The following is a 56,624-nucleotide window of genomic DNA, read 5'->3' as shown; positions in this document are numbered from 1 at the left end:
GACCACGAGGACGGCCCGGGCACACTGTTTGCCGTCTTCAAGACCTGCCGCTATGTCGAGCACGAGGAACTGACCGCCACCAGCGAGGTCGTGGACACCGGGGAGCTGTCGGTCTTCACCGGCACCGACTTCGTGATCACGGTCCGGCACGGCCGGCACGGTTCGCTGGGCCCGCTGCGGGAGAAGCTCGAGGCCACGCCGGACCAGCTCGCCAAGGGTCCCGCCGCCGTCCTCCACGCCATCGCCGACCAGGTCGTCGACGACTACCTGGCCGCCGCCGACGCCGTGCAGGACGACATAGACGCCGTCGAGAACGCCGTCTTCGACGAGCACGTCCGAAGCGGCGACGCCGGACGGATCTACCAGCTCAAGCGCGAACTGCTGGAGCTCAAGCGGGCCGTGGCACCACTGAACCGGCCACTGTGGACACTGGCCACCCACCCCCTGCCGCCCGTCGGCCCGGACATGCAGCCGTACTTCCGCGACGTGGTCGACCATCTGACCCGCACCAACGAGCAGATCAGCGCCTTCGACGGACTGCTCGACTCGATTCTGCAGGCCCACCTCGCCCAGGTGACCGTCGCCCAGAACGAGGACATGCGCAAGATCACGGCGTGGGCCGCGATCGTCGCCGTGCCGACCATGGTCTGCGGCGTGTACGGGATGAACTTCGCGCACATGCCGGAGCTTCGCTGGACGTACGGCTATCCGCTGGTGGTGGGCGTGATGGCGACAGCGTGTCTGGTCATCCACCGCATGCTCCGCCGCAACGGCTGGCTGTGAGCCGAAGGACCGGCCGTGAGCCCGCCGGGGGTTGCGCGTCACGCGGCCGCGGCAGAGCCCGGGCGGGCGGCACGAACCCGCCCGTCGGGCCCCGCCTCAGGTGAGGGCGATGAACAGGGCCAGGGTCACGAGCGCGACCATCGCGCCGTAGAGCGCGAGCGTCACCGAACGCGCCTCATGGGACGGGTCACTGCCGCCACCCGCCCGGCGCAGGCCGGCGACGGACCGCACGATCAGTGCGAGCGCTGCCGCGCAGCACGCGGCGATCAGGGAATCGGTCACGCCGCGACAATCTCACGGGGCGTCAGATGCCGCATCCGGACGGACCCCGCCGGGATCCTCCGCAAGCTCCGCCAGAGTGTCCGTCAGCCACTTCGTCCAGAAGGTCTCCAGCTCGATGCCGCCCCGCAGAACGACATGGCGCAGCCGGTCCTCGCGGCCGATCCGGCGCTCGGGCGGGAAGTCGCGCTTCTCGAACTCCTCGTACTGCGCCAACTGGTCACGGTGCAGCTCCAGATGGCGTACGAGCTCCGCCTCCAGGTCCACTCCGCCGACCACCGCCGCTGCGCGCAGGCGCAGCAGCAGCGGATCGCGAACGGCCTTCGGGTCCTCGGCACGGGCCACCCAGGCGGCCAGTTCCCCGCGGCCCGCGGGCAGGACCTCGTACTCCTTCTTCTGCCCGCGGGTCGGCTGCTCGGACGGCAGCGCCCTGATGTGCCCCGCCTGCTCCAGCTTTCCCAGCTCCCGGTAGATCTGCTGGTGGGTGGCCGACCAGAAGTAGCCGATCGACCGGTCGAAGCGGCGCGTCAGCTCCAGGCCCGACGAGGGCTTCTCGAGAAGCGCCGTGAGAATGGCGTGTGGCAGGGACATGGCCGCATCCTAAGGACGCGCCGTTGGCAGCGTCACAGGGCGGCCGCGAGGCGGGTGCCCTGGTCGATGGCGCGCTTGGCGTCCAGTTCGGCCGCCACGTCCGCGCCGCCGATGAGGTGGACCGAGCGGCCCGTGGCGCTCAGCTGCTCGTACAGAGAACGCTGCGGCTCCTGCCCGGTACACAGCACCACGGTGTCGACCGGCAGCACCGACGCGTTGCCGTCGACCGTGATGTGCAGCCCCTCGTCGTCGATGCGCTCGTACGTCACGCCCGCCGTCATCGTCACGCCGCGGTGCTTGAGCTCCGTGCGGTGGATCCAGCCGGTCGTCTTGCCGAGGCCGGCGCCGACCTTGCTGGTCTTGCGCTGGAGGAGGTGAACGGCGCGCGGCGGGGCCGGGCGCTTCGGCGCGGTGAGACCGCCGGGCCCGGTGTAGGAGGTGTCGACGCCCCACTGGCGGAAGTACGTCTCCGGGTCCAGGCTCGCGCCTTCGCCGCCGTCGGTGAGGAACTCGGCGACGTCGAAGCCGATACCGCCCGCGCCGACGACCGCGACGCGCTCGCCGACCGGGGCGCCGTCGCGCAGCACGTCGAGGTAGCTGACGACGCTCGGGTGGCCGATGCCCTCGATCTCCGGGGTGCGGGGGGTGACGCCGGTGGCGACGACCACCTCGTCGAAGTCGGCCGCGGACAGGTCCTCGGCGGCGACGCGCGTGCCGAGACGCACCTCGACACCGTTCAGTTCGAGCTGGGTGCGGAAGTAGCGAAGGGTCTCGCCGAACTCCTCCTTGCCCGGGATGCGCTTGGCGATGTTCAGCTGGCCGCCGATCTCGTCGGCCGCGTCGAACAGGGTGACGGCGTGACCGCGTTCGGCCGCCGAGACGGCGCAGGCGAGACCGGCGGGCCCGGCGCCCACGACGGCGACGCGCTTGCGCCGCCGGGTGGGGGCGAGGACGAGTTCGGTCTCGTGGCAGGCACGCGGGTTGACCAGGCAGGAGGTGAGCTTGCCGCTGAAGGTGTGGTCGAGGCAGGCCTGGTTGCAGCCGATGCAGGTGTTGATCGTCTCGGGGCGGCCGGCGCGGGCCTTGGCGACGAACGCGGGGTCGGCGAGGAACGGACGCGCCATCGAGACCATGTCCGCGCGGCCGTCGGCCAGCAACTGCTCCGCCACCTCGGGGGTGTTGATGCGGTTGCTGGTGACCAGCGGGACGGACACCGCGCCCATCAGCCGCTCGGTGACCCAGCTGAAGGCGCCGCGCGGCACGGAGGTGGCGATGGTGGGGATGCGCGCCTCGTGCCAGCCGATGCCGGTGTTGATGATCGTCGCGCCGGCCGCCTCGATCCCCTCGGCGAGCGTGACGACCTCGTCGAGCGAGGAGCCGCCGGGCACGAGGTCCAGCATGGAGAGCCGGTAGATCAGGATGAAGTCCGTGCCGACCGCGGCGCGGATGCGCCGGACGATCTCCAGGGGGAGCCGGATGCGGTTCTCGTACGAGCCGCCCCAGCGGTCGGTGCGGTGGTTGGTGGCGCTCGCGATGAACTCGTTGATGAAGTAGCCCTCGGAGCCCATCACCTCGACGCCGTCGTAGCCCGCGGACTTCGCCAGCCGGGCGGCCCGCACGAAGTCCTCGATGGTCTCCTCGACCTCGTCGTCGGTGAGGGCGTGCGGGACGAACGGGCTGATGGGGGCCTGGATCGCGCTGGGGGCGACGAGGTCGGCGTGGTACGCGTACCGGCCGAAGTGCAGGATCTGCATCGCGATCCGGCCGCCCTCGGCGTGCACGGCGTCGGTGACGACCCGGTGCTTCGCGGCCTCTTCCTCGGTGGTGAGCTTGGCGCCGCCCTCGTACGGGCGGCCGCGGTCGTTCGGGGCTATGCCGCCGGTGACGATCAGGCCGACGCCGCCACGGGCGCGCTCGGCGTAGAAGGCGGCCATCCGCTCGAAGCCGCGCTCCGCCTCTTCGAGGCCGATGTGCATGGAGCCCATCAGCACGCGGTTGGGCAGCGTGGTGAACCCGAGGTCGAGCGGGCTCAGCAGTCGCGGGTAAGGGGTCGGCTGCTTCGTACTCGTACTCACGGGGGCCTCCTCGCTCGGGTGTCGGGCCAGTTGTAGCGGGCCCCGGGCCATTGTGCAACAAAGTGCAAAAGATCGCGGACGCACTACGGCATTCCGGTGGGACAAATGCGCTGATCAGCCATACGGGTGATCCTGGTCATACGACGTACGCCGGGGGCTCTACGGTGTCGGCGTGGCGGCATTGCAGCAGATGAGCGCACTGGGGATCGCAGCGTTTCTCGGTGCGCAGGTTGCCGGCATCGGCGCCTCCGTGTCCGAGGATCACAACGGGCCCGGACAGGCGCAGGTGTCGGCATCGGCACCCGAAAGGGAACCGGGACCGGTCCGTGAGGAGGAACCGCCGACCGCGTCGGTGTCCGTGACCCCACTGGGACCCGGCGGGGCCCGGCTCCGGGCGACCGCCGACGTCGGCGACTGCACGCCGCCCCCATCCCCGCCCGCCCCCTCGCCGTCGACTCCGGCGCCCCCCGAACCCCCGGCGCCGAGCCCGCCGCCTCCGTCCCCGTCACCGTCCCCGTCACCGTCCCCGTCGCCGTCCCCGTCGCCGGAACCGCCGTCCGCGGAGCCGCCCGCGCCACCCCCGCCGCCTGCCGCGGGGGCCGCCCGGCCCACCGAGCCGCCTCCGCCGAGCGAGGCCCCGCCCCCTGTGCCGGCCGACGAGCCGGCGGCCCCCGCACCGGCTCCCCCCGCCGCCGCCCCGCCGCCGCAGCGCGTGGACGCCGTCACGATCCGCACCTACCGGCCCGCGTCCGGCGTCCCCGAGCGGAGCGGGACCCCGCTGACGGTCCTGATGCTCGTGACCACGACCCCCGCCGTGCTCGCCGCGGCCCTGCTGCGCCCCCGGTCGCAGTCCGCCGCCCGGCGCGGCCGGACCTGACCCCACCCCTCACCCCTCAACCACACCCGGAGATCACCCCATGACCGAATGGCTGGTCCTGGCCGTCGTGATGGTGGCCGCCTGCGCCGTCGTCCTCGTCGTCACGCTCCTCAGCCAGCGCAGAGCGCGCGGCTCCGCGAAGGACTCCGAGGCGGTCGCGGCCCAGCAGACTCCCGATGTCCTCGAGTACATGGTGATGATGGTCGGCGTCGTGTACGCGATCGTGCTCGGTCTCGCCATCGCCGGCGTCTGGGAGGCGCGCGGGGCCGCACAGGACGCGGTGCGCATCGAGGCACAGGCGCTGCACGAGGTCACCCAGCGCGCCCAGGTGTACCCGGCGGACTTCCAGATGCAGCTGCGCACGAACGTCGACGCCTATGTGACGGAGGTCGTGCAGGCCGAGTGGCCGCGGATGATCGACCACAAGGAGCTGTCGCCGCGCGGGACCGAACTGCTCGCCTCCGTGCGCACGGAGGTGGCGGAGCGCCAGCCGGGGAACGAGTTGGAGGCGCAGGCGTACCAGCCGATGCTCGACCAGGTGGCCACCGCCGAGGACGCGCGGAACTCCCGGGCGCAGAGCGCGGGGGAGACGCTGCCGGGCATCGTCTGGTTCGGCCTGATCAGCGGGGCGGTCGTCACCATCGGACTGATCTTCACCATGCAGATCGGCCGCTCGTTCCGGGAGCTGCTGCTCGCCGGGCTGTTCAGCGCGCTGATCGCGTTCCTGCTGTTCCTCGTGTGGGACTTCGACGCGCCCTTCGGACGGTCCGGCACCGAGTCCGCCGACGTCTTCCGCCAGCTCTTCCCCGGCGCGGCCGGGACGGGCTGAGCGCCGAGGGGCCGGTGCGGTGGACCCGGGCCCGGCCTGCTCTCACTTCTGGGCGTGCTCGCCGACGTAGAAGAGAAGCCATACGAAACCCGCGAAGAGATGGGTCGCGAACACATACACGAACACGCGCAGCGCGACGCCGCGCTCCTTCCACTCCTCGCTCTCGGGTCCACCCATGTACGCCTCCGGCCGCTCGGTCCCCGGTCCCGGACCGGGGACCGCATTCACGGTACGGCCGCCCGCGCGGGCGGCCTCCGGAATACGGACCGGAGGGGTCATGGTTAACGGGTATAGTTCAATGTTCAACGACTAGCCCGAGAGGTGACCTCATGCAGTTCGGCATCTTCACGGTCGGCGACGTCACGCCCGACCCGACCACCGGCCGCACGCCGAGCGAGCACGAGCGGATCAAGGCCACGGTCGCCATCGCCGAGAAGGCGGAGGAGGTCGGCCTGGACGTCTTCGCGACCGGCGAGCACCACAACCCGCCCTTCGTCCCCTCGTCGCCGACCACCCTCCTCGGGCACATAGCCGCCCGTACGGACCGGCTGATCCTGTCCACCTCGACCACGCTGATCACCACCAACGACCCGGTGAAGATCGCCGAGGACTACGCGTACCTCCAGCACCTGGCCGACGGCCGTGTCGACCTGATGATGGGCCGCGGCAACACCGGGCCCGTCTATCCGTGGTTCGGCAAGGACATCCGCCAGGGCATCCCGCTGGCCATCGAGAACTACGCGCTCCTCCACAGGCTGTGGAGGGAGGACGTGGTCGACTGGGAGGGCAAGTTCCGCACGCCGCTGCAGGGCTTCACCGCGACCCCCCGTCCGCTGGACGGCGTACCGCCGTTCGTCTGGCACGGCTCCATCCGGTCCCCCGAGATCGCCGAACAGGCCGCGTACTACGGCGACGGCTTCTTCCACAACAACATCTTCTGGCCCATGTCCCACACCAAGAAGATGGTGGACCTGTACCGGCTGCGGTACGCCCACTACGGCCACGGCACACCCGAGCAGGCCATCGTCGGCCTGGGCGGCCAGGTGTTCATGCGCAAGAACTCGCAGGACGCCGTACGGGAGTTCCGGCCGTACTTCGACAACGCACCCGTCTACGGACACGGCCCGTCCCTCGAGGACTTCACCGAGCAGACGCCGCTGACCGTCGGCTCTCCCCAGGAGGTCATCGAGCGGACCCTCGGTTTCCGCGACGCCGTCGGCGACTACCAGCGCCAGCTCTTCCTGATGGACCACGCGGGACTGCCGCTGAAGACGGTGCTCGAACAGCTCGACATCCTCGGCGAGGAGGTCGTGCCGGTGCTGCGCAAGGAGTTCGCGAGCCTGCGACCGGCCGGTGTGCCCGAGACCGCGCCGCTGCACCCTGCCGTGACGGCCGCCACCGAGAACACGAAGGAGTCATGACCATGCAGAACACCACCGCGCCGCTGAAGCTCGTCGCGGTCTCCGCCGGTCTCGGCGTACCGTCGTCCACCCGGCTGCTGGCCGACCGGATCACCGAGTCCGTGCGCCGCGAACTGGCGGGCGGCGACCGGCCCGTCGAGGTGCAGGTCGTCGAACTGCGCGACCTCGCGGTGCCGATCGCCAACAACTTCGTGACCGGCTTCCCCGCGCCCGCACTGGCGGAGGCCATCGACGCGGTGGCCGCGGCCGACGGCCTGATCGCGGTCACCCCCGTCTTCACGGCGTCCTACAGCGGGCTGTTCAAGTCGTTCTTCGACCTGATCGAACCCGACGCGCTCACGGGCAAGCCCGTGCTCGTCGCCGCGACCGGCGGTACCGCCCGGCACTCGCTGGTACTGGACCACGCGCTGCGTCCGCTCTTCGCCCATCTGCGGGCGCTGGTCGTGCCCACGGCCGTGTACGCCGCGTCGGAGGACTGGGGCGGCACGGGTGACGCGCTCACCGCCACCCTGCCGGACCGCATCGCGCGGGCAGGACGCGAGCTGGCCTCTCTGATGGGCGCCCCGACCGGCAACGACATGCACGAAGCGACTCCGGCCGACCTCTTTGCGTAGTTTTACGTAGGCTTGAACCAGGTTCGGGCTCATCGGCTTACGGAGGTGGCGGCCATGGCAGAGGCGGGCAGGATCGTCGTGGGGGTGGACGGCTCCGAGCCGTCCATCAGGGCCCTGCGCTGGGCCGTCCGGCAGGCCGGGCTGACGGGTGAGCCCCTGGAGGCCGTCATCAGCTGGGAGTACCCGGCGGCCGGCTGGGCGGCGATGGTCCCCGCCCTGCCGCCCGACTTCGACCCCGAGAGTCTCGCCGGCAAGATCCTCGACGACACCCTGGAGCAGACCATCGGCGCCGAGGCGGCCGCGTCGGTCGCCCGCAAGGTCCTCGTCGGCAACCCGGCGCAGGCCCTGCTGGAGCGGGCCGAGGGCGCCGCGCTGCTGGTCGTCGGGGACCGCGGGTACAGCGGGTTCAAGGCGGCGCTGCTGGGGTCGGTCGGGCTGCACCTGAGCCAGCACGCGTCATGCCCGGTCGTGGTGGTGCGGAGCGGGACGGACTGACGGAACGGGACGGCGCGCGGTGCCCGTCCGCGGGGACGGGCACCGCGCGAACACCGTCGGTGTCAGGCCGTCATGACGTCCGCGACGGCGCACGCGACGTTGTCGGCGGCGCCCGCGCCGTGGGCCAGAGCGATCAGTTCGGCCACCGCATCGTCCGGGTCGGCGAGGGTTTCGAGGCAGCGCCTCACCGCGGCCTCCGGCACCGTCGTGAACAGCCCGTCCGAGCACAGCAGATAGCGGTCCCCGGCCTGCGCCTCGTGCAGCCGCAGATCCGGGCGGGCGGGCCCCTCCCCGCCGTCGATGGCACGCAGCAGCATCGCCCGCTGGGGATGCGACGCCGCCTCCTCCTCGTCGAGGCTGCCAGCGTCGATCATCGACTGCACCACCGTGTGGTCGTGCGTGATCCGGAACAGCGTCCCGCCGCGCAGCAGATAGGCGCGGGTGTCCCCGATGTGGACCAGGGCCAGCCGGGACCCGGTCCACAGCATCGCGGTCAGCGTCGTACCGGATTCGGGGTGTTCGTGCATCACCGTGTTGGCGCGGTGCACCGCGTCCTCCAGGGCGTTGAGCAGATCCCCCGCCCGCGAGGACGCCGCACCGGCGGCCGTTTCGACCGGCTTCAGTGCGTCGATCGCCGCCGCACTCGCCGGTGCGCCCGCGCCGCCGAAGCCGTCGGCGACCGCAAGCAGCCGCGAACCGGCGTACGCCGCGTCCTGGTTGGTCTCGCGGACGAGGCCACGGTCCGAGCGGGCGGCCGTGCGGATCCGCAGGGGCATGGTGAGTTGAGACATCGTGCCGGTGTCCTTCCCTGACAACTGGCCGACGAGGAACTCCGCCAGATCCCGGCGCGCGGAAATCTCCGACTCCACCTGGGTCCAGTACGCCCGGATCTCCCGGGCCGCGGCGGACGGGTCCGGCTCCGCCAGATCGCAGACCGGCCGGATACGGGCCAGCGGCATGCCGATCCGCCGCAGCCAGGCCACCAGCCGGGCCCGTTCCACCTGGGCCTCGTCGTAGTAGCGGTAGCCGGAGAACGGGTCGACCCGGGCGGGCGGGAGCAGTCCCAGTTCGTCGTAGCGCCGCAGCGCCTTGGCCGACAGCCGTGTCACCCGGGCGAACGCCCCGATGGTCAGCAGACCCATACGCGCCTCGGCCTTCCTCCTCGGACCGGGCGGGCTGCCCGGTGACACCGATGCTGGACTTTCCCCCGGGAGGAAGGTCAAGGCGCGCAGCAGGAGCGCATCGCGCGGGGACTACTTGCGGTTGTAGAGCCTCATCGTGACCGAGCCGAAGACGACGACCAGCAGCGCCGACCAGCCGAGCGACCAGGCGATGTCCGCCGCCGGCCAGTTGCCCGCCATCAGCTCCCGCACGGCGGTGGACACATGGGTGACCGGGCTGTTGTTGACGAACGCCTGCAGCCAGCCCGGCATGGTCTGCGGCGCGACGAACACATTGCTCAGGAACGTCAGCGGGAAGATGACCATCATGCTGACGCCCATCACCGACTTCTCGGAGCGCAGCAGCAGCCCGAACATCGTCCAGATCCAGGAGAACGAGAACGAGAAGACCATCAGCAGCGCCACACCGAGGACGATGCCCACCGGTCCGCCGTGCGCCCGGTATCCGATGATCAGGCCGACGGCGAGCATGACGGCGGAGGCGATCAGATAGCGCACCACGTCGCCGAGGAGGTAGCCGACCATCGGGGCGGGCCGCCAGATCGGCAGCGTACGGAAGCGGTCGAAGACGCCCTTGGTGATGTCGTTGTTGACGGCGACCCCCGTGTACATCGTGATCATCACGACGCTCATGGTGAGGATGCCGGGCAGCAGGAACTGGATGTAGGCCGACACCGAGCCGGCGATCGCGCCTCCGAAGAGGTACGTGTACATCAGCACCATCATGATCGGGAACGCCGTCACATCGAACAGCTGCTCCGGCACATGCTTGATCTTGAGCATCGCCCGCCAGCCGAAGGTGAGCGACGCGGACAGCGCGCCGGGACGCGGCGGTCTTTCGGCGGCGACCAGCAGCGAGGCCAGCTCCTGTGTCCTCGGTGCTTCGAATTCGAGTTCGCCGAGGTCCTTGGTGGTGGTCGTGGTGGTCACGCCGCCTCCCCCTTCTTGTCGGTCAGGGCGAGGAACACCTCGTCCAGGCTGGGCTGGCCCAGCGCGAAGTTGTCCACGGTGATGCCGCTGCGGGCCAGTTCGGCCAGCGCGTGCGCGGCCTGCTCCGCCGCGCCCCGTTCGGTGCCGCTGCCGTTGACCCGGGCGGTGAGCGCCACCGGATCGGCGTCCAGCAGCACCTCGACACCGAGCGCGGCGGCCAGCACCCGCTCGGCCTCGGGCCGCTGCGCGGCCTCGCGCAGCCGCAGATGCACCGCTCCGGAACCGACGGACGCCTTCAGCTCGCCCTTGGTGCCCTCCGCGATCACCTTTCCGTGGTCGATCACGGCGATACGGGACGCCAGCTGGTCGGCCTCGTCCAGATACTGCGTCGTCAGCAGCACCGTCGTGCCCTGGGCGACGACGGCGCGGACGATGTCCCAGACCTGGTTGCGGCTGCGCGGGTCGAGACCGGTGGTGGGCTCGTCCAGAAACAGCAGGTCCGGCGTGTTGAGGATGGACGCGGCGATGTCGATGCGGCGCCGCATGCCGCCCGAGTAGTTCTTCACCTGCTTGTCGGACGCCTCCCGCAGGCCGAAGGCCTCCAGAAGCTGCGCCGCGCGCTCGCGCGCGGCGGGCTTGGCGTGGCCGAGCAGGCGCGCGAGCAGCACCAGGTTCTCGAAGCCGGTGAGGTCCTCGTCGACGGAGGCGTACTGCCCGGTGAGGCTGACCCGGCTGCGGACGGCGTCGGCGTCCTTCTGCACGTCCTTGCCGAAGACGCGGGCCTCGCCGCCGTCGGGCCGGAGCAGGGTGGCCAGCATGCGCACGGTGGTCGTCTTGCCCGCGCCGTTGGGGCCGAGGAGCCCGTAGACAGTGCCGGCGGGCACGGTGAGGTCGACTCCGTCCACGGCCCGGTTGTCACCGAAGACCTTCACCAGGCCGGTGGTCTCGATAGCCAGATCTGTACTCATCGTCAGTCTCAGTCCTTCGGTTCCTACGTCCGTGGAGTAAGGACGTGCGCGGACACGGGAACTCATCGGCGACGTTCGTCGGGGCTGAGAATAGGCGGCCGGGCACGGCGCGGAGCCCGGTCTGCGCCACTTGTCACAGGCGTGCTCGACGGCCCGGCGGAGGCAGCGGTGCACGGCGACGGCAACCGCATCGCCGCCGCCGTGCACCGTCGTGCCGGACGGGCCGGGCGGTCACTCCCGCGTGTAGTAGTAGTAGAACATCGTGAGCCCGACGCCCACGCCGACCGCGATGCCGATGGCCGCTGACCGCAGCACGCTCCCGTCGGCCAGGCTCGTCAGGAAGCCGACGGTCGCGGCGGTCAGCGCCCCCCAGGCCAGGGCACGCAGCTCACGCGGCAGCGATTTCTGGATGCGGACCAGACCGAAGACCAGTGCTCCGAGGACCACCGCGCTCACCAGGGCGAGGATCCACTGAGCGCCGTCGGCGACGCCGTCGTCCTGGAATCGCGCGATCAACGCGGCCCAGATACCGACCGTCACCGCGAGAATTGCGGGCAGCAGCAGACCGAGAGGGCTGTGCTGCCGACCGGATGTCCGGGACCGATGCCGCCGTCGTTCGGGCATCGCTGCTTGAGTGGCCATGGCGGACTTCTCCTTCCGTCCCCCGACGCGTACCCCTTTCAGAGCACACCCGGGCGCGTCGCGGGGCAAGTCAGCGGACGCGTTTCGCACGGCGGCCCGTTCGTCCGTCGCGGCCGCCCGGCCGCAACGAAGTCGTCGAAACCGGCGTCCTCACCACAGACGGACCCAGGGACCCAGGCATCACAGCTCGGAGGGCGTGTGGACAGAGCGACCGGCACGTACGCGACGCCCACGCCGTACGACGCCGATCCGGAACCTTCCGGTGGCCGCCGGGCCGCCGCGTGGTCGGCCGGGCTGCTGCTCGTCGCCCCGACGGCCGTCGCCGCCTGCCGGGCCGCCGGCACCGACGGCGTCACGCCCGTGATCCAGCTGCTCGCGTTCCTGCCCTGGCTGACGGTGCCCGCCGGGGCCGCCCTCCTGATGGCCGTTCTCTCCCGGCGGCGCATCCTGATGGCCTGGGCGGCCGCGGTCCTCGTCTGTCTCGGCTGGTTCGTGCGGCCGTACGACACCGGTCTGACCGACGATCCGTCCGGACCTGCCGTCGCCCGCATCGACGTACTGACGTCGAACGTCGAGTTCGGCGGCGCCACCGACGCGCTGGTGGAGACCGTCCGGCGCGAACAGCCCGACCTCGTTTTCGTGCAGGAGTGCGCGGACGTCTGCTCGGATGCCCTTGCCGCGGACGTGCCCCGCGCCGACTACCCGTACCGCCAGGTCGTTCAGGGCGGCGCGGCCGCCGGTTCGGCGATCCTCAGCAGGTACCCGCTGGCTCCCGCCCCCGGCGTCCGCTCCGCGCTCGCCATGCCAGGAGCCACCGCCGACGTCGCAGGCCGCCGGGTGAACCTCCAGCTCGCACACCCCCTGCCACCGGTCCCCGGCGCGGTCGACGACTGGCGGCGCGAGCTCGGGCGGCTGCGGGACTACGCCGCCGCGCACCGGGACGGGCCCACCCTCCTGGCCGGCGACTTCAACGCCACCGGGGACCACGCCGTCTTCCGCCGCCTCCTCCACGCCGGCGGCCTCCAGGACAGCGCCCGGCTCGCGGGGGCGGGCGGCACGCCGTCCTGGCCCGCGGACGTCGCCCGCCCGCTGGGCGCACAGATCGACCATGTGCTGGTCAGCGAGGACTTCTCGGTGCGGGCGGCCCGCTTCCTCGATCTGCCGGAAACCGACCACCGTTCGCTGCTCGTCTCGCTCGAACTGCACGACGTGCGCTGACCGCGCGGCCGGGTGAGAGTGGGGACGTGATGGACCCCGGGGCGGGCAGTCAGGAGGCATGAGGAATGCGTGCTGTCGCGGTCAGGAAGTTCCGGGGCGAGCCCGAACTGATGCAGCTGCCCAAGCCCGAACCGGGCGAGGGCGAGATCGTGGTGAAGATCGAGTACGCGGCACTCAACCCGACCGACTGGCAGATCGCCGACGGGCTGCACCCGGAAGCCGACGGCCAGGCGTTCCCGCTGGTCCTCGGTGTGGACTTCGCGGGCAGGGTCGACGTCGTGGGACCGGGCGACAGTCCCTACCGGGTGGGTGACGCGGTATTCGGACAGGCTTCCCGACCGGCGTCGGGTGCGGGCAGCTACGCCGAGTACGTGGCGGTGCACCAGGACGACCCCGTCTCGTTCGTACCGGACGGCCTCTCGATGCGTACCGCCGCGCTGCTGCCCACGGCCGGGATGACCGCGGCGCAGCTGCTGGCGGTCACGGGTCTGCAGGCCGGGCAGAGCCTGCTGATCATCGGCGCGGCAGGTGGAGTGGGCAGCTACCTGACGCAGCTGGCTGCCGCCAGGAACGTGACCGTGGTGGCTGCGGTGCGCGGCGACGAACGTCGCCGGATGAGCGGGCTCGGTGCGGCGGTCACCGTTGACGCCACCGCTGAGGACCTTGCGGATGCGGTCCGCGCGGCCTGCCCCGACGGGGTCGACGCGGTGGCCGACCTGGTGTCCGGCGAAGGAGGCCCGTTCACCGCACACGCGGCGCTCGTCCGCCCCGGCGGCCTCGCCGTCGCGACCCGGCTCGTCGCCTCACCGGCCGCGCTCCCGGACGGTACGGAAAGCCTCGCCTTCCGGCTGCATCCGTCGTCCACGCTGCTCGACGCGCTCGCCGCGGCGGCCGCCGAAGGATCGCTCCGGACGCCTGTGGACGACGAACTCCCGCTGGAGAAGGCCCCGGACGCGCTGGCGCAGAGCCGGGCCGGAGGAGCGCGGGGCAAGACCGTCTTCGTGCTCTGACCCGTACGCACCCGATCACGGAGTGGGTTGCCATGAACGACGACCAGATCATCGACAACATCGGCACTCTCGTCGAGGAGGAACGCGCACTTCGCGACCACTCCATCCGGCAGGGCGGACTCGACGCCGACGAACAGGCCCGCCTGAAGGAGCTGGAGATCCGCCTCGACCAGTGCTGGGACCTGCTGCGCAGGCGGCGCGCCAAGACAGAGTTCGGCGACGACCCGGACACGGCACAGGTGCAGCCGGCCGACGAGGTCGAGAACTACCAGGGGTAGAGCCCGTTCCCCGGCAGCGGCATTTCCGGACGCCCGACGGCTGCACGGTTGCGCCGGACGGCCCTTTCGGGGTCTTTTGTTGACCATGACCGAACGCGAAGGCGAAGGCGAAGCGGACGCGGACGGCAGGCGCACAGGACGTCTGACACCGCCCGACTGGCTGATCCACGGTCTGCTGCCGCAGCCCGCACCCGTCCCGCGTGCCGCCGTCGCCCGTGCCTCCGTCGCCCTGGCGACGCCGCTGGCCGTCGGGCTCGCCACGGGTCAGCCCGCCTACGGCGCGCTGGCCTCGATGGGCGCCCTGTCGGGCGTCATCGGCGACACCGCGGACGCCTACCGGATGCGTCTGCTGAACATCGCCGTCCCGCAGGTCTTCGGCGCGATCGGCCTCACCCTCGGCGCTCTCGTGTACGGGCAGGGCTGGACCGCCGTGGGCGCACTGACCCTCATCGCCCTCGTCTCGGGGATGATCTCGTCGATCGGCGCGGTGGCCTCGGTGTCCGGTCTGCTGCTCCTGCTGAACGCGGTGGTGGGGGCCGGGCTGCCGCTGCCGGGACCGTGGTGGAAGGCCCCGCTGCTGCTGTTCCTGGGCGGCCTGTTCGTGCTCCTGCTGACGCTGCTGGGCTGGCCACTGCACCGCCGGGAGCCGGAACAGGCCGCGGTCGCCGCGACCTACCACAGCGTCGCCGAACTGCTCGCCGCCGCGGGCACCACCGGCTACGACATCCGCCGTCAGGACGTCACCCAGTCCCTCAACACCTCCTACGACCTGATCCTCGCCCGGCGCGCCCGCGATCACGGGCGGCGCGGGCCTCTGGTGCGGCTGCTCGCGCAGCTGAACGCCGTCATCCCGCTCGTGGAGGCGGCCGCGGCGGCCCACCGCTACGGCCGGGCGTCGCGCCGGCCCGAGATCGCCGCGGCCGTGCGGGAATTGGCCACGTCGGTCGGTACGGGCCGGCGCACCCCGCCGGAGCTGGACCTGCCGACGCCGGAGGGGCCTGCCGACCGTGCTGTGGACAGGGCGGTGCGGTACGCCTCTGCCGTCGTGCACGAGTCGGACCCCGATGTCACCCGTGCCGACGACCGGCTCGGCGCACCCGCGGCGCTGCACACCCGGGCCCGCCGGGCCGCCCGCAACGTGCTGCTGTCCGAGCCTTCGTGGCGGTACGGTCTGCGGCTCGCGCTGTGCATCGGCATCGCCCAGTGCTTCGTCTCGCTGGTGCCGGTGACGCGCTCGTACTGGGTGGCGCTGACCGTCACGTTCGTCCTCAAGCCGGACTTCGGGTCGGTGTTCTCGCGTGCGGTGCTGCGCGCGTGCGGCACGGCCGCCGGTCTGCTGGTTGCGGCCGCCGTGCTGGCGGCCGTACCGCGGGGCTGGGCCGATGTGCCGGTGATGATGGTCCTGGCCGCGCTGATCCCGGCGTTCTCGGGCAAGGGCTACGCCTTCCAGACGGCGGCGATCACCCCCGTGATCCTTATGCTGTCCGACATCCTCAACAAGCAGGGCTTCCATCTGGTGCTGCCTCGGCTCGTCGACAGTCTGATCGGCTGCGCGATCGCGCTGGTCGCCGGATATCTGCTGTGGCCGGAGAGCTGGCACACCCGGATCGGCGACCGGCTGGCAGGGGCCGTGGAGGACACGGCGCGCTATGTGGCATGCGCGTTCGGCGCGCAGAACGGCGCCGATCCGGGGGAGCGGGTGCGGCGCCGGAGGCGCCTGTACCGCGACCTGTCGTCCGTACGGTCGGAGTTCCAGCGCGCCCTGACCGAGCCGCCGCCGACCGGTGCGCGGGCGGCGGCATGGTGTCCCCTGGTGGTGGCCGTCGAGAGGATCGTGGACGCCACGACAGCGGCCCGGGTCCGCGTCGACCACGGGGCCGAGGCGCCCCGCGACTCGGAGATCACCGACGTCGAACGGCAGTTGCACGAACTGGCCGCGGGGCTGCGCTCCAGCGAGGTGCTGGTCGAGGTGCGCGCCGAGCTGCCGGGCGACGAACGGGGCGTGCTGGAGCCGCTGCGCCAGGAGGTCAGGGCGGCTCGGGCGATCGCGTCGCCGGGAGCTCCCGCGTCGTGACGGGCGGCAGCCACGTCACGACGGACCGGGCCGTCAGCTCTTGGGGCGGCCGCCCTGCAGGCGTTCCAGCTCGCGGCGGTCCCGCTTGGTCGGGCGACCCGCGCCCCGGTCGCGTACGGCAGCGGGAGCGGTGAATTCCTTAGGCGGGGGCGGCGGGCTGTTGTCCACGTAGCACTGCACGGCGACCGGGGGCCCGACCCTCTTGCGCACGATCTTCGAGACGACCACCAGGCGTTCGCGGCCGGCGTGGAAGATGCGCACCTGGTCGCCGGCGCGCACCGACTGGGCGGGCTTCACCCGCTCACCGTTGACACGCACATGCCCTGCCCGGCAGGCCGCGGCGGCCTGCGACCTGGTCTTCGTGAGCCGTACCGACCAGATCCAGGCGTCGACCCGTACGGTCCCCTCGTCCGATACCTCTGCAGCCATACGTCGACTCTACGGCCCCGCCCCCCGCGGCGGCGCGGAGAAAGAACTCTCCGCGGCGCACTGTGGGAGCGCTCCGACGGGTGGGACGGCCCCCCGCCCCCTCACCACAGCGCACACATCCGACTACGATGCGCACGATCTCCCCTTGACGGAGATCTCCTCTCCGTACGCGGGTGTTCGTTTCTGACGTGCCCGCACATTCCGCACGGCACAAGGGCATTCGGAGATTTCCATGCGCAGCAGCTCCGGCAGAGGGCTTCGGCCAGGTGTCCTCGGGACGTTCGACACCGTCGTGATGGCCGTCGCGGGAAGTGCCCCCGCGTACTCGATCGCGGCCACCACCGCCGTCCTCGTCGCCACCGTCGGTCTCGCGGGCCCTGCCGCCCTGCTGTACTGCGCGATACCCATGCTGGGCATCGTCCTCGCCTTCGGCCGGCTGGGCCGGCTCGACGTCAACGCGGGCGCCGGCTACTCCTGGGTGAGCCGCACGCTCCACCCCTTCCTCGGCTTCCTTTCCGGCTGGGCACTGGTCGTCTCCACGACGATCTTCATGGTGGCCGGTTCGCTGCCGGCCGGTGCGATGACGCTCGCGCTCTTCGACCCCGACCTCGCCGACAACAGGGTGCTCGCAACGGCCGTCGGCGCGGCATGGTTCGTCGCCATGCTGCTGGTCGTCCTCGGCGGTACCCGGCTGACCGTGCGTGCCCAACTCGTGCTGTCCGGCGTCGAGATGGCGATCCTGCTGGCCGTACTCGTGGCCGCGCTCGTGCACGGCGGCAGCCGGGTCGCGTTCGACTGGTCGTGGTTCGGGCTCTCCCACTTCGACGGGACCGCGGGCTTCGCCTCCGGCGCCCTGATCGCCACGTTCTACTACTGGGGGTGGGACGTCACCAGCAACCTGAGCGAGGAGACCCGCAACAGCAGGCGCACCGCCGGACTCGCCGCGCTCATCGGTGTCGGCGTCGTCTTCCTGATCTTCGAGGCGTTCACCATCGCGGTCAACGTCATCCTGCCCGCCCACGAGGTACGGGGCGCGGGCTCCGACGTGCTGAGTGTGCTCGGCGAGGCGGTGTGGCCCGGCGTCGGCGGCAAACTCCTCGTCGTGGCCGTACTGTTGTCCACCGTCGCCACCTTGGAGACCACCCTGATCCAGGTCACCCGCTCGCTGTTCGCGATGGGCCGGGACCGCACGATGCCCGCCGGTCTGGGGCGAATCCACCGCCGGTGGAACACCCCGTGGGCCGCCGTGGCAGCCGTCGGCTCCGTCGCGCTCGTGATGTTCGTGGCGTCCACGGCACTCGGCTCGGTCGGCGACGTACTCACCGCGGCCGTCGCCGCCATAGGTCTGCAGATCGCCTTCTACTACGGGCTCGCGGGCATCGCCGCCGTCGTCGCATACCGCAGGACGCTGCTGCATTCCGTACGCGACTTCGTCCTCGGCGGCGCCTGGCCGCTGTGCGGCGCCCTGTTCATGCTGTGGATCTTCTTCGAGTCGCTGGCCGCTCTGAGCGGGACATCGATCGCGATCGGCCTCGGCGGCCTCGCCGCCGGCCTCGTCCCGATGATCCATTACTGGCGCCGCGGCAGCTCGTACTACCGGCCTGCCCGGCTGGACGCGACCCGTGCCGTGGGGCGCGACGACGACCACGACCACCGGGGGTCCGACCACCGCCCGGACTACGTCGACAGGGCACTGGCCACGGACTTCTGACCACCCGCAGGTCCACCGCCCCGCCGAGATCGCTCCTGAACCGCCGAGGGAAGTGCCGCACATGGCCGCTCGCCGCCGCTTCGCCCCCGATTTCAATCCGGCCTACGGGGACCGGGCGCTGTCCGACACTCTGGATGACATCGTTATCGGCCGCTGGCAGGGTGTACGCGACCTACTGCGCGCCACGGGCGACGACTGGCCGCTGCGCACCCATCGCATACGGCTGCTCGCCCATGCCGCCGCCGGTTCCTCCGCGACCGGGATCTGGCGGGCCGCCGAACCCGCCAGCCCCGACGCCGCCGTGCTCGGCGCGGCGACCGAGGTCGTACGGGTCTTCCACCGGGCGATCGCCGCAGGGCACGGCGGCGGCGTCGACCGCACCCGCCTCGACTCCGCCGTACGCTCCTGCCTGGCGGCGGCCGAGAAGCACCCCGCCGACCCGATGCCCTGGGTCTCGCTGCTGACCGTGGCACGGCTGTACGAGGACGGCGTGCCACGTCGTGAACTGCGGCGCTGGTGGGACGAGCTGCGTGTGCGCGACCCGTACAACGTCGAAGGCCATGTGCAGCTGCTGCGCTACCACTCGAAGCGCTGGCACGGCACGCACGGCAGGATGTACGACTTCGCCCGCGACGCCGCCGGGGTGTCCCCGCCCGGATCCCCGCTGCCCGTGCTGGTGCAGATCGCCCGCGCGGAGGAGTACCGCCACATCGCGGACGCCGCACAGGGCCGGCTGGTACGAGGACTGGACCAGCACTGGAAGCACGAGCTGGCGATCGTGGAGATCCGCCGCACATGGGACCGCTGGATCCTCTACCGCGCGGACGGCCCGGTCGCCCCCCAGGAGATCGGCGAGCTCAACTACCTGGCGCACGCCGCCTGTTACGCCGGGCTGCGGCTGGAGGCCCGCGGGCTGTTCCAGTTGCTGGGCACGCGGGCCGCGCATCTCCCGTGGATGTACACGGGAGATGCGGCGGAGCAGTTCACGAGGTGGCGGACCCATCTGGGCGCCACCACCTCGTGACCGCATCCACTCAGGCGCCGATGTCGCGGCCGTCCTTGCGGTAGACGGCGACGACCGACGGGCGGACTATCCTGCCGGGTCCGTCCGGCCAGACGCTCGCGGGCTTCTCGACGGAGGCGCCGTCGATCTCGCCCGGGTGCTGGACCGCGACCAGGACCCGGCGGTCCTGGATGATCGGGCCGCAGGTCTCGGCGCCGGCCGGCACGGTCAGGAACTGCTTGAGCTCACCGCGGCGCTCGCCGTGCGTCGCGACACCGAACAGGCCGTCGTGCGAGCCGAGCTGGTTGCCGTCCGTGGAGATCCACAGGTTGCCGTACGGGTCGAACGCGACGTTGTCCGGGCAGGAGATGGGGCTGACCTTCTCCTTGGGGAAACCGGCGAAGTAGGTGGCCGGGTCGTTCGGGTCGCCCGCGACCAGGAAGAGCCGCCAGGCGAAGCCGTCGCCGGCCGGGTCGTCGAAGTTCTCGGCGAGTTCCAGGATCTGGCCGTGCTTGTTGAGGTTGCGCGGGTTGGCCTCGTCCGCGCCGGCCTTGCCGGCCTTGCCGCGGTCGGTGTTGTTGGTGAGCGCGACATAGACGCGGCCCGTACGGGGGCTCGGCTCGACGTCCTCGGGGCGGTCCATCTTGGTGGCGCCGACCTTGTCACCGGCGAGGCGGGTGAAGACGTACACCTCCTCGGCGGTCATGCCGGGGACGTGCGAGACGTCTCCGGTGGCCAGCGGGATCCACACGCCCGAACCGTCGAACTCGCCGTCGTTCGGGAGCTTGCCCGTGCCGTCGATCTCAGCGGCCGGGCTGTCGCCGGTCAGCTTCGCGACGTACAGGGTGCCCTCGTCGAGCAGGGTCCGGTTGTGCTCGCGGGCGGCACGGCTGCTGCCCTTCTTCATCTGCTTCGACGAGACGAACTTGTAGAAGTAGTCGAAGCGCTCGTCGTCGCCCATGTAGACGACCGGCCGGCCGTCGTCGGTCAGCCGCGGCTGGGCGGCCTCGTGCTTGAAACGGCCCAGCGCCGTGCGCTTGCGGGGCGTGAAGTCCGGGTCGTACGGGTCCAGTTCGACGACCCAGCCGAAGCGGTGCACCTCGTTGGGCTCCTGCAACAGGTCGAAGCGCTTGTCGAAACGCTCCCACTTGCGCTCGGTCGCGCCGGTGCCGATGCCGTAGCGCTTGTCCGTGGTGCTCGAAGCGTTGGCGAAGTACTGGTTGAAGTTCTCCTCGCCGTGCAGCGTCGTACCCCACGGGGTGGTGCCGCCCGCGCAGTTGTTGAGCGTCCCGAGGACCTTGGTGCCGGACGGGTCGGCGGACGTACGCAGCAGGGGGCTGCCCGCGGCCGGGCCGGTGACCTTGAACTCGCTGGTCGCGGTCAGACGGCGGTTGAGCGGGTGGCGGTTGACCGGGGTGAGCTTGCCGCTGCGGTGCTCCTCCTGGACCACGACGACGGACAGGCCGTGGGCAGCCCAGGCGATCTCGACCTGCTCGCGGGTCGGGTTCTCGGGGTCGTACCCCTTGAACATCAGGATCTCGTCCGTGTACTCGTGGTTCGCCACGAGTATCTGGCGGCCGTGCTCACCGCGGAGGGGGAGCAGGCTCAGGAAGTCGTTGTTGTAGCCGAACTGGCCGGCCTGGGCCTTCGCGGTCTGCTTGTCCGCGTCGAAGGCGGGCGCGCCGCGGAGGATGGGCTCACCCCAGCGGATGACGACGCTCTGGTCGTAGCCGGCGGGGACGGTGACCTTGTCGTCCTTGTTGGGTGCGACAGGGGCGAAACGGAGACCGCGGGCGCCGTCCGTCCTGGACGGGGTGCGGCCGTGGCCCACCTGCGCCTCGGCCGGAGCGGCGGACTGCACGACGGCGGCACCGCCGGCCGCGGCGGCGACGGTCACGACGGCGGCGGCGCGCATCATCGAGCGGCGCGAGAGCGCGCTCGCGATGACGTCACCGACGTACTCGTTGTCGCTGGTGTTGGGGACCTCGTGGAAGCAGGCGTCACCGCAGCGGTAACGACAGGTGAGCGCGGAACGTCCGCCCGCGTGCGGGCCGGTGTTCAACAGAGGGAGCAGTTTGCGCACTTCGTCCTCCTTCGGCGCACCCTGCGCCGACATGGTGTCGGAATGTTTCCGCCGTGACGTTAAGTGCGAACATCTGCTCGGCGGCGGCCGTGGGATGAACGGCGAATGAATGCGGCGCGGACGAGGCGCGGTTGGGGTGTGTGGGAGGGGCCAAGGAGGGCGTGCGCAAGGCACTCCGACGCCGCTGGTGGGTGCCCTCCCGAAGGCCGCGCCGGACGGCCGCTAACCTTACGTGTCCGCCCTGGCCTGCGTTGCCCGGACGGAAACGTCTGCAGGAGCGGACAGTCACCGCACCCAACTCATGCGAAAGGCCCCGCCCATGGGTATTCGGAGCTTGCTGCGCAAGGTGTTCGGCCGCGATCGCGCTGAGCGCGAGGAGTCGGCGGCGACCTCCGTTCCGGCCCAGACCGGGCGCACGGAACCGGCGACGGGATCGGCGACGGTGCCGTCCCAGACGCCGGCGGACCGCGCGGCGGACCTGGTCTCGGCGGCCTTCGACGCCCAGCCCACCCGCCCCCGCGCGACCTCGGTCCCGCCCCAGGCCACGCAGTCCACCCCGTCGGACGCGGCCCCGTCCGAGGCCGCCGACACGGAGACCGCGACGCCCGAGGCCACCGCCGACGAGGCGGCCGCGGTTGCGGAGACCGCCGAGGCCGCCGAGTCAACGGCCCAGCCGGCCGACGCGGCCGAGACCGCCGACACGGAGACGGCGACCGCCGCGCCCGAGGCCATCGCCCCGGAGACCGACCAGGTCGAGCCGCAGGCCGAGGCCCCCGCCACGGACGCACCCGCCGCGGAGGTCGTGCCCGCCGCGGACGAGCCCCAGGCAGCAGCACCCACCGCCGACGAGGCCACGGAGACCGACCCGGCCGAACCGCAGGCCGAGGCCCCCGCCACGGACGCACCCGCCGCGGACGTCGTGGCCGACGCGGACGAGCCGCAGGCCGAGGCGGACGCCCCCGCCGTGGAGGTCGTGGCCGAGACCACCGGAGCCCCGGCCATCGCGGCCGAGACCGCCGACACGGAGACCGCCACCGCCGCGCCCGAGGCCATCACCCCCGAGACGGACCCGGCCGAGCCGCAGAACGAGGCCCCCGCCGCGGACGCCCCCGCCGCGGAGGTCGTGGCGGCCGCCGAGGCCGCGCCCGAGGACGACGCACCTGTCGCCGCAGGCGACCCCGCAGGGAAGGCCGCCACCTCGCTCGCGCGGGTCAAGGCGCGGGCGCCCCGCGTCGTCGGGGCGTACAAGGCCGCCGGCGCAGCGCTCAAGAAGGCGGAGCTCAACGGGACCCGCGCACGGGTGTACCTCGTGCTCGACCGGTCCGGGTCCATGCGGCCCTTCTACAAGGACGGCAGCGCCCAGAGCCTCGGTGAGCAGGCGCTCGCCCTCGCCGCGCATCTCGACGAGCGCGCCACCGTCGACGTCGTCTTCTTCTCGACCGAGGTCGACGGCACCGGCGAGCTCACCCTCGACGCCCATGAGAACCGCATCGACGAGCTGCACGCCGGCCTCGGCCGGATGGGCCGTACGAACTACCACCTCGCCGTCGAGGAGGTCCTCGCGCTCCACACCAAGGCGGCCACGGACGCTCCCGCATTCGTGATCTTCCAGACGGACGGCGCGCCCGAGTCCAAGACGGCCGCAACCGCCGCGCTCGCGGCCGCCGCCGACAAGCCGGTCTTCTGGCAGTTCGTCGCGTTCGGTGAGCACGACGCGAAGGCGTTCGACTACCTCCGCAAGCTGTCGGCCGACAACGCCGGGTTCTTCCACGCGGGGCCGGCACCGCTGGAGCTGTCGGACGCCGAGCTCTTCCAGGGGCTCCTCGGCGCCTGGCGGCCCTGAGCGAAGGCAGTGCCATCCGGCAGTCCCACGACCGCGGCCGGGCCCGCCCTCCGGGGCGCGGCCCGGCCGCGGTCGTGAGACGTCAGCCCTCCCCGCGGGGGTCGGATCTTATGCGTGTGAGTTGATCTCCTGCGGGCCGATAGGATTTCGACCATGGCGGCCACTGGATCCGAGAAGCAGGGGGCGAGGGCGTACTACGTCTCGACCCCCATCTACTACGTCAACGACGCTCCTCACCTGGGCCACGCCTACACGACCGTCGCAGGCGACGTGCTCACCCGCTGGCACCGTCAGCGCGGCGAGAAGGTGTGGTACCTCACCGGCACGGACGAGCACGGTCAGAAGATCATGCGCACGGCCGAGGCGAACAACGTCACGCCCCAGGCATGGTGCGACAAGCTCGTCGAGGAGGCGTGGAAGCCCCTCTGGGAGCATCTGAACATCGCGAACGACGACTTCATCCGCACCACGGAGAAGCGGCACACGGACCGTGTGCAGGAGTTCGTGCAGGACCTGTACGACAAGGGCGAGATCTACAAGGGCGGGTACGAAGGCCCGTACTGCGTGGGCTGCGAGGAGTACAAGCTCCCCGGTGACCTCCTGGAGGCCGAGGACGGCACGAAGCTGTGCCCGATCCACAAGAAGCCGGTGGAGATCCTCAAGGAGGAGAACTACTTCTTCAAGCTGAGCGAGTACGGCCCGAAGCTGCTCGACTTCTACGCGGCCAACCCGGACTTCATCCAGCCCGAGTCCGCCCGCAACGAGGTCGTGAACTTCGTCAAGCAGGGCCTGCAGGACCTCTCGATCTCGCGCTCGACCTTCGACTGGGGCGTCCCGGTCCCGTGGGACGAGAAGCACGTCATCTACGTGTGGGTCGACGCGCTGCTCAACTACGCGACGGCGGTCGGCTACAACGAGAACCCGGCGAAGTTCGAGGAGACGTTCCCCGCGAACGTGCACCTGGTCGGCAAGGACATCCTGCGCTTCCACGCGGTGATCTGGCCCGCCATGCTGATGGCGCAGGGGCTGCCGGTCCCGGGGAAGGTCGCGGCCAACGGCTGGCTGATGGTCGGCGGCGAGAAGATGTCGAAGTCGAACCTGACCGGCATCAAGCCGCAGGACCTGACCTCGCACTTCGGCGTGGACGCGTACCGCTGGTACTTCCTGCGGGCGATCGCCTTCGGCAGCGACGGCTCGTTCTCCTGGGAGGACTTCAGCGCCCGCTACACCTCCGAGCTCGCCAACGACTACGGCAACCTCGCCTCCCGCGTCGCGGCGATGGTCGGCAAGTACTTCGGCGGCGCGCTGCCGGAGGCCACGGCCGTCGGCGACGCGGAAAAGGCGGTCCACGACGGTCTCGCGAAGGCGGTTGCGGAGTCCGACCGGAAGATCGGCGAGGAGCTGGACTTCCAGGGCGGCATCCTGGCGATCTTCGACTTCGTGAAGCAGGTCAACGGCTACATCACGGAGCAGGAGCCGTGGAAGGTCGCCAAGGACGAGTCGGCCGAGGGCCAGGCACGGCTGGCGACCATCCTGTACACGGCCGCCGAGTCGCTGCGCGCCGTCGCGGTCCTGCTGAACGCGGTCATGCCGGAGACGTCCCAGAAGCTGTGGGACTCGCTGGGTGCCGACGCCGCGCTGGGCGCACTGGCCGACCAGCAGGTCCAGCACGCGGGCGAGTGGGGCCGGCTCCCGGCGGGCGCGACGGTGACGAAGGGCGCGGTGCTGTTCCCGCGCCTGGAGGAGCCGAAGAAGGACTGACGTGGCTCACGAGGGCCCGGGACCGTCGTGGTTCCGGGCCTTCGTCGTACCCTCAGCGCGCCAGCGACCCCGCGTCCCCCATCACCACCACCGGCCGCAGCTCCGGGTCCAGCGCACGCAGCAGATCCTTCATCCGGTTCCGCGGCAGCGACACACAGCCCTGTGTCGGGCCGCCGTGGTCGATGTGGATCCAGATGCCGCCGCCCCTGCCCTCACCGAGCGGCCGGGTCCAGTCCAGCGGTGTCGTGCCCGGCTTGCGGTTGTAGTTGACGGCGACGACATGATCGAACGAACCCTCCAGCGGCTCGCCCTCGAAGCCACGCCCGCTGATGCTGAACGCGGGGCCGCGGTCGTAGGGCAGCTCGGTGCCCGGATCGGGCAGCCTGCCGCCCGCGTCGGTCAGGGCGAAGACGCCGATCGGTGAGCGGAGGTCCCCCTCGCGGTGTTCGTCGGTCCAGCCGCGCAGGGCGTTGTGCGCGGGCCAGCGGCCGGATGCTGGCCGCCAGCCGCTGTGGGGGTCGCGCGCGTAGAGGACGGCCGCGGCACGGTTGGCATCGCGTCCCTCACCGGTGACCACCAGCGCCTGACGGGTGTCCGCGGGGATCTGGGCGCGCGTCCTGGGGCCAAGTGCGGGGATGTCCGTGGGCCGGACATCCCCGGTCTGCGGCTCGGGCGCCGACAGGCTGCCGCTCCCCCTGCCCGCCTCGCCCGCCTTGGCGTCGGCACGCGTGCCGTCGGCGGCCGGTGGCACCGGGGATCCGCCGGCCGCACACCCGGCGAGCAGCACTCCGGTGCACAGCAACGCGGCAGCCGGAAGGGTTCGGGTGCAAAAGGACATGCGGGGGACGGCCTCTCGGTCCGGAAGTCTCGGTGTCCGGTGCTGCTCGGTGCCACTCTTCCGTTGTACTCGTCGCCCGCCGCCGATGCCGCGTCGACGGCGGACTCCGGCCACGAAGAAGGGCCCCGGAACCTCTCGGTTCCGGGGCCCTTCACAGCCTTCGTCACTCGCCGGGCTTGGCGACCGGCTTGCGCAGCGAGATGTTCAGCTCGCGCAGACGGGACTCCTCGAGCTCGGTGGGCGCGCCCATCATCAGGTCCTGGGCGTTGCCGTTGAGCGGGAACGCGATGGTCTCGCGGATGTTCGGCTCGTCGGCGAGCAGCATGACGATCCGGTCCACGCCCGGGGCGATGCCACCGTGCGGCGGGGCGCCGAACTGGAAGGCGCGCAGCATGCCCGCGAACTCGCGCTCGACCGTCTCCTTGGAGTAGCCGGCGATCTCGAACGCCTTGAACATGATCTCGGGCTCGTGGTTCCGGATCGCTCCGGAGGAGAGCTCGACGCCGTTGCAGACGATGTCGTACTGCCAGCCCAGGATGTCCAGCGGGTCCTGGGACTCGAGGGCCTCCAGGCCGCCCTGCGGCATCGAGAACGGGTTGTGCGAGAAGTCGATCCTGCCCGTCTCCTCGTCCTTCTCGTACATCGGGAAGTCGACGATCCAGCAGAAGCGGAACACGCCTTCCTCGAAGTGCCCGGCACGCTTCGCGGCCTCGACACGGACCGCGCCCATGATCTTGGAGACCTCGTCGAAGTCGCCCGCGCCGAAGAAGACCGCGTGGCCCGGGGCGAGCGCGAGACGCTCGGTGAGGACCTTGACGTTCTCCTCGGTGAGGAACTTGGCGATCGGGCCGGTCAAAGAGCCGTCCTCGCCGACGCGGACCCAGGCCAGGCCCTTGGCGCCGTGCTCGACGGCGTACTCGCCGAGGCCGTCGAAGAACTTCCGGGACTGCGCGGCGACGTCCGGCACCGGCAGCGCACGGACGTGCTTGCCGGCGAACGCCTTGAACTCCGAGCCCTCGAAGACATCCGTGATGTCGACGAGCTCCAGCTGGGCGCGCAGGTCCGGCTTGTCGTTGCCGTACTTCAGCATCGACTCGCGGAACGGGATGCGCGGGAACGGCGAGGTGACGTGGCGGCCGCCGCCGAACTCCTCGAAGAGCTCGGTCATCAGCTTCTCGATCGGCTGGAAGACGTCCTCCTGCTCGACGAAGCTCATCTCGACGTCGAGCTGGTAGAACTCGCCCGGCGAGCGGTCGGCGCGGGCGTCCTCGTCACGGAAGCAGGGCGCGATCTGGAAGTAGCGGTCGAAGCCGGAGATCATCAGCAGCTGCTTGAACTGCTGGGGGGCCTGCGGCAGAGCGTAGAACTTGCCCGGGTTCAGCCGGGAGGGCACCACGAAGTCGCGCGCGCCCTCGGGAGAGGTCGCGGTCAGGATCGGCGTGGCCATCTCGTTGAAGCCGAGGGCCACCATCTTGTGGCGGATCGCGGCGATGACGGCCGACCGCAGCATGATGTTGCGGTGCATGCGCTCACGGCGCAGGTCCAGGAAGCGGTACTCGAGACGCCGTTCCTCGCCCACACCGTCGTCGGTGTTGATCTGGAACGGCAGCTGCTGCGCCGCACCCAGCAGCTCGACCCCGGAGACCTCGACCTCGATCTCACCGGTGGGCAGCTCGGGGTTGATGTTCTCGGCGCCGCGGGAGACGACCTGTCCGTCGACGCGGACGACCGACTCCTTGTTCACCTTGTCGAGCGCCTCGTAGGCAGCGGTGCCGGGGCGGGCGACGAGCTGCGTGATGCCGTAGTGATCGCGCAGATCGATGAAGAGGATGCCGCCCAGGTCTCGGCGATTGTGCAGCCAGCCGCTCAGCCGGACGTCGGCTCCGACGTCAGAGGCGCGGAGCTCGCCGCAGGTGTGGGACCTGTACCGATGCATCGTCGTTCATCCAGTCTGGAGATTCGGGGTGGGCACAACCTTTGCAAGGTTACCGCCCGGCTCCACCCCACCTCATTGACATATACGCGACACCGTCATGTTCGGGGTCGGGGCGAAGCCCCGGAGCGTCGCGGCGGCGGCTGCCCGCACCCCCCGTGACCAGGGCCGCCCGGCAGGTCATATCCCTCTGTACCTGAATACAGTGGGTCAATGCGCACGGAGGACGTCCTGGCCGCGATCGCGACCGGCATGTGGCGCTGGGACACCACGTCCGGGACGGTCACTCTCGACGCCGAGGCCGCCCGGCTGCTGGAGCTGCCCGCCGAGCCCGGCGAGCACTCCGCGTCCACCGTGCGTTCCCGCTTCCACCCGGTCGACTGGAGCGAAATCAACGGCATCGTCACCCTCGCGGTCTCCGAAGGGACCCCCGCCGAGGCGCGGCTGAGGGTCGTCGGCCACCACGGGCACAGCGCGGGCGACGACGAACCGTTCTCGGATCTGCCGCTGGACACCGACTACCCGGCCGCCGAGGTCGTGCGCACCGGCCGCGCGATCTATCTCCCCACCCCGGCCGACTACCGCCGCCGCTACCCCGTCACCTGGCCACTGGCGCAGCGCTTCGGCCGCCAGTCCTGGGCGTTCCTGCCGTTGATCGTCGCCGGTCGCACGATGGGCGCCTGGATGGCCGCGTTCCGGCATCCGGTGGCTTTCACGCCGGACGAGCGGTCCGTGCTCACCACGGTCGCCCGCATGCTCGCCCAGGCCCTGGCCCGCGCCGGTGTCGCCGAGTCCGAACGCGAGCTCGCCCTCGGCCTGCAGCGCTCGATGATGCCGCACCTCGGTGCTGACATCCCCGGCATGGCCGTGGCCGCGCGGTACGTCCCCACAGGCGGCGGTCTCCAGGTCGGCGGCGACTGGTACGACATGATCCCGCTGCCCGGTGGGGGCACCTCCCGCGCAGAAGGCCACGGGGGACGGATCGCGTTCGTCATCGGCGACGTCCAGGGCCACGACGTGCGCGCCGCCGGACTCATGGGCCAGCTGCGGATCGCGCTGCGTGCCTACGCGTCCGAGGGCCACCGCCCCGACGCGGTCCTCTCCCGCGCGTCCCGCTTCCTGCACGGGATGACCGACACCTACGAGGAGGGCGACGACGGTGGCCCCCGCTTCGCGACGTGCCTGTACCTGGAGGTGGAGCCGGCCACCGGGCTGGTCGAGATCGCCCGCGCCGGCCATCCCGAACCCGCCGTGCGGACCTCGGACGGCACGGTGCTGCTGCGGTCCACCGAGGGCGGGCTGCCGCTCGGCATCGACCCGGACTCGGACTATCCGACGACCCGGTTCGTGCTGGAGGCCGGGGAAACGCTGATGATCTGCACGGACGGGCTCCTGGAGACGGGCGGCCACGATCTCGACACCGGCTGGGCCAGGCTGCGCGGCGTCCTCGAGGACCATGCGGACCAGTCGCTGGAGGAGCTGGCCGACGCCCTCGTCCAGGCCGTCCACGGGCCGTCCTCGCACTACACGACCGGGCCACTGGTGGACCGGCGCGAGGACGACATCGCGGTGCTGCTGCTCACCCGCGAGGGCCTGCCCGCCCGCGCACCCACCCGGCGCACCGCGATGAGCGTCGCCCAGGCGGAGCCCGAGAGGATCGCCGCCGCCCGGCAGCAGCTGCGCGAGCTGCTGCACGACTGGGCGGACGAGGAACAGACCGACGCGGCGGTCCTGATGGTCTCCGAGATGGTCACCAATGTGCTCGTGCACACCGACGGCACCGCCCTGCTGGTCGCCGAGGTCGCCCACGACGACGCGGTGCGGCGGCTGCGCGTGGAGGTCACCGATGCGAGCGACGAGCTGCCGCACAAACGCCGGCCGGGTGAGATGGCCTCGTCTGGAAGGGGTCTGGTGCTGATGGAAGTGCTGGCCGACGCGTGGGGAGTGGACCCGAGGGGCGAGGGCAAGTCGATCTGGTTCGAGCTCTACGAGCCGGCGGGCGGCGCCCCGGACGGGCCCGCATCGGGGGTCCCGGTGGCGTAGCGGGCACGCAGCTCGCCGAGGACGCCGAACGCCGCGGCGGTGACCGGCACCGCCAGCAGCATCCCGAGAATCCCGGCGAGGCTCGCCCCGGCGGTGATCGCCAGCATCACCACCGCCGGATGCATCTGGACCGTACGGCTCTGGATCATCGGCTGGAGCACATGGCCTTCGAGGAGCTGCACGGCGACGACCACGCCGAGCACCCAGAGCGCGATCGCGAAACCGCGGTCGGCGAGGGCGACCAGGATGGCGACCGCGCCGGAGATGAAAGCCCCCAGGTACGGGATGTAGGCGCCGACGAAGACGAGCGCGCCGAGCCCGGCCGCCCCCGGCACCCGAAGGATCAGCAGGCCGACCGTGATGCACAGCGCGTCGATCAGCGCGATGAAGGTCGTCCCGCGCATGAACCCCTCGACAGCGCCGAATGCGCGGCGCGCCATCGCCTCCACGGTGTCGCCGGTGGAGCCGGGCGCGAGGGAGCGCAGGGTGCCTACCGCGCGGTCGGAGTCGCGCAGGAAGAAGAAGACGAGCAGCAGTGCCAGCACGGCGATGGCGATCACCTCGCCGACCACGCTCAGCCCGGTGATCACCCCGGAGGCGGCGGTACCACCGAACTTGCCGAGCAGCTCCCTGGCGTTGGTCGCCACATCGTCCAGCGAGGTGCCCGCGGCCCCGAAGTGCTCTGCGAGGTCCTGCGCGGCCTGCTTGAGCGAGGCGATGATCTGGTCGCCGGTCTCGATCAGGGCGTTGACGACGATGTAGACCGCGCCGCCGACCACGGCGAGCACGGCGGCGCAGGTGAGCCCGGCGGCGAGGGAACGCTGCACCTTCATCCGGAGAAGCCGCCGGTACAACGGCCCGAGAAGCGCCGTGCCCAGCAGTGCCAGCAGCACGGGGGTGACCACCGTCTTGAGAGTGATGATCAGCCACACACCGACCGCTGCGACCCCGATCACCAGCAGAGCGACCACGCACCAGGCCGCGAGCCGCCGCACGGGCTCGGGCAGTGCGCGCTGGACGGGTGAGGTCTGCACGAGCCCACCCGATCACGGGCGACGCCCCTCGGCCCGCCGGAGCGGGCCAGGGGGGTGACGATCCGTCAGCCCTCGGTGGGCCCGCCCTCCTGCATGCCGTGCACGGCGGGAATGGTGCCGAGCCGCCCCTTCTGGAAGTCGTCGAAGGCCTGCTGGAGTTCGGCACGCGTGTTCATCACGAACGGACCGTAGTGCGCCATCGGTTCGCGGATGGGCCGGCCGCCCAGCAGCACGATCTCCAGGTCGCCGGTGTGCGAGCCGTTCTGGGTGTCGTCGGCCCACACCGTGAGCGCGCCGCCGCCGCCGAACACCGCGGTCTGGCCCATGTGGACCGGCCGCCGCTCGTCACCGACCGCGCCGCGCCCGGCCAGGACGTACGCCAGGCCGTTGAAGTCGTCGCGCCACGGCAGCCGGATCTGCGCGCCGGGCCGCAGCGTCGCGTGGATCATCGTGATCGGGGTGTGCGTGATGCCGGGGCCCTCGTGCCCCTCCAGCTCACCGGCGATGACCCGCAGCAGCGCGCCGCCGTCGGGCGAGGTCAACAGCTGCACCTGACCACCGCGAATGTCCTGGTAGCGGGGATCCATCATCTTGTCGCTCGCGGGCAGGTTCACCCACAGCTGGAGTCCGTGGAACAGACCGCCGGACACGACGAGCTGCTCGGGCGGCGCCTCGATGTGCAGCAGCCCGGACCCCGCGGTCATCCACTGGGTGTCACCGTTCTCGATGGTCCCGCCCCCGCCGTTGCTGTCCTGGTGGACGAAGGTGCCGTCGATCAGATACGTGACCGTCTCGAAGCCGCGGTGCGGGTGCCAGGGTGTGCCCTTGGGCTCGCCCGGCGCGTAATCCACCTCGCCCATCTGGTCCATCATGATGAACGGGTCGAGGTACTTGTAGTTGATCCCGGCGAACGCGCGGCGCACCGGGAAGCCCTCCCCCTCGAAACCGCTGGGCGCCGTCGTCACGGCGAGCACGGGCCGTGAGACGGCATCGGTGGGTGCGGCGATCCGCGGCAGGGTGAGCGGGTTCTCGACAGTCACTGCAGGCATGGCGTGGCCTCCTTGTACAACCAGTTTAGTTGAAGACTGAACTTCTTGCCATCGCAACGCCGCTCACCCGGGAGGCATTCCCCCTCGGGCCCCGTCCCGGAATGTCATGTGCCACCCCTGGCCGGTTTCCTGCTCGTGCTGCTGCGGGAAGCCGCGCCCGGGGAGCAGGAGTGGGGTCACCCGGCATGAGCGGTCCCGCGACGCGAGGGCCTGCGACACCGGCCGGCGGGCTCCACACCGCGGTCGCGGTCACGGCCGCGACGGCGAGCTTGCCGGTGAACGACCACGCGGACAGCGTGGGGGCCTGCCGGCCCACCGAGGCCCGCTCGAGCCGGTGGGTGAACACGAGCATGCGGGCGATCAGCCCCGCTCGACGACAATGACGAGCGCGAGCCCGGCAGCGCCGGGGCGGACGAGGACCGACCCGATCAACCGGCACGCGCGCAACGCCGCCGCATCGAGCATGACCCGGCGCCGGCCGAAACGCGCGACGAGCCGGGGCGTCGGCCGTGAGTCGGTCAGGCCTCCGGCACCGCGAGGGCGGGACCGTACTGCCACGGCGCGAACGCGAGGCGGCCGAGCAGGAGGACGGCGAGCAGCGGCGAGGTCGCCATGATCATGCCGTTGACGAGGACCGTGCGGAAGAACCGCGGACGCCGGGCCGCCCGCAGCTGCCCGAACCGCCGCCCCGAGGGCCACCGCGTCCGGCCCGGCGGCAACGGCGTCACGCCCCCGGACAGGGCCTAGCCGTACATCCGCCGCATCGCGAAGTCGACCATCTGCTCCACGGCCTTCGCGTCGAAGACCATGCGGTGATCGCCCTCCATGTCGAGCACGAACCCGTACCCCGTCGGCAGGAGGTCGATGACCTCGGCGCCCGTGATGACGAAGTACTTCGATTCCTTGCCCGCGTACCGGCGCAGTTCCTTGAGGGTGGTGAACATGGGGATGACCGGCTGCTGGGTGTTGTGCAGCGCCAGGAAGCCCGGGTTGTCGCCGCGCGGGCAGTAGACCTTCGACGTGGCGAAGATCTGCTGGAAGTCCTCGGCCGACAGCGACGCCGTCGTGAAGGCCCGCACGGCGTCGGCCAGCGACGGTGGCGACGGCTCGGGGTACAGCGGCTGCTCTCCGTAGGAGGGCTGCTGCGGCACGTATTGCTGCTGCTGTGCGCCCGGGGTCTGGTCGTAGCCGTACATGCCCGCAAGAGTAACGAGTCACAGTTGCCCCGATAGGGGTTGCATCTTATTACCGACGGGTAGCATCATCGTAGCTACTTACTGGTACGTGGACGATCAGTCCATCTTCCGATCCTTACGGAGCCGTCGCCATGGGGCACTACAAGTCGAATCTCCGCGACATCGAGTTCAACCTCTTCGAGGTCCTCGGGCGCGACAAGCTGTACGGCACCGGCCCGTTCGCGGAGATGGACGTCGACACCGCCAAGTCGATCCTCGAAGAGATCGCCCGCCTCGCGGAGAACGAGCTGGCCGACTCCTTCGCGGACGCCGACCGCAACCCCCCGGTCTTCGACCCCGCCACCAACACCGCGCCCGTCCCCGAGTCCTTCAAGAAGAGCTACAAGGCCTTCATGGACTCCGAGTACTGGCGCCTGGGTCTGCCCGAGGAGATCGGCGGCACCACCTCGCCGCGCTCCCTGATCTGGTCCTACGCGGAGCTGCTGCTCGGCTCGAACCCGGCCATATGGATGTACTCCTCCGGCCCTGCCTTCGCCGGCATCCTCTTCGAGGAGGGCAACGAGGCGCAGAAGAAGGTCGCCGAGATCGCGGTCGAGAAGCGCTGGGGCTCCACCATGGTCCTCACCGAGCCGGACGCCGGCTCGGACGTGGGCGCCGGCCGCACCAAGGCGGTCGAGCAGGAGGACGGCTCCTGGCACATCGAGGGCGTCAAGCGCTTCATCACCTCCGGTGAGCACGACATGGAGGAGAACATCCTCCACTACGTGCTGGCCCGCCCCGAGGGCCACGGCCCCGGCACCAAGGGCCTGTCGCTCTTCCTCGTCCCGAAGTTCCACTTCGACTGGGAGACGGGCGAGCTGGGCGAGCGCAACGGCGTGTACGCGACGAACGTCGAGCACAAGATGGGCCTCAAGGCGTCCAACACGTGCGAGATCACGTTCGGCGACCAGCACCCCGCCAAGGGCTGGCTGATCGGCGACAAGCACGACGGCATCCGCCAGATGTTCATGATCATCGAGTTCGCCCGGATGATGGTCGGCACGAAGGCCATCGCCACCCTCTCCACCGGTTACCTCAACGCGCTGGAGTACGCCAAGGAGCGCGTCCAGGGCCCCGACCTGAAGAACTTCGCGGACAAGACCGCGCCCAAGGTCACCATCACGCACCACCCCGACGTGCGCCGCTCCCTGATGACGCAGAAGGCGTACGCCGAGGGCATGCGCGCCCTCGTGCTCTACACCGCGTCCATCCAGGACGAGATCGCCGTCAAGGAGACCGCGGGCGAGGACGCCAAGGCCCTCGTCGCCCTGAACGACCTGCTGCTGCCGATCGTCAAGGGCTACGGCTCCGAGAAGTCCTACGAACAGCTGGCCCAGTCCCTGCAGACCTTCGGCGGCTCCGGCTACCTGCAGGAGTACCCGGTCGAGCAGTACATCCGCGACGCCAAGATCGACACCCTCTACGAGGGCACCACGGCCATCCAGGGCCAGGACTACTTCTTCCGGAAGATTGTCCGTGACCAGGGCCAGTCGCTGAACGCCCTCTCCGAGGAGATCAAGAAGTTCCTCGCGGTCGGCACCGGCGGCGAGGAGCTCGCCGCCGCCCGCGACGCACTCGCGAAGGCCGCCGTCGACCTCGAGGCGATCGTCGGCACCATGACCAACGACCTCATCGCCACCGGCGAGGACGTCAGGAACATCTACAAGGTCGGCCTCAACACCACCCGCCTGCTGATGGCCTCCGGTGACGTCGTCGTCGCCTACCTGCTGCTCCGCGGTGCCGCCGTCGCCGCCGAGAAGCTCGGGACCGCGTCCGCCAAGGACGTGCCGTTCTACCAGGGCAAGATCGCGGCCGCGAAGTTCTTCGCCGCCAACATCCTGCCGGGCGTCTCCGTCGAGCGGGCGCTCGCCGAGTCCGTCGACGCCTCGCTGATGGACCTGGACGAGGCCGCGTTCTAGGCTCTCCCTCGCAGACAGGCAACAGGGCCGCCGCCCGATCCCGGGCGGCGGCCCTGTTGTGCCGACCGCATGCGGGAGCCCGGCAGGCCGCCGACCTGGAGTGCCGTACAACGGCAACCGGCTCGCGTACGCCCCTCGTTAAGGTGACCCCATGAGCAGCAGGACACCCGCCAACCCGTCGCCCACCACCTCCCCCTTCGACCGCGGCCACACCGACGACCTGATGGCCTTCCTCGCGGCCGCGCCCTCGCCGTACCACGCGGTGGCCGAGGCTGCCGAGCGGCTGGAGAAGGCAGGCTTCCGCCAACTGCTGGAGACGGACGCCTGGGACGGCACGGCCGGCGGCCGCTATGTGCTCCGCGGGGGCGCGCTCATCGCCTGGTACGTGCCGGAGGGCGCCACGGCGCACACCCCGTTCCGTATCGTCGGCGCCCACACCGACTCCCCGAACCTGCGGGTCAAGCCGCTGCCCGACACCGGTTCCCACGGCTGGCGCCAGATCGCCGTCGAGGTCTACGGCGGAACGCTGCTCAACACCTGGCTCGACCGCGACCTCGGCCTGGCAGGCCGGCTCACTCTCCGCGACGGCTCGCACCGGCTCGTCAACATCGACCGCCCGCTGCTGCGCGTCCCCCAGCTCGCGATCCACCTCGACCGGCAGGTCAACGACGGCCTCAAGCTGGACCGCCAGCGGCACATGCAGCCGCTCTGGGGACTCGGCGACGTCGAGGAGGGCGACCTCATCCGCTTCCTGGAGGAGGAGTCCGGCATCGGCGAGGGCGAGGTCACCGGCTGGGACCTGATGGTCCACTCCATCGAGCCGCCCGCCTACCTCGGCCGCGACCGCGAACTGGTCGCCGGCCCACGCATGGACAACCTCCTGTCCGTGCACGCCGGCACGGCCGCCCTCGCCGCCGTCGCCGCCCACCCCGAACTGCCGTACATCCCCGTGCTCGCCGCCTTCGACCACGAGGAGAACGGCTCCCAGTCCGACACCGGCGCGGACGGCCCGCTGCTCGGATCGGTCCTGGAACGTTCGGTGTTCGCACGCGGCGGCACACTGGAGGACCGGGCCCGCGCCTTCGCCGGCACCGTCTGCCTCTCCTCCGACACCGGCCACGCCGTGCACCCCAACTACGGCGAGCGGCACGACCCCACGCACCACCCCCGCGCCAACGGCGGCCCGATCCTCAAGGTCAACGTCAACCAGCGGTACGCCACGGACGGCAGCGGCCGCGCCGTGTTCGCCGCGGCGTGCGAGAAGGCCGGCGTCCCGTGGCAGACGTTCGTCTCGAACAACGCCATGCCGTGCGGCACCACCATCGGCCCCATCACGGCCGCCCGGCACGGCATTCACACGGTCGACATCGGCGTCGCGATCCTGTCCATGCACAGCGCCCGCGAACTGTGCGGCGCCGACGACCCGTATCTGCTGGCGAACGCGCTGGTTGCGTTCCTGCAGGGCTGACCGCAAGGACGCAGGGAGAGCCGAAGGACCGGGGCCCGCTGCAAGCGGGCACCGGTCCTTCCCCGCTACGCCTCGTCCATCCCCGCCAGGACGAGCGGCAGCCGCGCCGCCCCGTCCCGGGTGACCCGGACCGGAACGCCCCAGTCCTGCTGGTGCACATGGCACGCCGGGTACTCGTTGGCCGGATCGTCGTCGCAGGACGCCGCCATCGCCGACACGTGCAGCACGCCTTCACCCACCGCCGGATCGATCTCCAGCTCCCGGGACAGATCCGTACCCGCGCCGTCCCCGGAACGCAGCAGCTCCGCAGGAGTGGCGGAGACCAGCAGCCGGGTGGACGGCCCGTAGCGGGTGTCCAGCTTCTGACCGGCCGGGGCCTGGAACACCACGTCGAGGCGGAGCGCACCCGGGGCGACATCCGTGGCGGCACGCTGCGTACGGTGCGCCACCGCCTCCACGCGCACCGCCTCCTCCGGCAGCCGCAGACGCGTCAGACGGTGCCTCGCCGACTCCACGACCACGATGTCGTCACCGGCCAGCACCGCCCCGCTCGGCTCCCTCAGATCCGTTGCCAGGGTGGTCACTTCACCGTTCGAAGGGTCGAAGCGGCGCAGCGCGTGGTTGTACGTGTCGCTCACGGCCACCGAACCGTCGGGCAGCGCGGTCACGCCCAGCGGGTGCTGCAGCAGCGCCTGCCCGGCCTCCCCGTCGCGGTGCCCGAAGTCGAACAGACCGGTGCCGACAGCGGTGTGGACGACCAGGTCACGGTCGATCCAGCGCAGCGCGGACGTCTCCGAGTCGGCGATCCACAGCCGGTCATCGGTCGCGGCGAGCCCCGACGGCTGGGCGAACCACGCCTCCGCGGCCGGCCCGTCGACCAGGCCCTCGTTCGTCGTCCCGGCCGCGACCTGCACGGTCCCCTGCTCGGGGTCGTACGTCCACAGCTGGTGCACCCCGGCCATCGCGATCCACAGCTTGCCGCCCCACCAGGCCACGTCCCAGGGGGAGGACAGCGAGACCTCCAGCGCGGGCCCGGCCGTGGCCGACCCCTGCCACCACTGCGTCCCGGTCCCGGCGAGCAGCTCGATCGCGCCGGTCGCGGGGTCGTAGGCCCTGATCGCGTGGTTCACGGTGTCGGCGACGGCGACGCGGCCGTCGGGCAGCAGCGCGAGTCCCTGCGGCTCGTTGAACTCACCGTCCCCGATCCGCCGCACGACGCTCTCCCCGTCCGGCTCCAGCTCCACCAGCTGATTCCGCGTGGAGTCGGAGACGAGGAAGTTCCCGGAGGGCAGCGTGAGCGCCTTGCCGGGGAAACGCAGATCGGTGGCCTCGGGCTCGGGCGCGACATACGGCCCGTCCCCGCGCCGCAGCGTCCCCTTGGCCGCGTGCTCGGCCTCCAGTTCCTCGACGAGCTTCTCGATGGCGTGCGCATGCCCCTCGCCCGCGTGCTGGGCGACGACATAGCCCTCGGGGTCGATCACGACCAGCGTGGGCCATGCCCGCACGGCGTACTGCTTCCAGGTGGCGAGCTCGGGGTCGTCGAGGACGGGGTGGTGCACCTGGTAGCGCTCGACGGCGTCGACGACGGCCTGATGCTCGGCCTCGTGGACGAACTTCGGCGAGTGCACCCCGATGATCACGACGGTGTCGCGGTGCTTCTCCTCCAGTTCGCGGAGCTCGTCGAGGACGTGCAGGCAGTTGATGCAGCAGAAGGTCCAGAAATCAAGAATGACAATGCGCCCTCGCAGGTCGGCGAGGGTGTACTGCCTGTCACCCGTGTTCAGCCAGCCGCCCTTGCCGATCAGCTCGGGGGCGCGGACACGGGCACGGCGGGGCGCAGGGGTGGGCGCCGGGGCTGCATCGTTCATCCTTCAAGGGTGCCATCCCAGAAGGCCGGCTCCGGCAGGGGTCGGTCCAGGTACAGCGCCGCCAGGCGGGGGGCCGGCTCCGCGTCGTCGTGGCATCCGACGTCCCGGCCCGGGGCCGGCTCCGGTCAGTCGTTCGTGACGGCGTCCTCGGGCAGTTCCTCGCCGGTCGCGGCCAGGTGGATCTTGGTGGTCGGCCCGACACGTGACCGTCCGAGCAGGGCGGCCCTGGGCGGGCCCGCCGTCTCAGGCGGAGGCCCCCCGCTCGGCCCAGACCGATGCCTTTCGCCGTCCCGCCCGTTCTCGCTCCTTCGGGCGACCGGTGCAGCAATCGGCGCAATCGAACGCGCAGGTCACGCGGGGCTGGGGCTGTCGTGGGAGGTGACCATGCCGTCGGAGGCGGCGCCGGAAACCGGGCTTTTCGCTCTCGACGTTGCTGCATTCAAGGAGAACCATGCGTACTGATTCCCCTGATGGCACGGTGGGAACGATTCGGCCGACGGCCACCCGGGAGCTTGCCCGATTCGCACCGACAGCCACCACCTGCGTGCTCCCGCAGCCCCCGGACGACAAGGAGAAGTACTCCTACGTCAGACGCCGCCTCTGGGTGCTCACGGCCGCTTCGCTCATCAGCATGGGGTGCCTCGCCTTCAGTCAGTTCAGGCTGATCGAGTCATCACCGTGGCTGATCCCCTTGCTGCCGTGCCTGATCTTCACCGTCCTGTACTACCTCACCTCCCTGCTGGTGAACGCCTTCACCGCCGACTTCGACCTGAGGTCGCACCGCCAACTCGTGCAGGACTGGCAGCCGCAGACGTACCCGACGGTCGCGGTCTTCCTGCCGGTGTGCGGCGAGCCCATCGACGTGCTGGAGAACACCTGGACCCATGTGCGACGGCTCGCCGACCGCTATCCCGGCATGGCCACGCCGTATGTCCTCGACGACTCCGACAACCCACAGCTCGCCGCCATGGCCGAGGGCTTCGGCTTCGTCTACGGAAGCCGGCCCAACCGCGGCTGGTACAAGAAGGCCGGCAACCTCCACTACGGGCTGAGCATTTCCGACGAGGAGTACATCCTCATCCTCGACGCCGACTTCGCTCCCCGCGCGGATCTGCTGGACGAACTGTTGCCGTACATGGAGCGTGACCCGAAGGCCGGCATTGTCCAGTCGCCGCAGCATTTCCGCGTGCTCGACGGACAGAGCTGGATCGAGCGCGGGGCGGGCTCGGTGCAGGAGCTGTTCTACCGGGCGATCCAGGTTTCCCGGCAGAACCGGGACGGCGCCATCTGCGTGGGCAGCTGCGCCGTGTACCGGCGCGCCGCGCTCGACTCCAACGGCGGCACCACCCTGATCGAGCACTCGGAGGACGTACACACGGGCTTCGACCTACGCCGTCTGGGCTGGGACCTGCGCTACGTACCGATCCCTCTCGCCACCGGCAACTGCCCCGACAACGTGGGTGCGTTCTACCACCAGCAGTACCGCTGGTGCTTGGGCTCCATGAGCCTGCTGGGAAGCAAGAAGTTCTGGGACACGAAGCTCAGGCTCACCACCCGCCTCTGCTACGTTTCCGGCTTTCTCTACTACATCCATACGGCGCTCTTCATCTTCCTGGCCCCGCTCATCCCGATCATTCTTCTGGTGGCCATGCCCGAAAAGCTCAAGATCGAGTACGTGCTGCTGGTACTTCCCAGCGTGATCTATACGACCGTGATCTTCCCGTGGTGGCACAAGTGCCCTTACCGGCTGGAAGCGTGGGCCGTCCGCATGATGTACGGCTGGGCGCATGTCTTCGCGATCTGGGACATCGTGCGCGGCAGGCGTCAGGCCTGGCGGCCGACCGGCTCGGCGACCGCACGGCGGAACGGGAACAGACGTCTCTTGATCGGCGTGTGGGTCTGGAGTGGGGGTACGGCTCTGATCTGGGTGGGCACCGCGCTCTGGCGGACCTTCACCATGTACCCGCTGAATTTTGCGCTGGTGCTGTTCTGCGGGTTGTTCTACGCCGTGATCGTGGGCCGAATCCTCGTACCGCCCCGACGTACCACGTCAGAACAGGTCCCTGCCGTGACGCGAAAGGCTTTCATCGAGCCCGCGGAGAGTCCCGGGAGACTGTGAGGTGCGCCGACCGGGGCCGAACCAGCCTCGGCCGGCGTGACATTTCCGGCCCGGGCCGACCGAAGTCGTGTCGGCCCGGACTGCTGTGCTCAACCGACTGCTGCGCTGCTCGCCGATACGGACCGCCGGCGGGTCGAGAACCGCGGCTGGACGAGCATGCAACAGGAGGTCGGCCGGTCCAGGCTCACAGAGCCTCGACCGGCCGACCGGATGACGACCTGGGGGCGAGTGCTATGTGAGGTCGACCTGGAGCACTCGGTCCGCGCCCGTACCCGCCTTGTCGGTGGTGATCCACAGGGCGTTCTTGCCCGGGACCTTCACGACATCCCTCAGCCGACCGTAGCCCCTCGTGAAGTACGCGACCGGGGTGCCGGTGGTGGCTCCGTCGACCGGGACCCGCCACAGTCGCCGGCCCTTCAACGAGGCGATGTACAACGCGCCGTCGGTGTAAACAAGTCCGCTCGGCACGCCTTCGGAGGGGTGCCACTGTCGCGCGGGGTCGACCAGGCCGGTGGTGGCGCACTTGCCCTCGCAGATGGGCCAGCCGTAGTTCTTGCCGGGCTCGACAAGGTTCAGCTCGTCCCAGGTGTTCTCGCCGATCTCGGTCTCCCACAGCCGGCCCTGCGCGTCCCAGGTGAGGCCCTCCGGGTTGCGATGGCCGTAGGAGTAGACGAGGGTTCCGAAGGGGTTGCCCGGAGCGGGTTTGCCGTCGGTCGTCAGCCGAAGGATCTTGCCGCTGAGGGACTGCTTGTCCTGCGCCTCGCCGGGTATCCCCGCGTCGCCGGTGGCGGCGTAAAGGTAGCCGTCGGGGCCGAACTTGATGCGTCCGCCGTTGTGCAGACCTCTCTTGATGCCGGTGACGAGCGTCTTGTAGCCGGTGAGGGTGGACCCGTCGTAGGTCATCCGGGCGATCCGGTTGCCCTCCTTGGCCCCGTGGTAGAGGTAAATGTGGTGGTCCTGGCTCCAGTTGGGCGACACGGCGATCCCGAGCAGGGCTTCCCCGCTGTTGGGACTCGCGATCAGCGGCGCAACGGCGACCTTGGTCCTGGTGCCGGTCTGGCTGACCTTGAAGATCTCCCACGAGTCCCGTTCATTGATCAGCGCAGAGCCGTCCGGCAGCCACGTCGTGCCCCAGGGGATGGTCCATCCGGACGAGATGCTCTTGATGCCGGACGGGACCTTGGCGGCTGAGGTGACGGCCGGCGGCGGCGCGGCATTGCCGGTACCGGCCAGCGGCAGCAGCAGCCCGGCGGTCACCGCCGCGGCGGCTGACGCGGTGACCCGGGCGCGGGCTATGACTTTTCTGCGGGGCTTGGCGATGTACACGCGTGCATCCTCCTGCGGGAGTTGGTGACGTTCGGTGGGGGAAGGTCGGTGGGGCAGCGCGGGCCACTCATGTCGAGGCTGCGGAGCATGAGCAGCGGAGGGCACGGGCGGCTGTGCTCAGCCTCTGATCCGATCCCGGAGCCAGACGCCGTACGGTTTGAGAACGTCGGCGCCCGCGAATGTGCCGGCGCTGCAGGCGCCCTTCTTGAAGACCGCTAGATCCTGCTCGTTGTCGGAGATGCTCCAAGCCGTCCAGCTGATCTGCTTCTTCGCCATCACGTCGGCGAATTTCTGCGCCATGGGGAAGTCGTTCTGCCAACCCGTGTACGAAGTGGCACCCCACTCCGTGACGAAAATGGGGAGCTTGGCGGAGGCGATTTCCAGGCGTTTCCGGTATGCGTCCCGATAGTGCTGCGCGTAGTAGTGGAAGGTGTACATGATGTTGGAGGCGCGTACCGGGTTGTCGACGACCTCCTGCTCGGTGGCGCCGTTGGCTTCGCCGAGCGTGGACCAGCCACGGGTGCCGACGAGGATCACGCTGTCCGGGTCCTCGGCGCGGATCACCGGAATGACCTGCTCCGAGTAGCTCCTGATCCGCTCCCAGGTCACTTTGTTGGGCTCGTTGGCGATCTCGTACATCACGTTGTTCCGGTGCTTGTGCCGTTGGGCGATCTCCTTGAAGAACTTCTTCGCGTTCTCGATGTCCACGTTCGGGTCGCCCGGGTTGATGAAGTGCCAGTCCACAATGACGTACATGCCACGGGCGCTGGCCTTCTCGATCAACTGGCTTGCCAGGTCGGTAAATTTCCTGGGATTCGCGTCGTACCCGCCCGCGCGGGCATACGTCGCGACACGCAGGACACTCACCTTCCAGTCGTAGGCCATCGCATCCAGGGCGCGGTCGGTCAGGCAGTGGGCGTACCACTGCGTGCCGTGTGTGCTCATCCCTCTGAGCTGGATGGGCGCGCCTGATTCGTCGCACAGTTTCGTGCCACAGACGCGGACCTTGCCATGAGCCTGGGCCGGGGTCTCGGCCCTGGCGGTTGCTCCGACAGCAACCCCGCCCATCGCAATCACACTGGTCAGACTGAACATCGCAGCCATGACCAGGGCGCATCGGACGGCCCAGCGTTTGCCGGAAGTCGGTGAACGCACCTCTGCCTCCAGTTTTCGTGAAATGGCACTGAAGCCAATATGACGAAATGACGAAAGCGTGGGCGACGCGGTATCAATGCATGCTCCGAGTGGTGGGTGAGATTCACCCTCCCGAGGCACCGTCAGTCAATGACCGGCCCGCGGTCCTGACAGCCGTGGTCCAGAAGCTGCCCGCGGTGCAGTTCGGGACAACAAGGCTCTGCCGTTTCCGCACCCGCAAGTAATTCCCCGGCGGAACAGCTCCGGCAGGACCGGAAGTCCCCGGACCAGGTCGGCCACCGCGCAGGCGTGCGACCGGCGCGGCACCTGATGCAGAGCCCGGGACACGATGCTCACCTTTTCGGGTAACGGCACTCCCCCTGTTGCCGCGCCCCCGCATGTATTGCCTGCCGGCAAGCTGCCCGGCCCTCCGTCGCCGGGTATACGGGCCGCATGAAATACCTCGTGCGGGACAAGATTTTCGCGATCGGCGACGATTACTGGATCGAGGACGAGCGGGGCCACCACGCCTTCCTTGTGGACGGGAAGGCGCTGCGGGTCCGGGACACCCTGGAGCTGAAGGATCCGAGTGGGTACGTCCTGATCACACTGCGGCAGAAGCTGCTCAGCCTGCGCGGCGCGATGACGATCGAGCGGGACGGCGGGACGCTCGCCACCATCCGGCGCAAGCGGCTGTCCCTGCTGCGCAACCACTACCGGGTGACGCTCGCCGACGGCACTGGACTGGACGTCAGCGGGCGGATCCTGGACCGCGAGTTCGCCGTCGAGTACGAGGGCGAACTGCTGGCGCACATCTCCCGCCGGTGGCTGACCCTCCGGGACACGTACGGCGTGGATGTCGTCCGCGAGGACGCCGACGCGGCGCTGTTGATCGCTGTCGCGGTGTGTGTGATCCGGATGTCGGAGCGGGAGCGTGAGGAGGACTGAGACGCGGGCTCAGTCGCGGAGGTGCGGCGTCGGCAGTCCCAGCCGGCGGTCCTTGAGGGCCGGGAAGAGTTCGCGGGTCGTCGTCACCGTCGCCGGGTCGAGGTCCACGGTGAGCACCTCCTCGTCGGGGCCCGCCTCGGCGAGGACCTCGCCCCAGGGGTTGACGACGATGCTGTGTCCGGCCTGCTCGACATCCGCATGGGTGCCCGCGGTGCCGCAGGCCAGGACGTACGCCTGGTTCTCGACGGCGCGAGCGCGGGCCAGCAGGGTCCAGTGTTCACGGCGGCGGGCGGGCCAGCCGGCCGGGACGACGAGGGCCTGGGCGCCCGCGTCGACCAGGCCGCGGAACATTTCGGGGAAGCGCAGGTCGTAGCAGGTGGCAAGGCCGAGGGTGAGGGGTCCGGGGACGTCGACGGTCACCAGTTCCTCGCCGGCGCCCATCATCACCGCTTCGCCCTTGTCGAAGCCGAAGCGGTGGATCTTGCGGTAGGTGGCGACGAGCTCCCCGGCGGGGGAGAGGACGAGTGCGGTGTTGTAGAGCGTCCCGTCGTCGGCCTTCTCGACGATCGATCCCGCGTGCAGCCAGACCCCGGCGTCGCTCGCGGCCTTGGCCATCGCTTCGCAGGTCGGCCCGTGCGGGGTCTCGGCCTCGGCCTCGAACTGCTGGTAGGCGAAGGCTCCGACGGGCCAGAGCTCGGGCAGGATCACCAGTTCGGCGTCCCGTTGTTCGCGTACGAGCGCGGCCACGCGCCGCCTTCGGGAAACGACCGATTCGTCCGGGTCTGCTGCGATCTGGATGAGAGAGGCGCGCACACTACCACCGTCCTGGCATTCGAGCCGTCAACACGGGCCTACGATCGTCACACGAAAGCACTGCCGGGGTGACGCTCGGCAGCGTAACTTAACTGCCGAGCCTCCCACGCAGCCCAGCAGTCAGCAGCCCAGCCCGCGTACCGCAGAACCGCCGAGGGGTCCCGTGACCGTCCATCCCAGCCTCCAGAACTACGCCGATGCCTGGACCCACGCGGTCGAATCGATAGCCGAACTGGTGCAGCCGCTCGTCGAGGGTGAGTGGAACCGCGCCACGCCGTGCCCGGGCTGGTCGGTGCGCGACATCGTCTCGCACGTCATCGGCATGGAGTGCGAGATGCTCGGCGACCCGCGCCCCATCCATTCCCTGCCGCGCGATCTGTACCACGTGCAGAGTGAGTTCGCCCGCTACATGGAGATGCAGGTAGATGTGCGTCGGCACCACACGGCGCCGGAGATGACCTCCGAACTCGAGTACACGATGATCCGCCGCGCTCGTCAGCTGCGCAACGAGACGCGGGGCCCGGACACGATGGTCCGCGCGCCGCTCGGCGCCGAGCAGACCCTGGAACTGGCCATGCGCATGCGCGCGTTCGACACCTGGGTGCACGAGCAGGATCTGCGCGTGACACTGGGCAGGCCGGGCAACCTCGACTCCCCCGGCGCCCTTGTCGCCCGGGACTGCCTGCTGGAGGCGCTGCCGAAGGTGGTGGCCAAGGACGCGGGCGCGCCCGCCAACTCGGCCGTGGTCTTCGATGTGAGCGGCCCGCTGGAGTTCCTGCGGACCGTGCGGGTGGACGCCGACGGACGCGGTTCCGTGGACGGTTCGCCGTCGCTGGGTCCGGTGGCGACGATCGCGACGGACTGGGAGACGTTCTACCGCCTGGCCTGCGGCCGGGTGCGTCCCGCCGCGGTGGCGGACCGCATCAAGGTGGACGGCGACGACGCGCTGGCCGCGGCCATCCTGCAGGTGTTCGCGGTCACGCCCTGACGCCTGGTCGGATCACGGACGCCGTGGGGCGGTGAGGCGGTGCCCTCACGGCGCCGCAGACACCTTCCCGGCCCGAGGCACGCCGCCGGGCCGCACCGGCGCTCACACCGGTACGTGCACGGTCTCCACCCTGCTCGCCACCAGCCGCTCCCGCTCGCGCCGCACCGTGCGCGCCCGCAGCCGCAGGATCTGGGTGACGCCGAGTGCCTGGAGCACGAACACGGACGAGAAGGCGACCCGGTAGTTGTCCCCGGTCGCGTCCAGCAGCACGCCCACCGCGAGCAATGTGGTCATCGAGGCGACGAACCCACCCATGTTGACGATTCCCGATGCCGTCCCCTGACGCTCCGGCGGGTTGGCCGGCCGGGCGAAGTCGAAGCCGATCATCGACGCGGGTCCGCAGGCGCCGAGCACCGCGCACAGGGTGATGAGCAGCCACATCGGCGCCTGATCGCCCGGGTACGTCATGGTGATCGCCCACAGCAGGGCGCTGGCGCCAATGGTGCCGAGCGCCAGGGGTGTGCGGGCTGCGTGGTGTCGGGCGATGATCTGCCCGTAAACGAGGCCGACGACCATGTTGGACGCCACCACCAGTGTCAGCAGGGCGCCCGCGGTTTCCCGGCTGAGCCCCTGCGCCTCGACAAGGAACGGCATCCCCCAGAGCAGCAGGAAGACCATGGCAGGGAACTGCGTGGTGAAGTGCACCCACATCCCGAGCCTGGTGCCGGGCTCTCGCCAGGACGCGGCGATCTGGCGGCGCACGTAGGCCGCCCCGGCGTGCCGCGCGGGCGGCGGCTCATGACCGTCGGGGTGGTCCTTGAGGAACAGCACGAGCAGGACGAGGACGACGAGCCCGGCGGCCGCGCTGCCGGCGAACGTGGCGGTCCAGCCGATGTCGTGGAGCATGCGGGCGACGACGAGCGTCGACACCAGATTGCCCGCCATGCCGAACAGGGCGGCGACCTGCGCGATGAGCGGCCCGCGGCGGGCCGGGAACCAGCGGCTGCCGAGCCTCAGCACGCTGATGAAGGTCATGGCGTCACCGCAGCCGAGCAGGGCCCGTGAGGCGAGCGCCGTGCCGTACGAGGGCGAGAGCGCGAACCCCAGCTGCCCGACGGTGAACAGGACCACGCCGATGGTCAGGACCTTCTTGGTGCCGAGCCGGTCGACCATCAGGCCGACCGGTATCTGCATCCCCGCGTAGACGAGCAGCTGGAGGATGGAGAACGTGGACAGGGCCGAGGCGTTGACGTCGAAGCGGTCGGCGGCGTCGAGTCCGGCGACGCCCAGGGACGTACGGAAGATGACGGCGACGAAGTAGACGGCGACGCCGATGCCCCAGACGGCGGCGGCACGGCGGCCGCCCGGGGGATCGCCGGGAATCCGGCACCCCAGGGATGCTGCGCTCACCGTGCCTCACCCCGGACCAGGACCTTGACCCGGCCCAGGTGCTGCCGTACACACTCGGCCGCGCCCTCCGCGTCGCCGGCCCGGATCTTCTCCAGGATCTCGGCGTGCTCGTCGTAGTTGCGCGTGACGCGGTCCGGCAGGGCCTGCATCATGGCGACGCCCATGCGCAACTGACGGTCGCGCAGCTGGTCGTAGAGCTTGGCGAGGATGTCGTTGCCCGCGTGGCGGACGATCTCCGCGTGGAAGCAGCGGTCGCTGACGGCGAAGGCGGCGAGGTCGCCGGCGTCGGCGTGCCGCTGCTGTTCGCCCAGGAGTTCCTCGAGGCGGGTGATGAGCGACGGGGGCGCGGGCACCGCCTTGCGCACCGCGAACTCCTCGACCAGCAGCCTGGTTTCGACGACGTCGGCGATCTCCTGGGCGGACACCGCGAGGACGAGGGCGCCCTTCTTCGGATAGAGCTTGATCAGCCCCTCGACCTCCAGCTTGAGCAGCGCCTCGCGCACGGGGGTGCGGGAGACGCCGACGGCGTCGGCCAGTTCGCCTTCGGTGAGGAGTGTTCCGCCTTCGTAGCGACGGTCGAGTACGGCCTGCTTGATGTGCGTGTAGACACGGTCGGCGGCGGGGGGCTGTTTCACGGACGCGGCAGGCATGCACACAGCTTAGATACAACACAGGCGCATCAGAAAGTTCGGTCCACATCGCGAAACACGTACATCCGTCGGTGCCCCTCGCACGTCTCCTTACCGAGCGGCACCCCACGCGTTCGCACTTCAGGGGCAATTCGCAACTTTCGCTTATCGGAGCATTCCACTTGAAAACACTCATCAAGGGCACGCGTCGGGCTGTCACCGTGACCCTCACCGCGGGCGCGGTCCTCGCGGGCGGCGCATTCGCCGGCCAGGCACAGGCGACCGCCGCGCCGCCGCCCCCCACGATCGTCGCCAAGGGCGGCTACGTGATGAACAACGGCACCGGGGCGAGCCTGTTCACGAAGGCCGCCGACACCCGGCGCTCCACCGGGTCCACCACCAAGATCATGACCGCGAAGGTGGTGCTCGCCCAGCCGAACCTCAACCTGGACGCCAAGGTCACGATCCAGATGGCCTACAGCGACTACATCGTCTCCAAGACCGCCTCGTCGGCCCGCCTGATCGTCGGCGACAAGGTCACGGTCCGCCAGCTGCTCTACGGCCTGATGCTGCCGTCCGGTTGCGACGCGGCCTACGCGCTCGCCGACAAGTTCGGCTCGGGGAGCACGCGCGCGGACCGTGTGAAGTCGTTCATCGGCAAGATGAACAAGGCCGCTACCGACCTCGGTCTGCGCAACACGCACTTCGACTCGTTCGACGGGATAGGGAATGGCTCGAACTACTCGACGCCACGCGACCTGACGAAGATTGCGGCCAGCGCGATGAAGAACTCCACGTTCCGCAGCATCGTGAAGACGAAGTCGTACACGGCCAAGACCGTCACGAAGACCGGCACCACGCGCACCATGGCGCCGTGGGCCAACACCAATAAGCTGCTCGGCTCCTACAGCGGCGCGATCGGGGTGAAGACGGGCTCGGGCCCCGAGGCCAAGTACTGCCTGGTCTTCGCCGCGACCCGCAACGGCAAGACGGTCATCGGCACGGTCCTGGCCTCCACGTCGGAGACCAACAGGACGACGGACGCCAAGAAGCTCATGGACTACGGCTTCAAGAAGTAGGCCCTGCGGACCTGGCGTCGACCAGTACGCGAACGCCCGGCCGGGAAGACCCGGCCGGGCGTTTCACGTGAAACCGGGCATCAGGCCCAGGTGATCAGCCGCTTCGGGTTCTCCAGGATCGCCGCGACATCGGCGAGCACCTTCGAGCCCAGTTCGCCGTCGACCAGGCGGTGGTCGAACGAGAGCGCCAGCGTGGTGACCTTGCGGGGCTTGACCTTGCCCTTGTGCACCCACGGCTGGAGCTTGATCGCACCGACCGCGAGGATCGCGGACTCACCGGGGTTGAGGATCGGCGTACCGGTGTCGACGCCGAAGACGCCGACGTTGGTGATGGTCACCGTGCCGCCCTGCATCGCCGCCGGGGTGGTCCTGCCCTCGCGGGCCGTGGCGACCAGGTCGCCCAGCGCCGCTGCCAGCTCGGGCAGGGTCTTGTCGTGCGCGTCCTTGATGTTCGGCACGATCAGACCGCGCGGGGTGGCCGCGGCGATGCCCAGATTGACGTAGTGCTTCTGGACGATCTCCTGGTTGGCCTCGTCCCAAGCGGCGTTGACCTCGGGGTTCCGCTTGATCGCGACCAGCAGGGCCTTGGCGATCAGCAGCAGCGGGTTGACCCGCAGCCCCGCCATGTCCTTGTCGGCCTTCAGCTCCTCGACCAGCTTCATCGTGCGCGTCACATCGAGCGTGATGAACTCGGTGACATGCGGCGCGGTGAAGGCGCTGCCGATCATCGCGGTCGCGGTCGCCTTCCGTACGCCCTTGATCGGGACACGGGTCTCACGGGCGAAGGCGTCGGCCGCGGCCGGCGCGGGAGCCGGGACCTCGGCCGCGGGCACGGCGACGGGCGCGGCAGCGGGCGCTGCCGCCGCGTGGACGTCCTCGCGGGTGATGACGCCGTCGGGGCCGGTCGGGACGACCGTCTCCAGGTCGATCCCCAGGTCCTTGGCGAGCTTGCGCACCGGGGGCTTGGCCAGCGGACGCTGGCGGGCGGGCGCGGCGGCCGCGCCGTGGCCGTTCATCTCGGCCTGGATCGCGGCCGCGGCGGCCTGTTCCGGCACAGCTCCGGCCGCGGTCTTGCGCGGGCGTCGCTTGGTGGAGGACTCGGCCACGCCATAGCCGACGAGGACGGGCTGGCGGCCCTTCGGCTTGTCCTCCGGCTCCGGCTGCGGCTCGGCAGCGGCGAGCGTGGGCTCGGTGGCGGCCGGCTGCGGCTCCTCGACGGTCTCCGAACCCGGCGCCACGTCGATCGTGATGATCGAGGTGCCGACGTCGACGGTGGTGCCCTCCTCGAAGCGCAGCTCGTGCACGACGCCGTCGTACGGGATCGGCAGCTCGACGGCCGCCTTCGCCGTCTCGACCTCGCACACGACCTGGCCGTCGGTGACGGTGTCGCCGGGCTGGACGTACCACTTGAGGATCTCGGCCTCGGTGAGCCCCTCGCCCACGTCGGGCATCTTGAACTCGCGGAAGCGCAGCGAAGTGTCTGCAGTCATGGTCACGGCACTCCTCAGTACGCGAGCGAGCGGTCGACGGCGTCCAGCACCCGGTCCAGACCCGGAAGGTACTCCTCCTCCAGGCGGGCCGGCGGGTACGGCGCGTGGAAGCCACCGACCCTCAGCACCGGGGCCTCCAGGTGGTAGAAGGACCGCTCGGTGATACGAGCGGCGATCTCCGCGCCGGAGCCGTAGAAGACCGGGGCCTCGTGGACCACGACCAGCCGGCGGGTCTTCTCGACCGACGTCTGGATCGTGTCGAAGTCGATCGGGGACATCGAGCGCAGGTCGACGACCTCCAGCGACTTGCCCTCCTCGGCAGCCGCGGCCGCGGCCTCGACGCAGACCTTCACCATCGGGCCGTAGGCGGCGAGGGTGAGGTCGGTGCCCTCGCGGGCGACACGGGCCTTGTGCAGCGGTCCGGGGATGGCCTCGGTGTCGACCTCGCCCTTGTCCCAGTAGCGCCGCTTCGGCTCGAAGAAGATCACCGGGTCGTCGCTCTGGATTGCCTGCTGCAGCATCCAGTAGGCGTCCGACGCGTTCGACGGGGAGACCACCTTGAGGCCCGCGACATGCGCGAAGAGCGCCTCGGGGGACTCGGAGTGGTGCTCGACCGCGCCGATGCCGCCGCCGTAGGGAATGCGGACGACGACGGGCATCTTGATCTTGCCCAGTGCCCGGGCGTGCATCTTGGCGAGCTGCGTGACGATCTGGTCGTACGCGGGGAAGACGAAACCGTCGAACTGGATCTCCACGACCGGGCGGTAGCCGCGCAGGGCCAGGCCGATCGCGGTGCCGACGATGCCGGACTCGGCGAGCGGCGTGTCGATGACACGGTCCTCGCCGAAGTCCTTCTGCAGCCCGTCGGTGATGCGGAAGACGCCGCCGAGTTTGCCGACGTCCTCACCCATGATGAGGACCTTGGGGTCGGTCTCGAGAGCCTTGCGCAGGGACTCGTTGAGCGCCTTCGCAAGAGGAAGCTTCTGCACGGCCATGGCTAGTTGCCCTCCTCGGCGAACGACGCCTGGTAGGCGGCGAACTGGGCCCGCTCCTCGTCGACGAGCGCGTGCCCGTCGGCGTACACATGGTCGAACATCGCCATGTCGTCGGGGTCGGGCATGGCCCGGACCGCCTCGCGCACCCGCTTGGCGAGCACGTCGCTCTCCTCGTCCAGCGAAGCGAAGAACGCCTCGGCCTCGCTCTTGTCGAGGACGGAGTTCTCCAGGTACGCCCGCAGCCGCAGGATCGGGTCCTTCGCCTCCCATGCCGCACGCTCGTCGTCGTGGCGGTACTTGGTCGGGTCGTCCGAGGTGGTGTGGGCGCCCATCCGGTAGGTGAACGCCTCGACCAGCGTCGGGCCCTCGCCTCGGCGGGCACGCTCCAGCGCGGAGCGGGTGACGGCCAGGCAGGCCAGCACGTCGTTGCCGTCGACGCGGACGCCGGGGAAACCGAAGCCCTGGGCACGCTGGTACAGCGGCACCCGGGTCTGCCGCTCCGTGGGCTCCGAGATCGCCCACTGGTTGTTCTGGCAGAAGAACACGACGGGCGCGTTGTAGACCGCGGAGAACGTGAAGGACTCGGCCACGTCGCCCTGGCTGGAGGCGCCGTCACCGAAGTACGCGATCACGGCCGAGTCGGCACCGTCCTTGGCCACGCCCATCGCGTAGCCGGTGGCGTGCAGCGTCTGCGAGCCGATGACGATCGTGTACAGGTGGAAGTTGTTGGTGTTCGGGTCCCAGCCACCGTGGTTCACGCCCCGGAACATGCCGAGCAGGTTCGTTGGGTCGACACCGCGGCACCAGGCGACGCCGTGCTCGCGGTACGTCGGGAAGACGTAGTCGTCGTCGCGCAGCGCCCGGCCCGAGCCGATCTGCGCGGCTTCCTGGCCCAGCAGCGAGGCCCACAGTCCGAGCTCGCCCTGGCGCTGCAGGGCGGTGGCCTCCGCGTCGAAGCGACGGGTGAGCACCATGTCCCGGTACAGACCGCGCAGCTCGTCGGGGGTCAGGTCGATCTCGTAGTCCGGGTGCTCGACGCGTTCGCCCTCGGGCGTCAGCAGCTGTACGAGCTGGGGCTCGGAACTCTGTGGCTTCTTAGCGGCGCTGGCGCGCTTACTGGCGCGTCGCGGTTTGCGCGCGGCAGCAGTGCTCTCCACGGTCACGTGCGTGCTCCTCCGTCGGTCCGGCCCCCGGGGTCCGCCGGTGTGGCCAGTGCGGCTCGCCCGAGTCCGGGCCGGTGCACGGGGTGTGTGCTACGCGGCCGGATCCGAGCGTGACAGGTGCCCCGGCGAACGTCCTGTCATAGGCACGTTACCCAGTGCGCAGCATTACTGCGAAACCCCATTTGACCTGCGATTTTGCTTGGATTTCCAAGTAAATCGAGAAAATGCGGGAACACCACTGGTCAGGGCCCTGCGGACCGCCGGAACACGGGCACGTTATCCCGCACACCCCGGACACGGGAAGAGCCGATGTGTGAGACTGCCGAAGTGAACGAAGAGGGAAAAATCACTGTATTTCTGCTCGACGACCATGAGGTCGTACGGCGCGGCGTTCATGAATTGCTCTCGGTGGAGCCCGATATCGAGGTCGTCGGAGAGGCCGGTACAGCGGCGGATGCCCTGGTCAGAATCCCTGCGACCAGCCCCGACGTGGCTGTTCTGGATGTCAGGCTGCCGGACGGGAGCGGCGTCGAGGTGTGCCGGGAAGTTCGTTCGCATAACGAGAACATCAAATGTCTGATGCTCACCTCGTTCGCCGACGACGAAGCGCTTTTCGACGCGATCATGGCCGGGGCCTCGGGCTATGTGCTCAAGGCGATCCGCGGCAACGAACTGCTCGGCGCGGTACGCGACGTCGCCGCGGGCAAATCACTGCTCGACCCCGTCGCGACGGCCCGCGTCCTGGAGCGGCTGCGCGACGGCGGCGGCAGGCCGGGCGGTGACGACCGGCTGGCGAACCTCACCGACCAGGAGCGCCGGATCCTGGATCTGATCGGCGAGGGGATGACCAACCGGGCCATCGGCGAGCAGCTGCATCTCGCCGAGAAGACCATCAAGAACTATGTGTCCAGCCTGCTCTCCAAGCTCGGCATGGAGCGGCGTTCCCAAGCCGCCGCATACGTGGCACGGAGGCAGGCGGAGCGCCGGCAGTACTGAGAACGGCGGACGCCCGGCCCCGCGTCAGCGCGGTGCACAGCCGGATCCGTCACCCGTTCGGGCCAACCCGGGCGGGGCCCTTGTCCGGGACCTAGGACCCCACCCGGATGGGGTCCGGCGGCCCTTATGCCGGCGCGTTCGGTGACGGAGAGTGGAGACATGTCCACCGAGGAACGCCGTGCCATCGAGCTGCTCACCCGTGTCTCCTTCGGGCGGCTGGCCACCAGCATGCGAGCGATGCCCTTCGTGGCACCCGCCCGTCACATCGTGGTCGACGGCCGCGTACTGCTGCGCCTGCACAGCGGTTTCGACTACCACCGCGCCTGCAACGGCAGCGTCGTGGCCTACGGCGCGGACAACCTGAACTCCGGCGCCGCCGCGCTGTGGTCCGTGCAGTTCACGGGCGTGGCCCGGATCGTGGAACCGACGGAGGAGCAGCTGGAACTGTTCGGCCCGCGGCCCCACCGCATCGACGCCCAGGACTTCGACCCGGTGTACATGCGCCTCGACCCCCGGTTCGTCACCGTGCACACCATCGACTATTTCGAAGAGCGACCTGCGCGACACGCTGAGTGATCTACCATCTGGCGGGTGCCGCGCTCATCTGCTACCGCTTCACCCCCTCTCGCCGCGCTGCTGCGCCGCTACGAGAGCCCGGGCGAACCGCTCTCCTGCCGGCCCGTCACCAAGGGCCTCCTCAACCGCGGCTACCGCCTGGCCACCACCCGCGGCGCGTACTTCCTCAAGCACCATCTGGACGGCGACCACGAAGCCATCTCCCGTCAGCACCGGGCCACCAGGCGTCTCCAGACGCTCGGGGTGCCCGTCGCCCCGCCCCTCCGGGCCGGCGACGGCGCCACGGTCGCCGTCATCGACGACCGCTGCTACGCCCTGCACCCGTGGATCGACGGCAGACACCGCGACGGCGCCCAGCTCAGCACGGCCCAGTCCCGGCGGCTCGGCTCTCTGCTGGGCCTCGTGCACACCGCGCTGGCCCAGGTGATGGACCGCTCGGCGGCCGGCCGGGGCACCGCCTACGAGAGCGCCGACCCGGCGGAGACGTTCGCGCTCATCGACGAACTGCTGGGCCTGTCCCGCGGCAGGAGTCCCCGGGACTCCTTCGACACCCTGGCCGAGCACCGGCTGCTCCAGCGGCGGGCGCTGCTCGCCAGGCATGCCGACCGCAGGCCGCCGCCCGGCGGCGGGGGCGGCTGGGTGCATGGTGACTTCCACCCGCTCAACCTGCTGTACCGGGGCGCCGAACCGGCCGCGATCGTCGACTGGGACCGGCTGGGCGTGCAGCCGCGCGCCGAGGAGGCGGTCCGGGCTGCGGCGATCTTCTTCGTGCAGCCCGCCGGCCAGCTGGATCTGCCGAAAGTACGGGCCTATGCGCAGGCGTACCGGTGTGCGGCGGGCGCGGACGCGGCGGAACTGGCGGCGGCGGTGCACCGGGTGTGGTGGGAACGGCTCAACGACTTCTGGATACTGCGCTGGCGCTATCAGCTGAACGACCGAAGGGCCGACCCGCAGTTTCCTGCGGCGTCGGCCCTGGCGGTCTGGTGGACGCGGGAGTACGAGGCGGTGTGCGCCGCGTTCACGGGGTGACGCGGGCGCCCGCTGCTACAGACCGCCGTCGGCGCCCTCGATGGTGCCGTTCCCGCCGTCGGCGCCGCCCGTGGGACCGCCGGTCTCGGTCGGCGGGTCCGTCGGCTCGGTCGGTTGCGTCGTCGGCGGGTCCGTCGGCTCGGTCGGTTGCGTCGTCGGCGGGTCCGTCGGCGTCGGCGACGTACTCGGCGTGAAGGACGGCGTGTACGACGGCGTGTACGACGGCTCCTGATTGCCGCCGGTCGTGTCGTCCGGCTCGTCCGTCTCCTGGGTCTCCTCGTCCGTCGGCGTCGGCGTCTCGTCCGGCGTCTCCGGCGTCTGGGAGGCGGGCGGGTTGTCCTTGCGCTCCCCGCCGGTGTCGTTCGCCTTGTTCAGCGCGAACGCGATACCGGCCACGACCGCGACGACGGCGAGCGCGGCCAGCAGCCACGCCTTGCCCCGGCCGCGTCTGCCTCCGCCGCCGTGGTGCGTGCCGTCGTAGCCGCCGTCGTGCGGGTTCCTCGGCGGGAGGAGCGGCCCCTGCGACGTCTCGCCGTGCACCGGGTGCACGGCGGTCGGCCCGGTCATTCCCATCGAGGGTGTCCCCGGGCCGTCGTAGAGCTGCACCGGACCCGTGTTCCAGGTGCCGGTGTGACTGCCCTGCTGCTGGAGCATCTGGAGCCCGTACTGGACGAGTCCGCGCATCTCCTCGGCGCTCTGGAACCGGTCGTCCGGGTCCTTCGCGAGGGAGCGCATCACCAGTCCGTCGAGCTCCGGCGGCACGACGTCGGAGACCTCGGACGGCGGGACGGGAATGTCCTGGACGTGCTGGTAGACCACGGAGAGCGGGGTCTCACCGGTGAACGGGGGCCGCAGGGCGAGCAGTTCGTAGAGCAGGCAGCCGGTGGCGTACAGGTCGGACCGGTGGTCGACGGCCTTGCCCAGCGCCTGTTCGGGGGAGAGGTACTGAGGGGTTCCCATGACCATGCCGGTCTGGGTCATCGTCGACTGGGCGCCGTGCAGGGCGCGTGCGATGCCGAAGTCCATCACCTTCACCGCACCGGAGTGGGTGATGATGACGTTGGCGGGTTTGATGTCGCGGTGGACGATGCCGTGCTGGTGCGAGTAAGCGAGCGCCTCCAGCACACCGGAGACGATGATCAACGCCTGCTCGGGCGGCGGTGCTTCGGCGTTGACCAGCAGGTCGCGGATCGTGCGGCCCTCGACGAGCTCCATCACGATGTAGGGGACGGTCTGGTTGCCGACGACGTCCTCACCGGAGTCGTAGACCGCCACGACGGCATGGTGGTTGAGGCCGGCGACCGACTGGGCCTCGCGGGTGAAGCGGGCCTTGGAGACCGGGTCCTCGGCGAGATCGGCGCGCAGCAGCTTGACGGCGACGGTACGGCCCAGCCGTACGTCCTCCGCCGCGAACACCTCCGCCATGCCGCCTCGTCCGAGACGGTGC

50 protein-coding genes (2 of these 50 cut by a window edge) are annotated in these 56,624 nt (G+C 70.4%); 24 read left to right on the top strand and 26 right to left on the bottom strand.

The features are described 5' to 3' along the window. Positions 1 to 783 carry the 3' portion of a magnesium and cobalt transport protein CorA gene (locus tag AC067Z_RS27370; protein WP_478792332.1) on the top strand. 315 nt of this gene lie to the left of the window's left edge, so 783 of the gene's 1,098 nt are visible here — the last part of the coding sequence; its start codon lies beyond the left edge, outside the window; it ends in the stop codon at positions 781 to 783. Positions 784 to 879: 96 nt separating this feature from the next. Here the strand turns inward: AC067Z_RS27370 and AC067Z_RS27365 are convergent, their stop codons facing one another. From AC067Z_RS27365 to AC067Z_RS27355, 3 genes are read right to left on the bottom strand one after another with little or no spacing between them, the layout of a single operon-like run. After that, a complete protein-coding gene (locus AC067Z_RS27365; protein ID WP_478792279.1) occupies positions 880 to 1,065 on the bottom strand; it encodes a hypothetical protein in 186 nt (61 codons plus the stop codon). Between the two features lie 12 nt (positions 1,066 to 1,077). Beyond that, positions 1,078 to 1,653: a PadR family transcriptional regulator gene (locus AC067Z_RS27360; RefSeq protein ID WP_478792278.1), complete on the bottom strand. Its 576-nt coding sequence runs from the start codon at positions 1,651 to 1,653 to the stop codon at positions 1,078 to 1,080. Between the two features lie 32 nt (positions 1,654 to 1,685). After that, complete coding sequence (locus AC067Z_RS27355; RefSeq protein ID WP_478792277.1) at positions 1,686 to 3,728, bottom strand: FAD-dependent oxidoreductase; 2,043 nt, start codon at positions 3,726 to 3,728, stop codon at positions 1,686 to 1,688. 646 nt (positions 3,729 to 4,374) lie between these two features. Between AC067Z_RS27355 and AC067Z_RS27350 the strand changes: the two genes are divergently transcribed. Together AC067Z_RS27350 and AC067Z_RS27345 are read left to right on the top strand one after the other, a co-directional pair. Further along, entirely contained in the window at positions 4,375 to 4,605 is a 231-nt protein-coding gene (locus AC067Z_RS27350) for a hypothetical protein (RefSeq protein ID WP_478792276.1), read from the top strand. A gap of 40 nt (positions 4,606 to 4,645) precedes the next feature. Next, complete coding sequence (locus AC067Z_RS27345) at positions 4,646 to 5,434, top strand: bestrophin-like domain (RefSeq protein WP_478792275.1); 789 nt, start codon at positions 4,646 to 4,648, stop codon at positions 5,432 to 5,434. A 42-nt stretch (positions 5,435 to 5,476) separates the two neighbouring features. On the opposite strand, the gene AC067Z_RS27340 is transcribed toward AC067Z_RS27345, so the two are convergent. After that, positions 5,477 to 5,611 carry a DUF6126 family protein gene (locus tag AC067Z_RS27340; protein WP_478792331.1) on the bottom strand — a complete coding sequence of 45 codons (135 nt, stop codon included), beginning with the start codon at positions 5,609 to 5,611 and terminating at the stop codon, positions 5,477 to 5,479. Between the two features lie 152 nt (positions 5,612 to 5,763). On the opposite strand from AC067Z_RS27340, the gene AC067Z_RS27335 reads away from it, so the two are divergent. Genes AC067Z_RS27335 through AC067Z_RS27325 form a run of 3 tightly spaced genes read left to right on the top strand, consistent with a single transcriptional unit; the run spans position 5,764 to position 7,964 of the window. After that, positions 5,764 to 6,855 (top strand): LLM class flavin-dependent oxidoreductase, encoded by a 1,092-nt coding sequence (locus AC067Z_RS27335; RefSeq protein ID WP_478792274.1) that lies wholly within the window; start codon positions 5,764 to 5,766, stop codon positions 6,853 to 6,855. Further along, a complete protein-coding gene (locus AC067Z_RS27330; RefSeq protein WP_478792273.1) occupies positions 6,852 to 7,469 on the top strand; it encodes an FMN reductase in 618 nt (205 codons plus the stop codon). The genes AC067Z_RS27335 and AC067Z_RS27330 overlap by 4 nt, the downstream gene beginning before the upstream one ends. 54 nt (positions 7,470 to 7,523) lie before the next feature. After that, positions 7,524 to 7,964 (top strand): universal stress protein, encoded by a 441-nt coding sequence (locus AC067Z_RS27325; RefSeq protein ID WP_478792272.1) that lies wholly within the window; start codon positions 7,524 to 7,526, stop codon positions 7,962 to 7,964. Between the two features lie 62 nt (positions 7,965 to 8,026). Here AC067Z_RS27325 and AC067Z_RS27320 read toward each other — a convergent pair whose 3' ends face one another. From AC067Z_RS27320 to AC067Z_RS27305, 4 genes are all read right to left on the bottom strand, one after another. Next, entirely contained in the window at positions 8,027 to 9,106 is a 1,080-nt protein-coding gene (locus AC067Z_RS27320) for a MerR family transcriptional regulator (RefSeq protein WP_478792271.1), read from the bottom strand. A 111-nt stretch (positions 9,107 to 9,217) separates the two neighbouring features. Beyond that, positions 9,218 to 10,075 carry an ABC transporter permease gene (locus AC067Z_RS27315; protein ID WP_478792270.1) on the bottom strand — a complete coding sequence of 286 codons (858 nt, stop codon included), beginning with the start codon at positions 10,073 to 10,075 and terminating at the stop codon, positions 9,218 to 9,220. Beyond that, a complete protein-coding gene (locus tag AC067Z_RS27310; protein WP_478792269.1) occupies positions 10,072 to 11,043 on the bottom strand; it encodes an ATP-binding cassette domain-containing protein in 972 nt (323 codons plus the stop codon). The genes AC067Z_RS27315 and AC067Z_RS27310 overlap by 4 nt, the downstream gene beginning before the upstream one ends. A 231-nt stretch (positions 11,044 to 11,274) precedes the next feature. Further along, positions 11,275 to 11,685 carry a hypothetical protein gene (locus tag AC067Z_RS27305; RefSeq protein WP_478792268.1) on the bottom strand — a complete coding sequence of 137 codons (411 nt, stop codon included), beginning with the start codon at positions 11,683 to 11,685 and terminating at the stop codon, positions 11,275 to 11,277. A gap of 198 nt (positions 11,686 to 11,883) precedes the next feature. On the opposite strand from AC067Z_RS27305, the gene AC067Z_RS27300 reads away from it, so the two are divergent. The 4 genes from AC067Z_RS27300 (at position 11,884) to AC067Z_RS27285 (ending at position 16,265) form a co-directional block, all read left to right on the top strand. Continuing rightward, entirely contained in the window at positions 11,884 to 12,903 is a 1,020-nt protein-coding gene (locus AC067Z_RS27300) for an endonuclease/exonuclease/phosphatase family protein (protein ID WP_478792267.1), read from the top strand. Between the two features lie 65 nt (positions 12,904 to 12,968). Further along, positions 12,969 to 13,913, top strand: a complete 945-nt coding sequence (locus AC067Z_RS27295; protein ID WP_478792266.1) for an NADP-dependent oxidoreductase — start codon at positions 12,969 to 12,971, stop codon at positions 13,911 to 13,913. A gap of 32 nt (positions 13,914 to 13,945) precedes the next feature. Further along, positions 13,946 to 14,191 (top strand): DUF2630 family protein, encoded by a 246-nt coding sequence (locus tag AC067Z_RS27290; protein ID WP_478792265.1) that lies wholly within the window; start codon positions 13,946 to 13,948, stop codon positions 14,189 to 14,191. A gap of 85 nt (positions 14,192 to 14,276) precedes the next feature. Next, entirely contained in the window at positions 14,277 to 16,265 is a 1,989-nt protein-coding gene (locus AC067Z_RS27285; protein WP_478792264.1) for an FUSC family protein, read from the top strand. 33 nt (positions 16,266 to 16,298) lie between these two features. Here AC067Z_RS27285 and AC067Z_RS27280 read toward each other — a convergent pair whose 3' ends face one another. Next, the gene (locus tag AC067Z_RS27280; RefSeq protein ID WP_478792263.1) at positions 16,299 to 16,694 is read right to left on the bottom strand and encodes an RNA-binding S4 domain-containing protein; all 396 of its coding nucleotides are present in this window, start codon (positions 16,692 to 16,694) and stop codon (positions 16,299 to 16,301) included. A 232-nt stretch (positions 16,695 to 16,926) separates the two neighbouring features. Here AC067Z_RS27280 and AC067Z_RS27275 point away from each other — a divergent pair, with 232 nt between their 5' ends. Next, positions 16,927 to 18,405, top strand: coding sequence for an APC family permease (locus AC067Z_RS27275; protein WP_478792262.1), 1,479 nt, complete (start codon positions 16,927 to 16,929; stop codon positions 18,403 to 18,405). A 61-nt stretch (positions 18,406 to 18,466) separates the two neighbouring features. Next, the gene (locus AC067Z_RS27270) at positions 18,467 to 19,429 is read left to right on the top strand and encodes a hypothetical protein (protein ID WP_478792261.1); all 963 of its coding nucleotides are present in this window, start codon (positions 18,467 to 18,469) and stop codon (positions 19,427 to 19,429) included. Positions 19,430 to 19,439: 10 nt separating this feature from the next. Here the strand turns inward: AC067Z_RS27270 and AC067Z_RS27265 are convergent, their stop codons facing one another. After that, positions 19,440 to 21,491 carry a PhoX family protein gene (locus AC067Z_RS27265; protein ID WP_478792260.1) on the bottom strand — a complete coding sequence of 684 codons (2,052 nt, stop codon included), beginning with the start codon at positions 21,489 to 21,491 and terminating at the stop codon, positions 19,440 to 19,442. A gap of 319 nt (positions 21,492 to 21,810) precedes the next feature. Between AC067Z_RS27265 and AC067Z_RS27260 the strand changes: the two genes are divergently transcribed. Together AC067Z_RS27260 and metG are read left to right on the top strand one after the other, a co-directional pair. Then, a complete protein-coding gene (locus tag AC067Z_RS27260) occupies positions 21,811 to 23,334 on the top strand; it encodes a VWA domain-containing protein (RefSeq protein ID WP_478792259.1) in 1,524 nt (507 codons plus the stop codon). Between the two features lie 153 nt (positions 23,335 to 23,487). Then, the gene (gene metG, locus AC067Z_RS27255; protein ID WP_478792258.1) at positions 23,488 to 25,095 is read left to right on the top strand and encodes a methionine--tRNA ligase; all 1,608 of its coding nucleotides are present in this window, start codon (positions 23,488 to 23,490) and stop codon (positions 25,093 to 25,095) included. 52 nt (positions 25,096 to 25,147) lie between these two features. Here metG and AC067Z_RS27250 read toward each other — a convergent pair whose 3' ends face one another. After that, on the bottom strand, positions 25,148 to 25,933 hold the full coding sequence (locus AC067Z_RS27250; RefSeq protein ID WP_478792257.1) for a L,D-transpeptidase family protein: 786 nt from the start codon (positions 25,931 to 25,933) through the stop codon (positions 25,148 to 25,150). Positions 25,934 to 26,096: 163 nt separating this feature from the next. Continuing rightward, positions 26,097 to 27,869, bottom strand: coding sequence for an aspartate--tRNA ligase (gene aspS, locus AC067Z_RS27245; protein WP_478792256.1), 1,773 nt, complete (start codon positions 27,867 to 27,869; stop codon positions 26,097 to 26,099). A 210-nt stretch (positions 27,870 to 28,079) separates the two neighbouring features. Between aspS and AC067Z_RS27240 the strand changes: the two genes are divergently transcribed. Then, entirely contained in the window at positions 28,080 to 29,909 is a 1,830-nt protein-coding gene (locus AC067Z_RS27240) for an ATP-binding SpoIIE family protein phosphatase (RefSeq protein ID WP_478792255.1), read from the top strand. On the opposite strand, the gene AC067Z_RS27235 is transcribed toward AC067Z_RS27240, so the two are convergent. From AC067Z_RS27235 to AC067Z_RS27220, 4 genes are all read right to left on the bottom strand, one after another. Further along, a complete protein-coding gene (locus tag AC067Z_RS27235; protein ID WP_478792254.1) occupies positions 29,852 to 30,943 on the bottom strand; it encodes an AI-2E family transporter in 1,092 nt (363 codons plus the stop codon). The two genes, AC067Z_RS27240 and AC067Z_RS27235, sit on opposite strands and share 58 nt — an antisense overlap. Positions 30,944 to 31,008: 65 nt before the next feature. Then, the gene (locus AC067Z_RS27230) at positions 31,009 to 31,992 is read right to left on the bottom strand and encodes a pirin family protein (RefSeq protein ID WP_478792253.1); all 984 of its coding nucleotides are present in this window, start codon (positions 31,990 to 31,992) and stop codon (positions 31,009 to 31,011) included. Positions 31,993 to 32,510: 518 nt separating this feature from the next. Continuing rightward, on the bottom strand, positions 32,511 to 32,720 hold the full coding sequence (locus tag AC067Z_RS27225) for a hypothetical protein (RefSeq protein ID WP_478792252.1): 210 nt from the start codon (positions 32,718 to 32,720) through the stop codon (positions 32,511 to 32,513). 15 nt (positions 32,721 to 32,735) lie between these two features. Beyond that, complete coding sequence (locus AC067Z_RS27220) at positions 32,736 to 33,188, bottom strand: SseB family protein (RefSeq protein ID WP_389179700.1); 453 nt, start codon at positions 33,186 to 33,188, stop codon at positions 32,736 to 32,738. Positions 33,189 to 33,319: 131 nt separating this feature from the next. Here AC067Z_RS27220 and AC067Z_RS27215 point away from each other — a divergent pair, with 131 nt between their 5' ends. Further along, positions 33,320 to 35,146, top strand: a complete 1,827-nt coding sequence (locus tag AC067Z_RS27215; RefSeq protein ID WP_478792251.1) for an acyl-CoA dehydrogenase — start codon at positions 33,320 to 33,322, stop codon at positions 35,144 to 35,146. Positions 35,147 to 35,297: 151 nt separating this feature from the next. Continuing rightward, on the top strand, positions 35,298 to 36,614 hold the full coding sequence (locus AC067Z_RS27210) for a M18 family aminopeptidase (protein WP_478792250.1): 1,317 nt from the start codon (positions 35,298 to 35,300) through the stop codon (positions 36,612 to 36,614). A 65-nt stretch (positions 36,615 to 36,679) separates the two neighbouring features. Here the strand turns inward: AC067Z_RS27210 and AC067Z_RS27205 are convergent, their stop codons facing one another. Continuing rightward, the gene (locus tag AC067Z_RS27205; RefSeq protein ID WP_478792249.1) at positions 36,680 to 38,482 is read right to left on the bottom strand and encodes an NHL domain-containing thioredoxin family protein; all 1,803 of its coding nucleotides are present in this window, start codon (positions 38,480 to 38,482) and stop codon (positions 36,680 to 36,682) included. A 451-nt stretch (positions 38,483 to 38,933) separates the two neighbouring features. Between AC067Z_RS27205 and AC067Z_RS27200 the strand changes: the two genes are divergently transcribed. Next, positions 38,934 to 40,601, top strand: coding sequence for a glycosyltransferase family 2 protein (locus AC067Z_RS27200; RefSeq protein WP_478792248.1), 1,668 nt, complete (start codon positions 38,934 to 38,936; stop codon positions 40,599 to 40,601). Positions 40,602 to 40,832: 231 nt separating this feature from the next. Here the strand turns inward: AC067Z_RS27200 and AC067Z_RS27195 are convergent, their stop codons facing one another. Further along, positions 40,833 to 41,927, bottom strand: a complete 1,095-nt coding sequence (locus AC067Z_RS27195; protein WP_478792247.1) for a PQQ-dependent sugar dehydrogenase — start codon at positions 41,925 to 41,927, stop codon at positions 40,833 to 40,835. Positions 41,928 to 42,044: 117 nt separating this feature from the next. Continuing rightward, a complete protein-coding gene (locus AC067Z_RS27190) occupies positions 42,045 to 42,995 on the bottom strand; it encodes a glycoside hydrolase family 5 protein (protein ID WP_478792246.1) in 951 nt (316 codons plus the stop codon). A 519-nt stretch (positions 42,996 to 43,514) separates the two neighbouring features. On the opposite strand from AC067Z_RS27190, the gene AC067Z_RS27185 reads away from it, so the two are divergent. Next, positions 43,515 to 44,009, top strand: a complete 495-nt coding sequence (locus AC067Z_RS27185) for an LURP-one-related/scramblase family protein (RefSeq protein ID WP_478792245.1) — start codon at positions 43,515 to 43,517, stop codon at positions 44,007 to 44,009. Between the two features lie 9 nt (positions 44,010 to 44,018). Here AC067Z_RS27185 and AC067Z_RS27180 read toward each other — a convergent pair whose 3' ends face one another. Then, the gene (locus AC067Z_RS27180; protein WP_478792244.1) at positions 44,019 to 44,822 is read right to left on the bottom strand and encodes a carbon-nitrogen family hydrolase; all 804 of its coding nucleotides are present in this window, start codon (positions 44,820 to 44,822) and stop codon (positions 44,019 to 44,021) included. A gap of 163 nt (positions 44,823 to 44,985) precedes the next feature. Here AC067Z_RS27180 and AC067Z_RS27175 point away from each other — a divergent pair, with 163 nt between their 5' ends. After that, on the top strand, positions 44,986 to 45,810 hold the full coding sequence (locus AC067Z_RS27175) for a maleylpyruvate isomerase family mycothiol-dependent enzyme (protein WP_478792243.1): 825 nt from the start codon (positions 44,986 to 44,988) through the stop codon (positions 45,808 to 45,810). 102 nt (positions 45,811 to 45,912) lie between these two features. On the opposite strand, the gene AC067Z_RS27170 is transcribed toward AC067Z_RS27175, so the two are convergent. Both AC067Z_RS27170 and AC067Z_RS27165 read right to left on the bottom strand, forming a co-directional pair. Continuing rightward, complete coding sequence (locus AC067Z_RS27170; protein WP_478792242.1) at positions 45,913 to 47,220, bottom strand: MFS transporter; 1,308 nt, start codon at positions 47,218 to 47,220, stop codon at positions 45,913 to 45,915. After that, complete coding sequence (locus AC067Z_RS27165; protein ID WP_478792241.1) at positions 47,217 to 47,870, bottom strand: GntR family transcriptional regulator; 654 nt, start codon at positions 47,868 to 47,870, stop codon at positions 47,217 to 47,219. The genes AC067Z_RS27170 and AC067Z_RS27165 overlap by 4 nt, the downstream gene beginning before the upstream one ends. 161 nt (positions 47,871 to 48,031) lie before the next feature. Between AC067Z_RS27165 and AC067Z_RS27160 the strand changes: the two genes are divergently transcribed. Further along, positions 48,032 to 48,928: a D-alanyl-D-alanine carboxypeptidase family protein gene (locus AC067Z_RS27160; protein ID WP_478792240.1), complete on the top strand. Its 897-nt coding sequence runs from the start codon at positions 48,032 to 48,034 to the stop codon at positions 48,926 to 48,928. Between the two features lie 80 nt (positions 48,929 to 49,008). On the opposite strand, the gene AC067Z_RS27155 is transcribed toward AC067Z_RS27160, so the two are convergent. Genes AC067Z_RS27155 through pdhA form a run of 3 tightly spaced genes read right to left on the bottom strand, consistent with a single transcriptional unit; the run spans position 49,009 to position 52,576 of the window. Next, complete coding sequence (locus tag AC067Z_RS27155) at positions 49,009 to 50,418, bottom strand: dihydrolipoamide acetyltransferase family protein (protein WP_478792239.1); 1,410 nt, start codon at positions 50,416 to 50,418, stop codon at positions 49,009 to 49,011. 14 nt (positions 50,419 to 50,432) lie between these two features. Then, entirely contained in the window at positions 50,433 to 51,413 is a 981-nt protein-coding gene (locus AC067Z_RS27150; RefSeq protein WP_478792238.1) for an alpha-ketoacid dehydrogenase subunit beta, read from the bottom strand. A 2-nt stretch (positions 51,414 to 51,415) separates the two neighbouring features. Then, complete coding sequence (pdhA, locus tag AC067Z_RS27145; protein ID WP_478792237.1) at positions 51,416 to 52,576, bottom strand: pyruvate dehydrogenase (acetyl-transferring) E1 component subunit alpha; 1,161 nt, start codon at positions 52,574 to 52,576, stop codon at positions 51,416 to 51,418. A 327-nt stretch (positions 52,577 to 52,903) separates the two neighbouring features. Here pdhA and AC067Z_RS27140 point away from each other — a divergent pair, with 327 nt between their 5' ends. From AC067Z_RS27140 to AC067Z_RS27130, 3 genes are all read left to right on the top strand, one after another. Beyond that, complete coding sequence (locus tag AC067Z_RS27140) at positions 52,904 to 53,572, top strand: response regulator (RefSeq protein ID WP_478792236.1); 669 nt, start codon at positions 52,904 to 52,906, stop codon at positions 53,570 to 53,572. Between the two features lie 159 nt (positions 53,573 to 53,731). Then, on the top strand, positions 53,732 to 54,148 hold the full coding sequence (locus AC067Z_RS27135) for a pyridoxamine 5'-phosphate oxidase family protein (protein WP_478792235.1): 417 nt from the start codon (positions 53,732 to 53,734) through the stop codon (positions 54,146 to 54,148). 15 nt (positions 54,149 to 54,163) lie between these two features. Further along, positions 54,164 to 55,177: a phosphotransferase gene (locus AC067Z_RS27130; protein WP_478792234.1), complete on the top strand. Its 1,014-nt coding sequence runs from the start codon at positions 54,164 to 54,166 to the stop codon at positions 55,175 to 55,177. Between the two features lie 15 nt (positions 55,178 to 55,192). On the opposite strand, the gene AC067Z_RS27125 is transcribed toward AC067Z_RS27130, so the two are convergent. Next, positions 55,193 to 56,624, bottom strand: the 3' portion of a protein-coding gene (locus tag AC067Z_RS27125) for a protein kinase domain-containing protein (RefSeq protein WP_478792233.1). The gene runs 98 nt beyond the window's last position; the window shows 1,432 of its 1,530 coding nt (coding positions 99-1,530); its start codon lies beyond the right edge, outside the window; it ends in the stop codon at positions 55,193 to 55,195.

This window comes from Streptomyces sp. NPDC043812 (assembly GCF_056436245.1).
The sequence above is the reverse complement of the archived record's forward strand: the minus strand, read 5'-3'. Positions and strand labels throughout refer to the sequence as shown.

Excerpts from the sequence above, each read along its gene's own strand:
- AC067Z_RS27215 (WP_478792251.1), top strand. The coding sequence starts at position 33,320 with ATGGGGCACTACAAGTCGAATCTCCGCGACATCGAGTTCAACCTCTTC.
- AC067Z_RS27150 (WP_478792238.1), bottom strand. The coding sequence starts at position 51,413 with ATGGCCGTGCAGAAGCTTCCTCTTGCGAAGGCGCTCAACGAGTCCCTG.
- AC067Z_RS27330 (WP_478792273.1), top strand. The coding sequence starts at position 6,852 with ATGACCATGCAGAACACCACCGCGCCGCTGAAGCTCGTCGCGGTCTCC.
- AC067Z_RS27260 (WP_478792259.1), top strand. The coding sequence starts at position 21,811 with ATGGGTATTCGGAGCTTGCTGCGCAAGGTGTTCGGCCGCGATCGCGCT.
- aspS (WP_478792256.1), bottom strand. The coding sequence starts at position 27,869 with ATGCATCGGTACAGGTCCCACACCTGCGGCGAGCTCCGCGCCTCTGAC.
- AC067Z_RS27340 (WP_478792331.1), bottom strand. The coding sequence starts at position 5,611 with ATGGGTGGACCCGAGAGCGAGGAGTGGAAGGAGCGCGGCGTCGCGCTG.
- AC067Z_RS27220 (WP_389179700.1), bottom strand. The coding sequence starts at position 33,188 with ATGTACGGCTACGACCAGACCCCGGGCGCACAGCAGCAGCAATACGTG.
- AC067Z_RS27185 (WP_478792245.1), top strand. The coding sequence starts at position 43,515 with ATGAAATACCTCGTGCGGGACAAGATTTTCGCGATCGGCGACGATTAC.
- AC067Z_RS27210 (WP_478792250.1), top strand. The coding sequence starts at position 35,298 with ATGAGCAGCAGGACACCCGCCAACCCGTCGCCCACCACCTCCCCCTTC.
- AC067Z_RS27295 (WP_478792266.1), top strand. The coding sequence starts at position 12,969 with ATGCGTGCTGTCGCGGTCAGGAAGTTCCGGGGCGAGCCCGAACTGATG.
- AC067Z_RS27360 (WP_478792278.1), bottom strand. The coding sequence starts at position 1,653 with ATGTCCCTGCCACACGCCATTCTCACGGCGCTTCTCGAGAAGCCCTCG.
- AC067Z_RS27310 (WP_478792269.1), bottom strand. The coding sequence starts at position 11,043 with ATGAGTACAGATCTGGCTATCGAGACCACCGGCCTGGTGAAGGTCTTC.
- AC067Z_RS27305 (WP_478792268.1), bottom strand. The coding sequence starts at position 11,685 with ATGGCCACTCAAGCAGCGATGCCCGAACGACGGCGGCATCGGTCCCGG.
- AC067Z_RS27335 (WP_478792274.1), top strand. The coding sequence starts at position 5,764 with ATGCAGTTCGGCATCTTCACGGTCGGCGACGTCACGCCCGACCCGACC.
- AC067Z_RS27135 (WP_478792235.1), top strand. The coding sequence starts at position 53,732 with ATGTCCACCGAGGAACGCCGTGCCATCGAGCTGCTCACCCGTGTCTCC.
- AC067Z_RS27280 (WP_478792263.1), bottom strand. The coding sequence starts at position 16,694 with ATGGCTGCAGAGGTATCGGACGAGGGGACCGTACGGGTCGACGCCTGG.
- AC067Z_RS27275 (WP_478792262.1), top strand. The coding sequence starts at position 16,927 with ATGCGCAGCAGCTCCGGCAGAGGGCTTCGGCCAGGTGTCCTCGGGACG.
- AC067Z_RS27190 (WP_478792246.1), bottom strand. The coding sequence starts at position 42,995 with ATGGGCGGGGTTGCTGTCGGAGCAACCGCCAGGGCCGAGACCCCGGCC.
- AC067Z_RS27290 (WP_478792265.1), top strand. The coding sequence starts at position 13,946 with ATGAACGACGACCAGATCATCGACAACATCGGCACTCTCGTCGAGGAG.
- AC067Z_RS27345 (WP_478792275.1), top strand. The coding sequence starts at position 4,646 with ATGACCGAATGGCTGGTCCTGGCCGTCGTGATGGTGGCCGCCTGCGCC.
- metG (WP_478792258.1), top strand. The coding sequence starts at position 23,488 with ATGGCGGCCACTGGATCCGAGAAGCAGGGGGCGAGGGCGTACTACGTC.
- AC067Z_RS27270 (WP_478792261.1), top strand. The coding sequence starts at position 18,467 with ATGGCCGCTCGCCGCCGCTTCGCCCCCGATTTCAATCCGGCCTACGGG.
- AC067Z_RS27205 (WP_478792249.1), bottom strand. The coding sequence starts at position 38,482 with ATGAACGATGCAGCCCCGGCGCCCACCCCTGCGCCCCGCCGTGCCCGT.
- AC067Z_RS27325 (WP_478792272.1), top strand. The coding sequence starts at position 7,524 with ATGGCAGAGGCGGGCAGGATCGTCGTGGGGGTGGACGGCTCCGAGCCG.
- AC067Z_RS27230 (WP_478792253.1), bottom strand. The coding sequence starts at position 31,992 with ATGCCTGCAGTGACTGTCGAGAACCCGCTCACCCTGCCGCGGATCGCC.
- AC067Z_RS27165 (WP_478792241.1), bottom strand. The coding sequence starts at position 47,870 with ATGCCTGCCGCGTCCGTGAAACAGCCCCCCGCCGCCGACCGTGTCTAC.
- AC067Z_RS27155 (WP_478792239.1), bottom strand. The coding sequence starts at position 50,418 with ATGACTGCAGACACTTCGCTGCGCTTCCGCGAGTTCAAGATGCCCGAC.
- AC067Z_RS27240 (WP_478792255.1), top strand. The coding sequence starts at position 28,080 with ATGCGCACGGAGGACGTCCTGGCCGCGATCGCGACCGGCATGTGGCGC.
- AC067Z_RS27285 (WP_478792264.1), top strand. The coding sequence starts at position 14,277 with ATGACCGAACGCGAAGGCGAAGGCGAAGCGGACGCGGACGGCAGGCGC.
- AC067Z_RS27200 (WP_478792248.1), top strand. The coding sequence starts at position 38,934 with ATGCGTACTGATTCCCCTGATGGCACGGTGGGAACGATTCGGCCGACG.
- AC067Z_RS27250 (WP_478792257.1), bottom strand. The coding sequence starts at position 25,933 with ATGTCCTTTTGCACCCGAACCCTTCCGGCTGCCGCGTTGCTGTGCACC.
- AC067Z_RS27320 (WP_478792271.1), bottom strand. The coding sequence starts at position 9,106 with ATGGGTCTGCTGACCATCGGGGCGTTCGCCCGGGTGACACGGCTGTCG.